Annotated in this window: 52 protein-coding genes and 3 pseudogenes (1 of these 55 running past the window's edge); 34 read left to right on the top strand and 21 right to left on the bottom strand. The window is 62.7% G+C overall.

The annotated features are described in order from the left end of the window. The 3 genes from trbG to EJ070_RS00255 form a co-directional block, all read left to right on the top strand. Window positions 1-179 carry the final stretch of a P-type conjugative transfer protein TrbG gene (gene trbG, locus EJ070_RS00265; RefSeq protein ID WP_164746653.1) on the top strand. The gene continues 835 nt to the left of window position 1, outside the view, so 179 of the gene's 1,014 nt are visible here — the last part of the coding sequence; its start codon lies beyond the left edge, outside the window; it ends in the stop codon at window positions 177-179. Between the two features lie 511 nt (window positions 180-690). Further along, complete coding sequence (locus EJ070_RS00260; protein WP_245464775.1) at window positions 691-1,806, top strand: TrbI/VirB10 family protein; 1,116 nt, start codon at window positions 691-693, stop codon at window positions 1,804-1,806. Between the two features lie 12 nt (window positions 1,807-1,818). After that, a complete protein-coding gene (locus tag EJ070_RS00255) occupies window positions 1,819-2,061 on the top strand; it encodes a DUF2274 domain-containing protein (RefSeq protein WP_029354949.1) in 243 nt (80 codons plus the stop codon). A 237-nt stretch (window positions 2,062-2,298) separates the two neighbouring features. On the opposite strand, the gene hemN is transcribed toward EJ070_RS00255, so the two are convergent. Beyond that, window positions 2,299-3,648 carry an oxygen-independent coproporphyrinogen III oxidase gene (hemN, locus tag EJ070_RS00250; protein ID WP_091595897.1) on the bottom strand — a complete coding sequence of 450 codons (1,350 nt, stop codon included), beginning with the start codon at window positions 3,646-3,648 and terminating at the stop codon, window positions 2,299-2,301. Window positions 3,649-3,799: 151 nt separating this feature from the next. On the opposite strand from hemN, the gene EJ070_RS00245 reads away from it, so the two are divergent. From EJ070_RS00245 to EJ070_RS36030, 14 genes are all read left to right on the top strand, one after another. After that, window positions 3,800-4,543, top strand: a complete 744-nt coding sequence (locus EJ070_RS00245) for a Crp/Fnr family transcriptional regulator (protein WP_091595785.1) — start codon at window positions 3,800-3,802, stop codon at window positions 4,541-4,543. A 499-nt stretch (window positions 4,544-5,042) separates the two neighbouring features. Next, complete coding sequence (gene ccoN / locus EJ070_RS00240; RefSeq protein WP_126089899.1) at window positions 5,043-6,662, top strand: cytochrome-c oxidase, cbb3-type subunit I; 1,620 nt, start codon at window positions 5,043-5,045, stop codon at window positions 6,660-6,662. Further along, window positions 6,662-7,393 (top strand): cytochrome-c oxidase, cbb3-type subunit II, encoded by a 732-nt coding sequence (gene ccoO / locus EJ070_RS00235; RefSeq protein WP_091595781.1) that lies wholly within the window; start codon window positions 6,662-6,664, stop codon window positions 7,391-7,393. The genes ccoN and ccoO overlap by 1 nt, the downstream gene beginning before the upstream one ends. An 11-nt stretch (window positions 7,394-7,404) precedes the next feature. Beyond that, on the top strand, window positions 7,405-7,554 hold the full coding sequence (locus EJ070_RS00230; protein ID WP_024502864.1) for a cbb3-type cytochrome c oxidase subunit 3: 150 nt from the start codon (window positions 7,405-7,407) through the stop codon (window positions 7,552-7,554). A 2-nt stretch (window positions 7,555-7,556) separates the two neighbouring features. After that, window positions 7,557-8,420 carry a cytochrome-c oxidase, cbb3-type subunit III gene (gene ccoP / locus EJ070_RS00225; protein ID WP_029354960.1) on the top strand — a complete coding sequence of 288 codons (864 nt, stop codon included), beginning with the start codon at window positions 7,557-7,559 and terminating at the stop codon, window positions 8,418-8,420. A gap of 166 nt (window positions 8,421-8,586) precedes the next feature. Continuing rightward, complete coding sequence (gene ccoG, locus EJ070_RS00220) at window positions 8,587-10,146, top strand: cytochrome c oxidase accessory protein CcoG (RefSeq protein WP_029354962.1); 1,560 nt, start codon at window positions 8,587-8,589, stop codon at window positions 10,144-10,146. Further along, window positions 10,143-10,640 carry a FixH family protein gene (locus EJ070_RS00215; RefSeq protein ID WP_091595779.1) on the top strand — a complete coding sequence of 166 codons (498 nt, stop codon included), beginning with the start codon at window positions 10,143-10,145 and terminating at the stop codon, window positions 10,638-10,640. The genes ccoG and EJ070_RS00215 overlap by 4 nt, the downstream gene beginning before the upstream one ends. Beyond that, window positions 10,637-12,925 (top strand): cation-translocating P-type ATPase, encoded by a 2,289-nt coding sequence (locus tag EJ070_RS00210; protein WP_091595777.1) that lies wholly within the window; start codon window positions 10,637-10,639, stop codon window positions 12,923-12,925. Before EJ070_RS00215 ends, EJ070_RS00210 begins: the two co-directional genes overlap by 4 nt. Then, window positions 12,922-13,077: a cbb3-type cytochrome oxidase assembly protein CcoS gene (gene ccoS / locus EJ070_RS00205; RefSeq protein WP_084831491.1), complete on the top strand. Its 156-nt coding sequence runs from the start codon at window positions 12,922-12,924 to the stop codon at window positions 13,075-13,077. Before EJ070_RS00210 ends, ccoS begins: the two co-directional genes overlap by 4 nt. Before the next feature lie 238 nt (window positions 13,078-13,315). After that, window positions 13,316-14,044 (top strand): hypothetical protein, encoded by a 729-nt coding sequence (locus tag EJ070_RS36035; protein WP_128344425.1) that lies wholly within the window; start codon window positions 13,316-13,318, stop codon window positions 14,042-14,044. Continuing rightward, window positions 14,041-15,222, top strand: coding sequence for a 5-demethoxyubiquinol-8 5-hydroxylase UbiM (ubiM, locus tag EJ070_RS00200; RefSeq protein ID WP_189350574.1), 1,182 nt, complete (start codon window positions 14,041-14,043; stop codon window positions 15,220-15,222). Before EJ070_RS36035 ends, ubiM begins: the two co-directional genes overlap by 4 nt. 255 nt (window positions 15,223-15,477) lie before the next feature. Further along, entirely contained in the window at window positions 15,478-15,975 is a 498-nt protein-coding gene (locus EJ070_RS36700) for a diguanylate cyclase (protein ID WP_245464774.1), read from the top strand. After that, window positions 15,909-17,057 carry a bifunctional diguanylate cyclase/phosphodiesterase gene (locus EJ070_RS00195; RefSeq protein WP_348639602.1) on the top strand — a complete coding sequence of 383 codons (1,149 nt, stop codon included), beginning with the start codon at window positions 15,909-15,911 and terminating at the stop codon, window positions 17,055-17,057. The genes EJ070_RS36700 and EJ070_RS00195 overlap by 67 nt, the downstream gene beginning before the upstream one ends. After that, window positions 16,963-17,445, top strand: coding sequence for a transposase (locus EJ070_RS36030; protein WP_329609615.1), 483 nt, complete (start codon window positions 16,963-16,965; stop codon window positions 17,443-17,445). The genes EJ070_RS00195 and EJ070_RS36030 overlap by 95 nt, the downstream gene beginning before the upstream one ends. Window positions 17,446-18,261: 816 nt before the next feature. Here EJ070_RS36030 and EJ070_RS00185 read toward each other — a convergent pair. Next, window positions 18,262-20,049, bottom strand: coding sequence for an ABC transporter ATP-binding protein (locus EJ070_RS00185; RefSeq protein ID WP_126089898.1), 1,788 nt, complete (start codon window positions 20,047-20,049; stop codon window positions 18,262-18,264). Between the two features lie 194 nt (window positions 20,050-20,243). On the opposite strand from EJ070_RS00185, the gene EJ070_RS00180 reads away from it, so the two are divergent. Genes EJ070_RS00180 through EJ070_RS00160 form a run of 5 tightly spaced genes read left to right on the top strand, consistent with a single transcriptional unit; the run spans window position 20,244 to window position 25,962 of the window. Further along, window positions 20,244-21,602 (top strand): LLM class flavin-dependent oxidoreductase, encoded by a 1,359-nt coding sequence (locus EJ070_RS00180; RefSeq protein WP_126089897.1) that lies wholly within the window; start codon window positions 20,244-20,246, stop codon window positions 21,600-21,602. Window positions 21,603-21,614: 12 nt separating this feature from the next. Then, window positions 21,615-22,388 carry a DUF427 domain-containing protein gene (locus tag EJ070_RS00175; protein ID WP_126089896.1) on the top strand — a complete coding sequence of 258 codons (774 nt, stop codon included), beginning with the start codon at window positions 21,615-21,617 and terminating at the stop codon, window positions 22,386-22,388. A gap of 55 nt (window positions 22,389-22,443) precedes the next feature. Continuing rightward, on the top strand, window positions 22,444-24,087 hold the full coding sequence (locus EJ070_RS00170) for an ABC transporter substrate-binding protein (protein WP_126089895.1): 1,644 nt from the start codon (window positions 22,444-22,446) through the stop codon (window positions 24,085-24,087). 31 nt (window positions 24,088-24,118) lie between these two features. Then, window positions 24,119-25,078, top strand: a complete 960-nt coding sequence (locus tag EJ070_RS00165) for an ABC transporter permease (RefSeq protein WP_126089894.1) — start codon at window positions 24,119-24,121, stop codon at window positions 25,076-25,078. Beyond that, window positions 25,075-25,962 (top strand): ABC transporter permease, encoded by an 888-nt coding sequence (locus tag EJ070_RS00160; protein ID WP_126089893.1) that lies wholly within the window; start codon window positions 25,075-25,077, stop codon window positions 25,960-25,962. The genes EJ070_RS00165 and EJ070_RS00160 overlap by 4 nt, the downstream gene beginning before the upstream one ends. 83 nt (window positions 25,963-26,045) lie before the next feature. On the opposite strand, the gene EJ070_RS00155 is transcribed toward EJ070_RS00160, so the two are convergent. Then, window positions 26,046-26,378, bottom strand: a complete 333-nt coding sequence (locus EJ070_RS00155) for a hypothetical protein (RefSeq protein ID WP_126089892.1) — start codon at window positions 26,376-26,378, stop codon at window positions 26,046-26,048. A 217-nt stretch (window positions 26,379-26,595) separates the two neighbouring features. Between EJ070_RS00155 and EJ070_RS00150 the strand changes: the two genes are divergently transcribed. The 7 genes from EJ070_RS00150 (at window position 26,596) to EJ070_RS00120 (ending at window position 33,282) form a co-directional block, all read left to right on the top strand. After that, window positions 26,596-27,642, top strand: a complete 1,047-nt coding sequence (locus EJ070_RS00150; protein ID WP_126095604.1) for a 2-oxoglutarate and iron-dependent oxygenase domain-containing protein — start codon at window positions 26,596-26,598, stop codon at window positions 27,640-27,642. 28 nt (window positions 27,643-27,670) lie between these two features. Next, window positions 27,671-28,996, top strand: coding sequence for a PLP-dependent transferase (locus EJ070_RS00145; protein ID WP_126089891.1), 1,326 nt, complete (start codon window positions 27,671-27,673; stop codon window positions 28,994-28,996). A 46-nt stretch (window positions 28,997-29,042) separates the two neighbouring features. Then, window positions 29,043-30,074, top strand: coding sequence for an ABC transporter substrate-binding protein (locus tag EJ070_RS00140; RefSeq protein WP_126089890.1), 1,032 nt, complete (start codon window positions 29,043-29,045; stop codon window positions 30,072-30,074). 9 nt (window positions 30,075-30,083) lie between these two features. Then, window positions 30,084-31,085, top strand: coding sequence for an ABC transporter permease subunit (locus EJ070_RS00135; protein WP_126089889.1), 1,002 nt, complete (start codon window positions 30,084-30,086; stop codon window positions 31,083-31,085). Further along, window positions 31,079-31,870 (top strand): ABC transporter ATP-binding protein, encoded by a 792-nt coding sequence (locus EJ070_RS00130; protein WP_126089888.1) that lies wholly within the window; start codon window positions 31,079-31,081, stop codon window positions 31,868-31,870. Before EJ070_RS00135 ends, EJ070_RS00130 begins: the two co-directional genes overlap by 7 nt. Beyond that, the gene (locus EJ070_RS00125; protein ID WP_126089887.1) at window positions 31,867-32,199 is read left to right on the top strand and encodes a hypothetical protein; all 333 of its coding nucleotides are present in this window, start codon (window positions 31,867-31,869) and stop codon (window positions 32,197-32,199) included. Before EJ070_RS00130 ends, EJ070_RS00125 begins: the two co-directional genes overlap by 4 nt. A gap of 459 nt (window positions 32,200-32,658) precedes the next feature. Next, entirely contained in the window at window positions 32,659-33,282 is a 624-nt protein-coding gene (locus EJ070_RS00120; RefSeq protein ID WP_126089886.1) for a hypothetical protein, read from the top strand. A gap of 211 nt (window positions 33,283-33,493) precedes the next feature. Here the strand turns inward: EJ070_RS00120 and EJ070_RS00115 are convergent, their stop codons facing one another. The 18 genes from EJ070_RS00115 to EJ070_RS00030 all read right to left on the bottom strand — a co-directional run bounded on the left by EJ070_RS00115 (window position 33,494) and on the right by EJ070_RS00030 (window position 49,313). Then, window positions 33,494-34,366, bottom strand: a complete 873-nt coding sequence (locus EJ070_RS00115; RefSeq protein ID WP_126089885.1) for an SIR2 family protein — start codon at window positions 34,364-34,366, stop codon at window positions 33,494-33,496. Between the two features lie 2 nt (window positions 34,367-34,368). Beyond that, a complete protein-coding gene (nifT, locus tag EJ070_RS00110) occupies window positions 34,369-34,581 on the bottom strand; it encodes a putative nitrogen fixation protein NifT (RefSeq protein WP_126089884.1) in 213 nt (70 codons plus the stop codon). Continuing rightward, on the bottom strand, window positions 34,578-34,904 hold the full coding sequence (locus tag EJ070_RS00105; protein WP_126089883.1) for a nitrogen fixation protein NifZ: 327 nt from the start codon (window positions 34,902-34,904) through the stop codon (window positions 34,578-34,580). Before EJ070_RS00105 ends, nifT begins: the two co-directional genes overlap by 4 nt. A 408-nt stretch (window positions 34,905-35,312) precedes the next feature. Beyond that, window positions 35,313-35,507, bottom strand: a complete 195-nt coding sequence (locus tag EJ070_RS00100) for a 4Fe-4S dicluster domain-containing protein (RefSeq protein ID WP_126089882.1) — start codon at window positions 35,505-35,507, stop codon at window positions 35,313-35,315. Between the two features lie 37 nt (window positions 35,508-35,544). Further along, window positions 35,545-37,023: a nitrogenase cofactor biosynthesis protein NifB gene (gene nifB, locus EJ070_RS00095; RefSeq protein ID WP_126089881.1), complete on the bottom strand. Its 1,479-nt coding sequence runs from the start codon at window positions 37,021-37,023 to the stop codon at window positions 35,545-35,547. Between the two features lie 174 nt (window positions 37,024-37,197). Continuing rightward, window positions 37,198-38,955 (bottom strand): nif-specific transcriptional activator NifA, encoded by a 1,758-nt coding sequence (nifA, locus tag EJ070_RS00090; protein WP_126089880.1) that lies wholly within the window; start codon window positions 38,953-38,955, stop codon window positions 37,198-37,200. A gap of 250 nt (window positions 38,956-39,205) precedes the next feature. Further along, window positions 39,206-40,015, bottom strand: a complete 810-nt coding sequence (locus EJ070_RS00085) for an SDR family oxidoreductase (protein ID WP_126089879.1) — start codon at window positions 40,013-40,015, stop codon at window positions 39,206-39,208. A 22-nt stretch (window positions 40,016-40,037) separates the two neighbouring features. Further along, window positions 40,038-40,592: a peroxiredoxin gene (locus tag EJ070_RS00080; protein ID WP_126089878.1), complete on the bottom strand. Its 555-nt coding sequence runs from the start codon at window positions 40,590-40,592 to the stop codon at window positions 40,038-40,040. Between the two features lie 50 nt (window positions 40,593-40,642). Further along, window positions 40,643-40,942, bottom strand: coding sequence for a ferredoxin family protein (locus EJ070_RS00075; protein WP_126089877.1), 300 nt, complete (start codon window positions 40,940-40,942; stop codon window positions 40,643-40,645). Window positions 40,943-40,957: 15 nt separating this feature from the next. Beyond that, window positions 40,958-42,265, bottom strand: a complete 1,308-nt coding sequence (locus tag EJ070_RS00070) for an FAD-dependent oxidoreductase (protein ID WP_126089876.1) — start codon at window positions 42,263-42,265, stop codon at window positions 40,958-40,960. 19 nt (window positions 42,266-42,284) lie between these two features. Then, on the bottom strand, window positions 42,285-43,394 hold the full coding sequence (locus EJ070_RS00065) for an electron transfer flavoprotein subunit alpha/FixB family protein (protein ID WP_126089875.1): 1,110 nt from the start codon (window positions 43,392-43,394) through the stop codon (window positions 42,285-42,287). Window positions 43,395-43,410: 16 nt separating this feature from the next. Further along, the gene (locus EJ070_RS00060) at window positions 43,411-44,262 is read right to left on the bottom strand and encodes an electron transfer flavoprotein subunit beta/FixA family protein (protein ID WP_126089874.1); all 852 of its coding nucleotides are present in this window, start codon (window positions 44,260-44,262) and stop codon (window positions 43,411-43,413) included. Between the two features lie 183 nt (window positions 44,263-44,445). Further along, entirely contained in the window at window positions 44,446-44,829 is a 384-nt protein-coding gene (nifW, locus tag EJ070_RS00055) for a nitrogenase stabilizing/protective protein NifW (protein WP_126089873.1), read from the bottom strand. Then, on the bottom strand, window positions 44,810-45,607 hold the full coding sequence (gene cysE / locus EJ070_RS00050; protein WP_126089872.1) for a serine O-acetyltransferase: 798 nt from the start codon (window positions 45,605-45,607) through the stop codon (window positions 44,810-44,812). The genes nifW and cysE overlap by 20 nt, the downstream gene beginning before the upstream one ends. Before the next feature lie 8 nt (window positions 45,608-45,615). Further along, window positions 45,616-46,767 (bottom strand): homocitrate synthase, encoded by a 1,152-nt coding sequence (gene nifV / locus EJ070_RS00045; RefSeq protein WP_126089871.1) that lies wholly within the window; start codon window positions 46,765-46,767, stop codon window positions 45,616-45,618. Beyond that, window positions 46,767-47,969, bottom strand: coding sequence for a cysteine desulfurase NifS (nifS, locus tag EJ070_RS00040; protein ID WP_126089870.1), 1,203 nt, complete (start codon window positions 47,967-47,969; stop codon window positions 46,767-46,769). Before nifS ends, nifV begins: the two co-directional genes overlap by 1 nt. A gap of 10 nt (window positions 47,970-47,979) precedes the next feature. Then, window positions 47,980-48,975, bottom strand: coding sequence for a Fe-S cluster assembly protein NifU (nifU, locus tag EJ070_RS00035; protein ID WP_126089869.1), 996 nt, complete (start codon window positions 48,973-48,975; stop codon window positions 47,980-47,982). A gap of 17 nt (window positions 48,976-48,992) precedes the next feature. Continuing rightward, a complete protein-coding gene (locus EJ070_RS00030; RefSeq protein ID WP_126089868.1) occupies window positions 48,993-49,313 on the bottom strand; it encodes an iron-sulfur cluster assembly accessory protein in 321 nt (106 codons plus the stop codon). A 474-nt stretch (window positions 49,314-49,787) separates the two neighbouring features. Between EJ070_RS00030 and nifH the strand changes: the two genes are divergently transcribed. The 5 genes and pseudogenes from nifH to nifN form a co-directional block, all read left to right on the top strand. Beyond that, window positions 49,788-50,681 (top strand): nitrogenase iron protein, encoded by an 894-nt coding sequence (nifH, locus tag EJ070_RS00025; protein WP_126089867.1) that lies wholly within the window; start codon window positions 49,788-49,790, stop codon window positions 50,679-50,681. Between the two features lie 102 nt (window positions 50,682-50,783). Continuing rightward, window positions 50,784-52,289: pseudogene (gene nifD, locus EJ070_RS00020) on the top strand (nitrogenase molybdenum-iron protein alpha chain); the annotation flags it as partial. A gap of 133 nt (window positions 52,290-52,422) precedes the next feature. After that, a pseudogene (gene nifK, locus EJ070_RS00015) lies at window positions 52,423-53,963 on the top strand (nitrogenase molybdenum-iron protein subunit beta). 61 nt (window positions 53,964-54,024) lie between these two features. Then, window positions 54,025-55,515 (top strand): nitrogenase iron-molybdenum cofactor biosynthesis protein NifE, encoded by a 1,491-nt coding sequence (gene nifE / locus EJ070_RS00010; RefSeq protein ID WP_126089866.1) that lies wholly within the window; start codon window positions 54,025-54,027, stop codon window positions 55,513-55,515. An 8-nt stretch (window positions 55,516-55,523) separates the two neighbouring features. Further along, window positions 55,524-56,671 (top strand): annotated as a pseudogene (nifN, locus tag EJ070_RS00005) (nitrogenase iron-molybdenum cofactor biosynthesis protein NifN); the annotation flags it as partial. Window position 56,672: the final 1 nt, after the last annotated feature.

Genomic DNA, 56,672 nt, shown 5'->3' with positions numbered 1-56,672 from the left:
ATGGGAGCAGCGAGCTCGTCAACTATCGCGTGCGCGGCAACTATTACATCGTCGATCGGCTCTTCGCCGCGGCCGAACTTCGCCTCGGCACCAAGCAGCAGCAGGTGATCCGCATCAGCAGGATTGACGACAGGCAACCGCTACGGCGGATCTCGCTCTTTTCGCGTTCCAGCCGGTGAGGTGAGGGCTCATGATCGAAAATTCCCGCTCTGGCATCCCGCCGAAACTGGATCCCGAGGAACTGCAGCTTCGGGGCATGAAGCCGAAGCCTCCCGTCCTTGGCCACCTTTGCCGGGCGACCTCGGTCGCCCCATCCTCGAGCGGCAGCGCAGCTCGGCATCGTCCTGACTCGGCGAGAGCAGCGTCTAGCGCAGCAGGCGATCGAAGCGCGTGAATCGCAGGTGTTTCCGCGTCGAAAATCGAGCTCAACAGACAGGTCGGTGAGAGCGTGCAAACTGCTCAGCATCATTTGAGGACTTCCCAATCCGAGCAGCACCGCGTCAGCCTCGGTGGCGCGGGGAAGGCGACAGAACAATCAGCAGCAAAGCTTGATTTCCTCACCAGCGGAGCACTGGCGGGATCTACATCCGCATGCGCTGCAGACGCCGATTCGCCGTTCACTGATGCGCCGTGACCCCACCTGATCACCGAAACTTGCCTCCCCGCCGCGTGGTGCGGTTCAGGCGCGGTGTGATCATCGCGATCGCAGCGCTCGGATCCGGCGCTGTGTTCGGCGTTGCCATGATGGCGCTCCAGGGGCCGGCCCTTCGCATCAGGGATCAGGCGGAAGATCCCTACAGCACTGAGCGCAAACCAACCGTCGAGGGACTCGATACGCTTCCCCATGACTATTCCGGCATGAAGCCGAAGCCTCCCGTCCTTGGGCCACCTTTGCCGGGCGACCTCGGTCGCCCCATCCTCGAGCGGCAGCGCCAGCTCGGCATCGTGCCGGGTCAAGACATCTCGGCCGAGGAGCAGCGTCTAGCGCAGCAGGCGATCGAAGCGCGTGAATCGCAGGTGCTTTTCCGCGTCGAAAATCGAGCTCAACAGACAGATGTCGGTGAGAGCGTGCAAACTGCTCAGCATCCATTTGAGGCACTTCCCCAATCCGAAGCAGCACGCGCGTCAGCCTCGGTGGCGCCGGCGGAAGGCGACCAGAACAATCAGCAGCGAAAGCTTGATTTCCTCAGCCAGCGGAGCACTGGCGGGATCTACAATCCGCATGCGCTGCAGACGCCGATCTCGCCGTATCAACTGATGGCTGGCAGCGTGATTGCCGCCAGCCTGATCACCGGCATCAATTCCGATTTGCCGGGCCTTGTCGTCGCGCAAGTCACCGAGAATGTGCACGACACGGTCACGGGCAACATATTGCTGATTCCGCAGGGCTCACGTCTTATCGGCGTCTACGACAGCGTCGTCGCGTTCGGGCAAAAGCGAGCGCTGCTGGTCTGGCAGCGCATTCTGCTGCCCGACGGCTCGTCGGTCGAAATCGACAATCTGCCCGCGAGCGACACCGCCGGCTACGCAGGGCTGGAAGACAAAGTCGATTTCCACACCTGGCAGCTGATCAAGGGGGTGGCGCTTGCCACATTGCTCGGTGTCGGCACGGAATTCAGCCTCGGCGAAAACGAGAGCGATCTGGTCAAGGCGATCCGGGAATCAGCCCAGCAGAACGCCAGTCGAGCCGGCCAGCGCATCACCGAAAAAAACCTCAATATCCAGCCCACCATCATCGTCCGCCCAGGTTGGCCACTGCGCGTCATCGTGCACAAGGACATCGTGCTGCGGCCATACGCGAGTTGAGCAGGAGTTACCATGGCTGACCTGAAACTTGGAAAGCTTCCAGACCGAACAGCTTCGAAGATCACCATTACCGTCAGCGCGGAGCTGGGCCAAACACTCAAGGAGTATGCTGCACTTTACCGTCAGACCTATCGTCAGTCTGAAACCGTGGCAGAACTCATCCCTTTCATGCTGGCGGCGTTTCTGGAAGGCGACCGAGCCTTTGCCAAGGCCCGAAAAGAAGGTCTGCCGACGGAGCTTGCCGAAAAATCGTGACTCCTCCGCTAGAGGCAGCTGGAACATTGCCTAGCTGTCGCGGCCTACCTGCTCCTCGCGAAGCATAGGATCAAACACCTTGGAATGCAGGTATGCGTAAGAGAGGATGTGGAAGGAAATACCGCGCAACAGCCTAAGTTTGCATTTTCGATTGGATGCGGTAGTCGCCTAATGAGCGGTCAAAATGAAACGCAGCTGGTTCGCGATCGACCAAACGGCGAGCGCACTGTGCTTTGCTCAGACCGCCACCGAGTGCCTCGCCGTTCCCCCTTTGAAATATGTATCGAACTTGGCCGCGATGGTTCGAACGAAGGGGCGACTTTCAGCCCGTACGACGAAACTGTCGCCATCGAATTCAAGCGCTCGGGCAGGATCGTGGAGGGCGATGGACCTCGAGCGATGAAGGAGCTTCTCGCCGGCTTTGCCGAACCGCTCCACCAGATCGACTGCCGAGAAGGCAAAATCACACATCAGCCGCTCGATTATCCAGCCACGGACGCGATCGTCGTCGGAAAGGGCAACGCCCCGGACGGCAGCCAACCCGCCATCCGCAACCATGCGCCCGTACCCGGCAGTCGAAGCCATGTTCTGCACGTAGCCTTGGCGAAAACGACCGATGGACGAAGGGCCAAGTCCGATCAGTGTCGGGCAGCGATCCTCGGTGTAGCCCTGAAAATTGCGATGCAAAACCCCTGCGCGGGCCGCTATGGCCAGCGCATCGTCGGGCTTCGCGAAATGATCGAGTCCTATTGCCTCATATCCCTTGGCGACAATTGCCCGCGCCGCGAGTTGAGATTGGGCGAAACGCTCGGTGGGACTCGGCAGCCATGCCTCGTCGATCATCGTCTGATGCTTCTTGAACCAGGGCACATGTGCGTAGCCGAACAGAGCCATCCGGTCTGGTTCCAAGGTCAGTGCCTGCGCCACCGTGGAACAGATCGTCTCGCGTGTCTGATTCGGGAGCCCGTAGAGCAGGTCCAGATTGACCGATTCAACGCCCCGCGAACGAACCCCGTCGACGACTGCCTTGGTCTGCAAAAAACTTTGCTCACGATTAATTGCTTTTTGCACTTGCGGATCGAAATCCTGCACGCCGAGGCTCGCCCGCGTTACGCCGATTTGAGCAAGCGCATCAAGGCGCGCCTTGTCCATGTCGTTGGTTCCGATTTCGATGCTGACCGTAGCATCCGGGAGAAGGTCGAAGCTGTCCCGCAAGGCCGCTCCAAGAGCAACCATGTCATCGGGCCTCAGCATCGTTGGCGAACCGCCACCGAAGTGGATTGCACGGACATGTGCCTTGCCGCTCACCAGACCGGCAATCGTGACGATTTCGGCATTCAGCGAGCGCAGATAAGCGGCCACCGGCTCATATTGGTGCGTCTGCTTGGTGTGACAGGCGCAGAACCAGCAGAGCTTGTCGCAGTAAGGAATGTGCAAATACAGCGAGATTTCGTCGCCACTTTCCAGCGCCTCCAACCAGCCACGGTAAATGGCAGCATCGACCCCGGAATGGAAATGCGGCGCCGTCGGATAGCTTGTGTAGCGTGGGACGTTCTCGCTGAGTTTGACAGCTATTTCCGATTGCATCTCGCGTTCACCGTGTTGCCCGCCGAACACTGCACGCATCGCTGAAGCAGACCCTGATCTCGATCAGCCGCGCGCATGGACAAACCGCCGCAGGACTTCTCTACCCTGGATGGGTATCCTGCCGGCAGTTAGGATCGGGTAAAGCGAACGCATGACCTTTCGGCAAGACATTCATACTTCCGGCATTCCTGTTCTTTGCCTCCCTTGCGAGGCACGGCGTCGCGGTGTCTGCGGTGCGCTCGATCCAGACAATTTGGTTGGGCTCGCCAAGACTTGCTCGCGTCGCCGGATCGAGTCAGGAATGGAGTTGACCGGCGAGGCACAGAACGTCGACAGCTACTCGAACGTGCTTTCAGGCGTGGTAAAGCTATCAAAGAGCCTGTCGGATGGGCGCCAGCAGATCGTCGGTCTCCAGTTTGCACCGAATTTTCTGGGACGTCCTTTCAAGGTGGAAAGCTCGATCAATGCGGAAGCGGCAACAGCAGTCACGCTGTGCTCGTTTCCGCGAGCGGCCGTCGAACGGATGATGAAGGCGTCACGGGAATTCGAGCATCGCCTGCTCAAACAGACGCTGAATGAACTCGATGAGGCGCGCGAGTGGATGGTGACGCTGGGGCGCAAGACAGCTCCGGAAAAGGTGGCGAGTTTTCTCCTCATGATGGCCCGGAATATCGATTCCAGTCTCGACGCGGCTTCCAGGTCAGCGTCCTTCGATCTGCCGCTGACGCGTGCCGAAATCTCTGATTTCCTTGGAATTACCAACGAAACCGTGAGCCGCCAACTGACGCGATTGCGGGCTGACGGGGTGATTCGGATTGAGAACGCACGCCATGTGACGGTGGACAGCATAAGCCGTCTGGAGAAGCGCTGTGGCGGCGGACGCGAGCGGCCCTAAGCGGCGAGGCCCATGTCGCATGGCTCCGGGGCGGGCCGTGCTTGCCTTCTAATGCGATGTCGCCGCGCCTTCGAAGAAGCGGCGTCACGGTCGAGACAGACAGCTTTCGGGCTTTGATAGGGACGACGACCAATCGCCAGGTGTGTTTCGGCACATACCGGCGAAGCACGGTCCTTAAGCTGCCACGGCTCGGCCGAACGATCGCGTTCGTTTCCAATGGGATCCGAACAACGTTTGGCAGGGCATCGGCAATAGCATCCAACGCGTCGCAGAGCCTCAGCTTTCGCCTCAATCGATCGCGTCTGCGCCCGCCCAACCCAGGGAACGCCTTCCATGAGGGGGTGAGCCCGCGCTGCGTTCCTCGTTCATTCGCCACCTGCTGATTGCGCCGCCGACACAAAATCGTGCGGCCTGACATAGATCAGGGCGAGGGGGCGGCGGCTGCGCAATTAGTGCGCTGCGGATTTGGCATCCACCAGATTCGAGATCGGGATCTGCAATGAAATTCGGCACAGAGATCGTCCTTCTAAGCGTGTTCGCTTTTGCGGCCCTGGTGGCCGCCGGCTTCGGCGTGGATGAACCTTTCCGCCGACATATGTGGGTGTTGTTCTTCGCAGTGGCTGGTTTCACTGCGATCCTGTTGCGCAACACGGAGTTCAAGCCAGCAGCTCCGATTGACCCATCCGCTTACATGGATGGTCCGATCCGCTACGGCGCGATCGCCACCGTGTTCTGGGGTGTCGTCGGGATGCTGGTCGGCGTGGTGATCGCGCTTCAGCTCGCCTATCCCGATCTCAACATCCAGCCCTGGTTCAATTTCGGCCGTTTGCGGCCGCTGCATACATCCGGTGTCGTCTTCGCCTTCGGTGGCAACGCGCTGCTTTGCACGTCTCTGTATGTCGTGCAGCGCACCTGCCGCGCCCGCCTCTTCGGCGGTGATCTCGCCTGGTTCGTCTTCTGGGGCTACCAGCTGTTCATCGTCATGGCCGCGACCGGCTATCTGCTCGGCATCACCGAGGGCCGCGAGTACGCCGAACCCGAATGGTATGTGGATGTCTGGCTGACCATCGTCTGGGTCGCCTACCTCTTTCTGTTCCTTGGCACGATCCTGAAGCGCAAGGAACCGCATATCTACGTCGCCAACTGGTTCTACCTGTCGTTCATCGTGACCATCGCGATGCTGCATGTGGTCAACAACCTGTCGATGCCAGTCTCGTTCCTGGGCTCCAAGAGCTACTCCGCCTTTTCCGGGGTCCAGGACGCGCTGACCCAATGGTGGTACGGCCACAACGCGGTCGGCTTCTTTCTCACCGCCGGCTTCCTTGGCATGATGTATTATTTCGTGCCCAAGCAGGCGAACCGGCCAGTCTATTCGTACCGGCTGTCGATCGTCCATTTCTGGGCGATCATCTTTCTCTACATCTGGGCTGGCCCGCATCACCTGCACTACACCGCCTTGCCAGATTGGGCGCAGACGCTCGGCATGGCGTTCTCGATCATGCTGTGGATGCCGTCCTGGGGCGGCATGATCAACGGCCTGATGACGCTGTCCGGCGCCTGGGACAAGCTGCGCACCGATCCGATCATCCGCATGATGGTGATGGCCGTCGCCTTCTATGGCATGTCGACCTTCGAAGGCCCGATCATGGCGATCAGGGCGGTCAATTCGCTGTCGCATTATACCGACTGGACCATCGGCCACGTCCATTCGGGCGCGCTCGGCTGGGTTGGCATGATCTCGTTCGGCGCAATCTACTACATGGTGCCGAAGCTCTGGAACCGTCACCGGCTCTACTCGCTGCGGCTCGTCACTTGGCACTTCTGGCTGGCGACACTCGGGATCGTCGTCTACGCCTCGGTCATGTGGGTGTCAGGCATCATGCAGGGCCTGATGTGGCGTGAATACGACCAGCAGGGCTTCCTGGTCTATTCCTTCGCCGAAACCGTCGCTGCCATGCACCCATACTACGTCATGCGCGCCATCGGTGGGGCCATGTACCTCTCCGGCGCCCTTATCATGGCCTGGAACATCACCATGACCATCCTCGGCCACCAGCGCGAGGAGGAGCCGATGCCGAGCCCCGTCGCCATCCGACCTGCGCGATCAGGAGCCAGGTAATGGGCTTGATGGACAAACACGCAATCATCGAGAAGAACGCCACGCTTCTTCTCGTTGGCTCGCTGCTCGTGGTGACGGTCGGCGGTATCGTCGAGATAGCGCCTCTCTTCTATCTCGACAATACGATCGAGAAGGTGGAAGGCATGCGCCCCTATTCGCCGCTCGAACTTGTCGGGCGCAACATCTATATGCGCGAGGGCTGCTTTCTCTGCCATAGCCAGATGATCAGGCCGTTCCGCGACGAAGTTGAGCGCTATGGCCACTACAGCCTGGCTGCCGAGTCCATGTACGATCACCCCTTCCAGTGGGGATCGAAGCGCACCGGGCCGGATCTCGCCAGAGTTGGCGACCGCTACTCGAATGCATGGCATGTCGCGCATCTTACCGACCCGCGCTCGGTGGTGCCGGAATCGATCATGCCGAGCTATGGGTTCCTGAAAGACACGCCGATCGACGTGAAGGATTTCTCGACGCATCTGGTCGCCAACAGGCGTGTAGCCGTCCCTTACACCGATGACATGATCGCGCACGCCAATGCGGATCTGGCGGCGCAGGCCGATCCCAATGCCGACACATCAGGCCTTGAGGCGCGTTACCCCAAAGTCAAGATCGGCGACTTCGACGGCAACCCGCAACAGGTCACCGAAATGGATGCCCTGCTCGCCTACCTGCAGATGCTTGGCACACTGGTCGACTTCAAAAATTACGACGAAGCCGCCGGCTACCGCTGAGGAGAACGCTGATGACCTACAATTTGATGCGGGCGTTTGCCGACAGCTGGGGCCTGGTTGCGATGGCGCTGTTCTTCGTCGGGTGCATCGCCTTTGCCCTACGCCCCGGCAGCCGAAGGCTGGCCGACGAAGCTGCCCGCATTCCGCTCGAGGACGAGTGATCATGAGCGACGAGCACATCGATGAGGTCTCCGGCGTCTCAACCACCGGCCATGAATGGGACGGCATCAGGGAGCTCAACAATCCTCTGCCGCGATGGTGGGTGATTACCTTCTACGTCACCATAGCGTGGGCGCTCGTCTATACGACCGCATACCCGGCATGGCCGATGCTGACCTCGGCAACCAAGGGCATGCTCGGCTATTCAAGCCGTAAGGACGTCAAGAACGACCTTGCCGCGGCCGAGGCCGCCAAGGGCAAGTATGTTGCAGCCATCCAGGCAAAGAGCGTCTCGGAGATCTTGACCGACGATGCCTTGCGCGAATTCGCGGTCGCTGCCGGGGCTGCCGCGTTCAAGGTCAACTGTACGCAATGCCACGGCTCCGGCGCTCAGGGGTCGAAGGGCTTTCCCAACCTGAATGACGATGACTGGCTCTGGGGCGGCAGCCCCGACCAGATCAAGCAGACGATCACGCACGGCCTCCGCTTTGCTTCCGATCCGGACACGCGACTGTCAGAAATGCCGGCCTTCGGCGACATCATCACCGCCGACCAGATCGCACAAGTCAGCGCCTACGTGGCCAGCCTTTCCGGCAAGGTCCGCGATGCAAGTCTGATCCAACCCGGCGCCAAGGTCTTTGCCGAGAACTGCGTCGCTTGTCACGGCGACAATGCAAAAGGCAACAGGGAATTCGGCGCCCCCGACCTGACTGACGCGATCTGGCTTTACGGGTCCGGCGAGACGGCCATCGCCGCCCAGGTTCGTGCGCCAAAGCAGGGCGTCATGCCGGCCTGGGTTGGCCGTCTCGGCGAGATCAAGGTCAAGGAACTTGCAGTTTATGTCCATTCGCTTGGCGGCGGAGAATAGGAATGGAAGCCCTATTCTTCGGTCACCCCTGCCAAGCGGACGAGGCCCGGCGCGAGCCGGGCCTCGACACCATTCCTAATGCGATCTGCACAACCCGGCAAGGCTGTCCTACCGCGAGGCTTTTCGACAGGTGCCCCTGACATTGGCTGGGAAAGTGGAGTTGCACGTGCGTGACAAGACGCAGTTGACACGGCTCGAAACAGAAACTGTCAATGCCGCCAAAACCCGCAAGCCCCTTTATGCCGCGCGTCAAAAGATCTTTCCGAAGCGCGCCTCGGGCAACTTTCGCCGCTTCAAATGGCTGGTGATGACGATCACACTTGGCATCTATTACCTGACTGCGTGGCTGCATTGGGATCGTGGCCCATTTGCCCCGGACCAGGCCGTGCTGCTCGATCTCACCAATCGGCGCTTCTACTTTTTCTTCATCGAGATCTGGCCGCAGGAATTCTTCTATGTGGCCGGCCTCCTGGTCATGGCCGGTGTTGGACTTTTCCTGATTACCTCTGCTGTCGGCCGTGCCTGGTGCGGCTATGCATGTCCGCAGACCGTGTGGGTCGATCTGTTCCTTGTCGTCGAGCGTGCGATTGAGGGGGACCGCAACGCCCGCATGAAACTCGATGCCGGCCCCTGGACCGCCCGCAAGCTGATGCTGCGGGTCTCGAAACACGCCATCTGGCTTGTCATAGGGGCGGCGACCGGTGGCGCCTGGATTTTCTATTTCGCTGATGCACCAACACTTGTGGGCGAGCTTTTCACCGGTACCGCCGCACCTGTCGCCTACATCACCATCGCCGTGCTGACGGCGACGACCTACACCTTCGGCGGCCTGATGCGCGAACAGGTCTGCACCTATATGTGCCCATGGCCGCGCATCCAGGCAGCCATGCTCGATGAGAATTCGCTCACCGTCACCTACAATGACTGGCGCGGCGAGCCGCGATCGCGCCACGCCAAGAAGGTGCAAGCCTCGGGGCAGTCCGTCGGCGACTGCGTCGACTGCAATGCCTGCGTCGCGGTCTGCCCAATGGGAATCGACATTCGCGACGGCCAGCAGCTCGAATGCATTACCTGCGCGCTGTGTATCGACGCCTGCGACGGCGTCATGGACAAGCTCGGCAAGGAGCGCGGGCTGATCTCCTACGCGACGCTCTCCGACTACAACGCCAACATGATGCTGGCGACCGCAGGCGGCTCCAGTTCAATCAATCCGTCGCTGGTCAGGACTGCTGTCGGCACCTTCTCCGATCAGGTGGCGCATTTTCACATTCGCAAGATCTTCCGGCCGCGCACCTACGTCTACATGGGCTTGTGGTCGCTGATCGGGCTGGGCCTGCTCTATTCGCTGCTGACGCGCGATCGGCTCGAACTGAACGTGCTGCATGACCGCAATCCGCAATTCGTCACACTATCCGATGGCTCCATCCGCAATGGCTATAGCGTCAAGCTGCTCAACATGATCCCTGAGCCAAGGACAATCGTCGTCACCATGCAGGGTCTGGAGGGTGCCGACATGGTCGTCGTCGGCGACGACATCCCGGCCGGCCGGTCTTTCGCCATCCCGGTCGAACCCGACCGCCTGAAAACGTTGAAGGTCTTCGTTCGCCAACCGGCGGACCAGATCCACGCCCCGGCACAGACCTTCAAGTTCCGTGTCGAGGATAAGGCGAGCTTCGAGTCGAACGAGTACGCCGCCACATTCAACGCGCCAGAGGCCGCCAAATGACCGCCAATGCCCAAAAGCCTCGCGAATTCACCGGCAGGCACATGCTGGCCATCATTCTCACCTTCTTCGGGGTGGTCATCGCGGTCAACCTGACCATGGCCACGCTCGCCAATACGAGTTGGACCGGCCTCGTCGTCGAGAACACCTATGTGGCCAGCCAGCAATTCAACAAGGAGGCCGAGGCCGGCCGCGCTCAAGCAGCGCTCGGTTGGACCGGCAAGCTGACCATCGCATGGGGCGAAGTCCGCTACAGCCTCTCCGACGCTGCAGGCAAGCCGGTTCCTCTGCACGGCGTCAAGGTGCTGTTTCGTCATCCCGCCTACGAGAAAGAGGACAAGTCCGTCACGCTCGCCCTCGCCTCCGGCCAGGAGTTCGCCGCCCAGCATATGCCGAAGGACGGCGTCTGGATCGTCGAAGTCGACACCGATGCCGGCCTGACACGACCCTATCGCGACGTCCGCAGGATTATGATTTCTCATGGAGCGCTGCAATGAGCTGTTGTGCACCGGGCGCTGAAATGGCGCTGGATCTGAACGGCGCCACGTCGGTCCTGCCATCCAGCCAGGAGATCAGGTTGGCGAGCCGATCGCTTGGCGATGATCTTCGGCAGACCGATCTTTCAGTGCCGACGGTTCATTGCGCCGCCTGTATCCAGACGATCGAGGCGGCACTTGGAAAGCTCGATCACGTCGAAAGCGCGCGCGTCAACCTGTCGACGAAGCGGGTCGCGGTCCGGTGGCGAGGAGACGAGGTGCCACCCTTCGTCGCCGCGCTTGGCAGGCTGGGCTACGAGGCGCATCTGTTCACACCCGAGGTCGATGACAAGGACAAGACGCTTGCCGAACTGATCCGCGCTGTCGCTGTTGCCGGCTTTGCGGCGGGGAACATCATGCTGCTTTCGGTCTCTGTCTGGTCCGGCGCCGAAGGTGCTACCCGCGACCTGTTTCACTGGGTCTCGGCGCTGATCGCCATTCCTGCCCTCGCCTTCGCCGGCGGAATCTTCTTCCGTTCGGCCTGGAATGCTTTGCGCCATGGTCGCATGAATATGGACGTGCCCATCGCGGTCGGTGTTTCGCTCGCCTATGCCATGAGCCTCTATGAGACGATCAATCATGGCGACCACGCCTATTTCGACGCGTCGGTATCGCTGCTGTTCTTCCTTTTGATCGGGCGCACGCTGGATCATGTGATGCGGGAGCGTGCCCGGACTGCCGTGAAGGGCCTGTCTCAGATGGCCGCGCGTGGCGCAATGGTGATGCGCGGCGACGGCGCGCGCGACTATCTGCCGGTCGGCGAGATCGAACCAGGCATGCGGTTGTTGATCGCGGCCGGTGAGAGGATCCCCGTCGACGGCAAGATCATCCAGGGAACGTCGGATCTCGACTGCTCGCTGGCCTCAGGCGAAAGCACGCCGAAAAACGTGGCGCCGGGCGAAGCAGTACAGGCCGGCGTGCTCAATCTTACCGGCCCGCTGACGATCCAGGCGACAGCCGCCGCAAAGGATTCGTTCCTGGCGGAGATGGTTCGGCTGATGGAATCCGCCGAGGGCGGTCGCGCGCACTATCGCCGCATCGCTGATCGCGTGTCGGCACTCTACGCGCCCCTGGTTCATCTCACCGCCTTCGTGACATTCCTGGGCTGGATGGCGGCGACCGGCGACTGGCACCGGGCGATGACGATCGCCATCGCTGTTCTCATCATCACATGCCCCTGCGCGCTCGGCCTCGCCGTGCCGATCGTCCAAGTGGTCGCGGCGCGGCGGCTTTTCGAGAGCGGTATCATGGTCAAGGACGGTTCGGCCATGGAGCGCCTCGCGGCGATCGATACTGCCGTGTTCGACAAGACCGGCACGCTCACGCTCGGCCAGCCCCGGCTGGTCAATGCGGACTCGATTGATCCGGGCATGCTGGCAATCGCCGCCGACATGGCCGCGCATTCGCGTCACCCGTTTTCAAAGGCCATGACCGGCTTTGCCGCTCCTGGCGGGCAACACAAATTCGATGCCGTCACAGAGCATCCGGGGTTCGGGATCGAAGCCACTGTCGCCGGAAGCACCTGGCGGCTGGGTCGACGCGGATGGGCTGGATGGAAGGCCCGGACCGGAGGTGAAGGCAAACATGGCTATGGTGGAACGGCCCTGACAAAAGACGGGTTCATTGTCGCGACCTTCGATTTCGAGAATGCGCTGCGCGCCGACGCGGCGGCGGCGATCAAGCGATTGAACGATGCCGGGGTGTCGATGCAAATGCTGTCGGGCGATACCGCCGCAGCCTGCGCCGAAGTGGCAAAGCTGCTGGATATCGACGACTTCGTTCCGTGCCTGCTGCCATCGGGCAAGCTCGAACGCATCGAAACCCTCGCGAAAGTTGGGCACAAGGTTCTGATGGTTGGCGACGGCCTCAACGATACGCCGGCCCTGAGCGCGGCGCATGTCTCGATCGCACCGGCCACCGCCGTCGACATTGGCCGCAACGCGGCAGACTTCGTCTTCCTGCGCGAAAGCCTCCTGGCGGTGCCGCTCGCCCTGGGCGTCTCGCGCAAGGCAGGAAACCTGATCCGGCAGAACATCGCAATCGCAATCGTCTACAATGCGGTGGCAGTACCAATCGCCATCCTCGGGCACGTCACGCCTTTGATAGCGGCGATTGCCATGTCTGCCTCATCGCTGCTTGTTATTGGAAACGCATTGCGCTTGCACGGCTTCATGGCGAATGCGACGGTGCAAGTTATTCAAAAAGTCAGACGCTCCGCAGTCGGCTATTCGGCACAATCCTCGTGACGACCTTGCTCTATCTCATACCAGTGGCCCTTTTTCTGGGTGCACTGGGCCTGTCCGGCTTCGTCTGGGCATTGCGAAGCGGTCAATACGAAGATCTCGACGGAGCCGCCGAGCGGATACTAATTGATCGGGACGACAAACCGGGACGCTGATTTCAATCCGCTGTGCATAAGATGCGCGGATCCCGCTCGTCAGTCGAGCCGGCTCGGTCGGGAACAAGCTGTCCATCCTCCATGACCAGCTTGACCTAAGCTGGGCACTACATTGATTTGTGAAAATCCACTGTCGTGCGAAGGACTGCCTTCCCATGCACCCAGTATGAGGCGGCTGATGCCGCGAGAGTACCTCGCGCGGCCGGACGAGCTTCGCACTGTGCGCACGGGTAACAAGTTGAGCGTCGCGATCGATCACCCGAGCGTGAACTACCAGTGCCGGTTGATCGTGCCCTGGCTGATCCAGATCAGGGTCATATTCGCATCAGTGGTGCTTTATAGGCCAGTCTTCGAAGGAGAATGCATGACTTATGTATCGCGGCCAGACGCGTCCACCTCTGATGGGGTTGCATGCTTCATTGCCGATCCATGCCAATTTCCGGCCCTGCGCCTTGCAGCAATGCGGTCACCGAAACTCAGCGCAGATCACGGTGTTCCGCACGTGGTATCCACTCGTCACGACGATAATAATAGGCAGAATCCCATGAGCGCCGTTCACATCATCGACTGCCACAACGCGAATGACTACTTCGCCGACAGGGCGGACGGACCGATCACACAGAAGATGCTAAAGACTGTCAACATCCGCGCGGAGCTCCACATTGCTTTGGACCGAAAGCATTTTCGTGAGGCTGTAGTCCAAGCGAACAAGGCGAAGTGCGACGTGCTTCACATCGCTGGGCACGGCAATGGAGACGGGATCGCTTCGTCCAGTGGGCGAGGTAGCCTTCTTTGGGCTGACTTCGTAGAAATGTTCCAAGGCTCGGATCCAGCGCCGAAGATCCTCGTGATGTCAATGTGCTGCGGAGCATCATACGCGTTGGCGGCGGGCACGGAGCTCAGCGGATGTCAGTCGGCTCAGTTCCACCGTTACACGAGGATAGCCGACGGGATGGCGGCACGCTGATGGGCTCTGACGACAATTTTGACATCGTTGTCGTTGGAGCCGGGCCGGTCGGCCTTTCGTTCGCTGCGTCGCTTGCCCAAAGCGAACTCAAGGTGGCAGTTGTTGAACAGAACACATTCGATAGTCTGGCGAATCCGGCTTTCGATGGTCGCGAAATCGCGCTGACCAACGCTTCGATCAGAACCCTTCGCGAGCTCGGCGCCTGGGATGTCATCCCGGCTTCGGACAAATCAGCAATTCAAGGCGCGCGCGTGCTCAACGGCTCGAGCGCATTCGCTCTTCGTTTCGATCCTCCCAGCAACTCTGGAGAACCGCTGGGGGTTTTGGTTCCAAATTGCCGGATCCGCGAGGCGCTGTTCAAAATCGTCCGCTTGCAGGATCGCGCCCGGCTGTTGTGCGGCCACTCGGTCGTCGATGCAACAAACAGCCAAGAAGGAGCAGTCGTAACGCTCTCTAATGGCGCGCGTTTAACTGCTCGGCTTGTTGTTGCCGCGGATTCGCGTTTGTCCGCCACGCGTGATCTGCTGGGCATCGGCGCCGATATCAACCGGCTTGGCCACTCGATGCTGATTTGCCGAGTGAGGCACGAGCGCGCCCACCACCAGATCGCCATCGAATGGTTCGATCACCATCAGACGATAGCGATATTGCCCCTCGCGGAGGGCGTGTCGTCGCTGCTGCTCACATTGCGCTCAAACGAGGCCTATAGACTGCTTGCCTTCGATGACGATTTGTTCCTGTCGGAGTTGACGAAACTGTGTCGAGGGCGCCTTGGAAAAATGACCTTGGCAAGCAAGCGCCATACCTATCCGCTGGTCACGACCTGGGCGCACAAATTCCGGGCCCCGAGCGCCGCACTCATCGGCGACGCTGCCATCGGCATGCACCCGGTGACCGCTCACGGATTCAACATCGGTCTCAGCAGCCAGAAGCAACTCGCCCGTGGAATCATGACTGCGTGCCGCGACGGCCGCAATGTTGGCGACCCCGACATGCTGCACATATACGAAAGGCGGCTGCGCCTGTCGGCGGCGCCGCTCTACCATGCAACGAACATACTGGTTGGACTCTACTCCAGAGACCACCTGGCGGCACGGCTTGCAAGGCATCTGGGGCTTCGCTTTGCCCAACATGTTCCCCTTGTCCGGCATGGGATTTCGGCGGAGCTCCAGCGGTGATACTGCACCAGCAGTTGCATTTTGCGCGATGTGCTGGGCGAGCGATGGGAGAGAGTGCATCATGCGCCGGAGTAATCCTGCTCCCGACGCTGATCTCCGATTGAAGAATTAACCCGTCCTTCAGGGGGCTGCATAGGCTGCGGACAAGCAGGAGTAAGCAAGCTGACCCGTCCAGCCCTGGAAAAAGAAGATCCGCTGGAGGCGAGAATCCTTCAGGACCAGCTCGCTGATCTGAGGGCAGGCCTTTTCGTCTCAATGCCGATAAGCATTGTGCTGTCCGGGCTGATTTTGACCGTGCAGGCCCTTCTGGCGGGCATTTCAGCTGGCGCGGTCACGTACGGCAGCTCATATGCTGCGGCAGCGATATACTTCATCACACCGCCACTCCTCATTGCCGCCGCATGCTTGCTGACGAAGGGAACCCTGGAAAACTACATTCTGGCTTTTGCCGTCCTGCTTTTCGAGGGCGGCCTGGCTCGAGCCTCGTTCGTTGGACAAGCGCGCTTCCGTGACGCGAGCCGCCTGAGACATCAAGCCGAGCGGCTTGCCGCGGAAATGGAGCGCAATTCCAGGGAGGACCATCTTACCGCGCTCCTCAACAGGCGCGGCCTCGAACATGCAATCGATCAGTTTGAGAACACTGATGGGCCCTTTGTGGCCATGCTGATTGATCTGGATGGGTTCAAATCTGTCAACGATACCTACGGTCACGTACGGGTGACGAGCTGCTTGCCAGGATCGCCCGCCGAATAGAGGAAGAAGCACCGGAGGGCTCAACGCTCGCCCGCATCGGTGGCGATGAATTCGTGCTGGTTTTTTCCTCGCTTAGAAATTCGCCTTCTCCCAGCAATCTCGCATCCAATCTCATATCCAAGCTTGCTCGCCCCTATCCTGGCGTCGCCTCCGTCCGGATCGGGGCATCCATAGGAATATACTCGGCTAAAAACCCGGGGCTGACGGAAATGTTGTTGCGGGCGGACATCGCCCTTTACACAGCTAAGCGCCGTGGCAGGAACGAATTTTGCCTGTTCGATGCCGAGCTCGACCGGGAACTGCAACGCCGCCAGTCAATCGAACGCGATCTTCATTCGGCGATAAAGACGAGAAGCTTGGGCCCTTGGTTCCAGCCAATCGTAAGACTCGACACCGAAGCTGTGATCGGTTTTGAAGGGTTGCTAAGGTGGTCCCATCCGATTCACGGTTCCATCTCTCCGCCCGAAATCATGACAGCGGCACGCGAAACCGGAATGCTCCAGCTGCTAACTCAAGCTGTATTTTCCGAATGTTGCGCTTTTATCGACGCCTTGGTGAAAGCTGACTGTCGTGATGTTCGTGTGACGATGAACGTTTCACCGCGCGAATTGGAGGCCGGCGATATCGACGAAATGGTTCTGAATGGTCTGGCGGCAAAGGACCTCCCTGCAACGATGTTCGAAATTGAGATAACAGAAGAATCGCCCGTGGACCCGGACAGGGTCGATGAAAAGCTCGGACGGCTTTCACATGCCGGCATTTCCATCGCGCTCGATGTCTTCGGCACCGGCTTTTCCACGTTGGCATCGCTCAAGGACAGTCGGATAAGGAAGGTGAAAATAGACCAGGGCTTCATTCGCGGTTTAGCCAAATCGCGGGAGGATCGGCTGCTTGTCAAAACCGTGATCGATCTTGGTCGGACGCTCGGGATCGAGGTCATGGCCGAGGGCGTCGAGACAGAGGCGGATCGGCAAACTCTGCACAAGCTTGGCTGCAAAACCGCTCAGGGCTTCCTGTTCTCCAAGGCGGTGCCACTCAGCCAAGCGCTTGGTTTGGCAGTTAAAGAGCGCCAGGAGTTGTGACCGGCATCCGCCATTCGCTCACGCGCGCCACCTCGCCGGGTTCAGCGGTATCCTGCAAGTGGATGGCTACTCGGCCTATACCAACCTGGTCAAGGCACGGGACAAAGCCGGCAGCAATGAAACAATCCGGCTCGCCGGGTGCTGGGCTCACCTGCGGCGCAAATTCTACGACCTGCACATCAGCGGGATCTCGCAGGGCCGCGACGGGTTCGATCACCGCCATGACCGAATTGTGGAAGGTCGAGACAAGGTTCGTGGCAAGGATGCTGGAAGCCGCGCCGCGCTGCGTCAGGAAAAGTCCGTGGCCATTGTCGCGAGCCCCTTCGATCTATGGGAAGCGGAACTGGGCAAGGTCTCGGGGAAATCCAAAACCGCCTTGCGGGGCTGACCTTCCATCTGGTCCGTGGTTAGCTGATAGGCGGTTTATTTGTCGTGCAACGTGCTCTTTCAGCCTAAGCTGCTCCACGCGTGGGGTACCAAATGTCAGACTTTCACCACTAGGAAATCGCGAACGGGCGCGGCGCTTACTGGCCGCATTGCCGCAAAATAGCGTCGGAAGGTGGGATCGGCGTGACGTTGTTACTCAGAGTGAGTGGTCCCGAGAGTTGAGGGCAGAATCGAAATTCGCGTGTTCCTATAGCGCATCTCCGATCGGGGGCCATCGCCACGAGCAGCAGATGAGGCAATGCGAAGCTTGGTCGATCGACAGAGTGATGCGGCACGACATCCATTTCCTACCAGCCCATTCCCCCCGATACAGCCGCGCGGCTACTCGAACCTAGAGCTGTCGAGCATGAGCAAACACCGTCCTTGTTGTGTTCTGAGAACTCCAGCTTTACCTCGCCGAATGGCAGCTCGCAAATGATGCAATCAAAAGTGTGCATACCGCGGCAGCGACCACATTGTTTCAGTCTTTTCAACAGCGTAAGAATCTGACGGTATTTTTGACGGTACTCACTGGTTGTGTGACTTAAATTAAGTAATTGAAACAATCAGGTACGGCCTTAATTGATGATTGAGTGGGAATGATTTGGGGTCCTTCGCGGACTATCGCTAATTATCGCTAACCCGCTCTAAGCAACTGATTTTCAAAGCAGAAATCTTCAGCATCTATCGCGGACTATCGCGTGCAAAAGGACCGGCCAGGGCGCGGATGGTCGAAGTCTCAGAAGGCCAGCACTACTCCGTTGCGGAACAACCAGCCCTACAGCTTATGGCAGGCAATGGTGTGACCCGGTCCAAGCTCCTTAATTGGCGGTTCCGCTGTTCGGCACGCTTCCTCCACCAAGGGACAGCGGTCGGCAAAGCAGCACCCTTTGGGCCTTGATGCGGCTTCGACCAGGATGGACACGACCGACGCTTGGTCTTCCGAAGACGCGGCCAGAAGCAGGCTTGTGTAGGGATGATTAGGCCCGCGAAAGACTTGCTCGGATGAGCCGGTCTCGACCAGCCGGCCGCGATAGAGCACGCCGATCCGGTCGGCCATGTAGCGCACCACCTTGAGGTCGTGGCTGATGAACAGATAGGTCGTGTCCTTGTCGCGCTGCAGGTCGTTGAGCAGGTTGAGCACCGTCGCCTGTACCGAGACGTCGAGCGCCGAGGTCGGCTCGTCCAGCACCATCACTTTCGGCGCGCCGGCGAAGGCGCGCGCGATCGCCGCCCTTTGCCGCTGGCCGCCGGAGAGCGAGCGTGGCTTCTGTTCGGCGGTCGTTTCCGCCAGCCGGACGGAACGCAGCAGGTCGGCGACGCGTTCGCGCGCCCGGCTCCGGCCAAGTCCGGCTAGCCGCCGCAGCGGTCGGCTGATAATCCGCCCGATCCGGTGGCGCGGATTGAGCGTGCGGTCCGGCGACTGGAAGACCATCTGCACGTCGCGCCGCTCGCTCCGCGCTCGCTTCTCGACGCGCGGCGCGACCTTTCTGCCGAACAGCTCGACCGATCCTTCGCTGGGTACCTGCAGGCCGGTGACGATCCGTGCCAGCGTCGATTTGCCGGAGCCGGATTCGCCGATCAGGCCAAAAGTTTCGCCCTGGCCGATACTGAGATCGACATTGTGCAGCACGGCCTGCGAACCGAAGGAATGGCTGACGCCCTTGCAGGCGATGGCGACCTGTCTGTCCCTTTGATCTGTCCGTGCGGCTGCCGCCTCAGGGCGATCGCGAACGGTTGTGCTGGTCTCGGCCAGCCGACCGTCACGCTTGGTGAGATTGAGCGCCGGGATCGAGGCGATCAGCGCCTTGGTATAAGCATGGGCAGGGTTGTCGAAGACATTGCCGGCAGCACCGGTCTCGACCACCGTTCCCGATTGCATGACCGCCACCCGGTCGCAGGAGCGGCGTATCAGGTTGATGTCGTGGCTGATCAGAAGAATGCTGGTTTTGTGCTCCCGGCGCAGATCGTCGAGGATGGCGATGACCTCCGACTGCACGCTGGCATCGAGCGCCGTCGTCGGCTCGTCCAGCACCAGCAGCGAGGGGTTGAGCGCGATCGCGATGGCGATGTTGGCGCGCTGCTGCATGCCGCCGGAAAGCTCATGCGGATAGAGATCGAGCACCCGCTCGGGATTGCCGACGCGCACACGCTTGAGCAATTCGGTCGAACGCCAGCGCGCTTCTTCGTATCGGACCGGCCGATGGCGCATGATCGTCTCGCCGATCTGTCGCCCGATCGTCATCGCCGGATTGAGCGCGGCGCCCGGATGCTGGTAGACGGCCGCTATGCGATCGCCCCTCAGTCCGCGCAAATCCTCGCCGGAGAGGCCGCGCATTTCGCGACCCAGGAACTCCAGCGCCGAGGCCGCCAGCCGGGCATTCCCCGGCAGGTAGCGCAAAATGGCAAGCGCCACCGAGCTCTTGCCTGAGCCCGACTCGCCGACCAACCCGAGCGCCTCGCCTTGATCGATCGAGAGCGATACCCTGTCGACGGCGGATTGCCATCCTCTCCTTCCGCCGTAGGCGATGGAAAGTTTTTCCACGTTGAGCACTGAAGGGGACATCAAGAACCTCGAAAACACTTTCTTTCGGTGCCCTCATCAAGGGCAATCGCTTCCGCTTCCGTAGTATATAATATCTATAAAATTACTCGAATTAATGCGCAGCGCAATCTAGCCTTTCACTTGATCGAGAGATTCTGATTGCGCTGGTCGATGCGTCGCCAGGGTCTCTCGCGCGGATTTGCAAGGAGGCCGGCATGGCGCGAAATCACATGATCCTCAGCGCATTCTTCTTCAACCCGCAGGGCGATCACCGCATGTCGTGGCGGCATCCGCGCGCGCCCGGCCGGGAAGTGCTCGGCTTCGATTACTACCGCGAGCTGGTCCAGGCCGCCGAGCGCGCCAGGATCGACACCATCTTCGTCGCCGACCACGTGTCGATCTGGGATTCGGTGAAGAGCGGCGTCGCGCATTACGCCAATGCCCGCCTCGAGCCGTTGACGCTGCTCTCGGCCCTTGCCGGCGTGACCAGGCACATCGGCCTCATCACCACCGCGTCGAGCTCCTACAGCGAGCCTTACAACGTGGCGCGCCTGTTCGCCTCGCTCGACCATATCAGCCAGGGCAGGGCGTCCTGGAACGTCGTCACTTCCGCCATGGACGAGGAAGCCCGAAACTTCGGCCGCGACGGCAACATCGAGCACGCCTTCCGCTACCAGCGCGCCGCCGAGTTCCTCGATATCGTCAAGGGGCTGTGGGACAGCTGGGAAGACGAGGCCCTGCTGTTCGACAAGGCCTCCGGCTACTTCGCCGATCCGGACAAGGTCCATGTGCTCGACCACCGCGGCACGCATTTCAAGGTGCGCGGACCCCTCAATGTCCCGCGGCCGCCGCAGGGCCATCCGCTGATCGTGCAGGCCGGCTCATCCGAGGACGGCAAGAACTTCGCCACCGCGCACGCCGACGCCCACTTCGCCATCTTCAGCACCAGGGAAGACGGCATCAGATACCGGCAGGACATCAACGACCGTCTCGCCCGTCACGGCAGGCGGCCGGAGAGTTTCAAGATCCTGCCGGGTATCCTGCCGATCGTCGCCGCTTCCGAGGCCGAGGCGCGCGACAGGCAGGATTACCTGCAGACGCTGCTCCCCGATCGCGTCGGCATCGATCTCCTGTCGAGCTGGAGCGGCATCGACTTGTCGGCCTATCCGGCGGACGGCCCGCTGCCGCAGCTTCCCGACGAAAGCACCTTCAACGGCGGCCGCACCTCGCTCAACCGCGTCAAGCACTGGGCCTCGCAGAACCTGACCCTGCGTGAGATCGCGCGAAAACTCGCCAACAGCGGCTCGGTGCCGACTGTCGCCGGCACGCCGAAGCAGATCGCCGACCAGCTGCAGGACTGGTTCGAGGCCGGCGCCGCCGACGGCTTCAACCTGATGTTCCCGTTGCTGCCCGAGGACTGGGTGAACTTTGCCGAGCAGGTCGTGCCCGAGCTGCAGCGCCGCGGCGTCTTCCCGACCGAATATGCGCCGGGCACTTTGCGCGACCGCTTCGGCCTCGCCCGTCCCGCCAACCGCTTTGCCGAGCAGCGCGCCAACGTGCGCGCCGTATCCTGAGGGAGAATCGTCATGACCGCCGCTCCAAGACTGCAGCCGCGGGAGGCGACCGCGCCGCAGCTGATCAATGTCCTGCACAGCCCCAAGCGTATCCGCGTCAAGTTCGGCGGCCGCGTCATCGCCGACAGCCGCAACGTGCTGGTGCTGCGCTCCAACCATTTCCTGCCGATCTATTTCTTCCCGCTGTCGGCGGTCGACCAGTCGGTGCTAAAGCCGTCGAAGCACGGCCAGCAGCATGCGGTCGGCGGCGAAACGAAATACTGGGATATCGACACGGGCGACAGGCGCGCCGCAGATGCCGCCTGGTCGTTCACCGCACCGCCCGACGAGAACCTTGCGCCGCTCGCCGGCCGCATCGCCTTCACCTGGAACCTCGTCGACCAGTGGTTCGAGGAGGAGGAAGAGGTCTTCGTCCATGCCCGCGATCCCTATGCCCGCATCGACGTGCTGCAGAGCGCGAGCCATGTGCGCATCTGGTTCGACGGCGAGCTGATCGCCGACAGCCGTCGTCCCGTGCTGCTGTTCGAAACGCACCTGCCGACGCGTTTCTATCTACCGCTGGAGGATGTTCGCCTCGATCGGCTGAGGGCCTCGTTGACGCGGACCCGATGTCCCTACAAGGGCGTCGCCTCCTATTGGTCCGGTGTGCTCAAGGATGGCTCGCTCAGCGAAGACATCGCCTGGAGCTATCGCGATCCGATCGCTGAGATGCCGAAGATCAAGGGGCTGATCGCCTTCTATCCGCAAGCAGTCGACCGCATCCATCTCGACGGCCAGCCGGTCTGATCCGGCCCCGTCGTCTCTACTTCATTTCAAAACCACGATTTTCACAGAGGCAAAAATGACCAAGCGCAACGAAATCGACTCCCTTCGCAATATGTCTGGCGATATCTGGAACGTCGCCGTCGACGAATACGCCAAAGGCTATCTCAAGCGCCGCGATCTCCTGAAATACGCGGCGCTGATCGGCCTGACCGGCTTCGCCGCCTCGCAGGGCCTCGGCTTTTCCGGCGCGGCGCGCGCTGCCACCGCCGGCGGTACGGTTCGCGTCGGGCTCGGCCAGCCGACCAAGGCCATCGATCCGGTCACCGTTACCGATCCGGCCAGCATCGGTGTTCTCAGCCAGGTCGGCGAATATCTGATCCTCGACGATCCCAAGGACGGGCTGCAGCCGAAACTGGCCCTGTCCTGGGAAGCCGATGAGACGGCAAAGCGCTGGACGTTCAAGCTGCGGCCGGGCGTGAAATTCCATGATGGCCGCACCGTTACCGCCAAGGACGTCGTTGCGAGCTTCGAACGCTTGGTCGATCCGAACAGCGGCTCCTCGGCGCTGTCGGCCTACAAGGGCATCCTGTCCAAAGGCGGCGCCAAGATCGTCGACGACGAGACGGTCGCGTTTGATCTCGACCAGTCGAACAGCAATTTTCCGTTCTATGTCTCCTCCGACGTCTACAATGCCGTGATCCTGCCGGCCGACTATGCCGGCGATTTCGAGAAGACCTTCAACGGCACTGGCCCGTTCAAGCTCGAATCTTTCCGTCCCAAGCAAGGCGCGACTTTCGTGCGCAATGCCGACTACTGGGGCGACAAGGCGCTGCCCGACCGGGTCGAGATCAAATTCTTCGACGACGAGCAGGCGCAGGTTGTGGCGCTGCAGGCCGGCCAGCTCGATGTCATCCCGAGCACCACGCGCCTCGAACTGGCGATCGAAGGCAATCCCAACTTCAAGCTGCTCAGCGTGCAGGCGAGCTCGCATGACGCCGTGCATCTGAGGACCGACCAGGCGCCGTTCACTGACAAACGCGTCCGCCGCGCGCTGGCGCTCACCCTCGACCGCGAGGCTATCGTGAAGGGCCTGCTGAAGGGGCGCGCCATCGCCGGCAACGACACCCCGTTCGCGCCGATCTTTCCCTCGGCCGATCCCTCGGTGCCGCAGCGCAAGCAGGACATCGCCGAGGCCAAACGACTGCTGGCCGAGGCGGGCGTACCCAATGGCTTCGAGGTGACGCTGACCACCGAACGCGCCTACGACATTCCCGACTACGCCGTGATCATCCAGAACTTCGCCAAAAAGGCCGGCATCGACATCAAGCTCAATGTCCTGCCGCAGGACGCCTATTACGGATCGGCGACGTTCGGCAGCTCGCCCTGGCTCGATTCGAACCTCGGCATCACCGATTTCGGTCATCGCGGCACACCCGATATCTTCCTTAACGCGACGCTGAAGAGCACCGGAGCGTGGAACGCCGCGCATTTCAAGAATCCGGACTATGACGCATTGCTGGTCGACTACGGCAAGGCCCGCGACCTTCAGGCGCAACGCGTCGCGGCCGGCAAGATCCAGACCTTGCTGCTCGACGAGACGCCGGAGATCATCAGCTACTTCTCGCAATACAGCCGCATAACCAGCACCAAGGTCGAGGGCGTTCGCTTCACGGCGATCTCGCATCTGCTGCTCGACCGCGTTTCCTTCGTCCAGGCATGATGCGGAGACGTCAAACCAGCCGGAGCGCCGGATGCTGACCGGCCGCACCTTGTCGGCGCGCGCAGCTTCGCTGTTGCTCACCCTTTGGCTGGTCAGCGCGCTGATCTTCCTCGCCGGGCAGGTTCTGCCCGGCGATGTCGGTCGCGTCATGCTGGGGCCGTTCGCCGACGCTAAAGCCGTCGCCGCGCTCAACAAGCAGCTCGGCGCCGACCAGCCGATGCTCGTCCAATACTGGCGCTGGTTCAGCCATGCGCTCGGCGGCGACTTCGGCACATCGCTGTCGATGCGCGCGCCGGTCGCGCCATTCGTGCTGCAGAGCCTCGGGCGCTCGGCAGCGCTTGCCGGGATTATCCTGCTGTTTCTTGTGCCGCTGGGCGTCGGCGCGGGCATCGTCGCCGGCCTCAACCAGGGCCGCTGGATCGACCGGTTGATCGTTCTGGCGGGCGTGTCCTTCGGCATCGTCCCGGATTTCGTCTCCGGGCTGCTCCTGCTCCTGGTCCTCGGCCTGTGGCTGAACTGGTTCCCGATCACCGGAGCCGCTCCGGACGGCGCGGGCTTCTGGACAAGCGGCTACTACCTCATCCTGCCGGCGCTGCCGCTGGTGCTGAACCTCGCGGGCTATCTGGCGCGCATGACGCGGGCAGGCGTGATCGAGGCCCTGGCCGCGGACTATACGCGCACCGCCACCCTGAAAGGGCTCGATCGCTGGCAGGTCATTTCCAAGCACGTGCTGCCCAATGCGCTGACGCCGACGATTGCGGTGCTTGCCACGCAGAGCGGCTACATGCTTGGCGGGTTGGTTGTGATCGAAACCCTGTTCGGCATCCAGGGCCTTGGCAATCTGGTGCTGAGTGCCGCCAAGGCGCGCGATTTCCCGATGCTCGAGGCCGGCGTCCTCGTCATGGCGACGATCTTCGTGCTCTCCGCGGCGGCGGGCGATCTGGTGCAGGCGCTGCTCGATCCGCGGCAACGCCGGCGGGCGTCGCCATGATGGATCTGCTGGAGTTCCCGGCGCCTCGCCATGTGCCGCTGGTCTCGCGGATAAAAGGCGAGGTTGGCAGCGCGCTTCGCGGCCTTGCTCCATCCGTGGTCATCGGCTCGCTCATTCTTCTGTTCTGGATCGCCTGTGCTCTGTTCGGCGATCGGGTGGTTCCCTACGATCCCTACGCCGAGGATTTTCTCGCCATGCTGGCGCCGCCCGACGCCGCACACTGGTTCGGGACCGACCAGCTTGGCCGCGACGTGTTCTCCCGCATTGTCGTCGGGTCGCGCGATATCCTGCTGGTCGCACCGCTGGCGACACTTGGCGGAGTCGCCGGCGGCACCGTCATCGGCCTGTTGCTTGGCTATTTCGATGGCCTGGTCGATGCCATTGGCGCGAGGCTGCTCGATACGCTGATGGCATTTCCCTTCATCGTGCTCGTCACAATGACGCTGGTGGCGCTTGGGCCCTCGAACCTCACGGTCATCCTGGTTATCGCCGTCGCCTACACGCCGCTGGTGGCGAGGACCGTGCGCGCCGCCGTGCGCGAGCAGAAGGAACGCGACTATGTCAGCGCCGCGCGTCTCGGTGGCGAAAGCGCTTTCGCCATCATGGTTCTGGAGATCCTGCCCAACATCAGGGAGACGATCCTCATCGAGCTCGTCACCCGTCTGGGCTACGCCTTCTTCTCGATCGCGACGCTGAGTTTTCTGGGCCTTGGCATTCAGCCGCCCTCCGCCGATTGGGGCCTCGCTGTGGCTGAAGGCTATGGTTTCCTCACCGGCGGCAAATGGTGGGTGGTTGTCTTCAATTCGGCGGCAATCGTCTCGCTGGTGATGGCCACCAATCTGATTGCCCAAGGCATCGGCGCCTTCGAGAACAATCGAGATTAGCCTCGGTTTCAAGTCAGTCGATCGGCGCAGAGCCGTGCCCGGCATTCAAAATGCCTGGACACGACCGTGCATACCAATCGCTGCTATTGCATCGCATTGCGCAGCCGCTCTACGCAGAGCGCGCGGAGCAGACGAGCTGCATCAGCATAGGTAGATGGGCCCTCGCCGTTCCCGATTGCCGGGTAGCCCAGAAGTGCCGAGACATCGCCCTCGATGCGCCAGGGAAGGATGTCCGTGCAGGTACGCATTCTGCCGAAGACAGAACTGATCGGCACCATCCGTCCCTCGAAATTCACCTGGGGCTCCTCGGTGCCTGGCGCCCAGCCCTGGTAGGCCTCCAACGCCTCGTCAAACGCTCCATGCAGCATGACGGGTGCGTGCCCTTCGTGCAGCGCGGGCAATTGGCGTGTGGTCATAAGGTCTCCTCCTCGAAGCGGCAGCCCCACACCTCATTGTGATATTGCGTGCGATCAGGGTTAAAGTCTACAAGTTTTATAGAATTAACAAAAATTCGCCTCCGCGGTTGCGTCCGCGATACGCGAATTCTTCCGGTCCTATCTGAAAAGGTCGGCATTTTCTTTGTTTCCCATGTTGGCGGTGCAACGCTTTCCTCCTCAGAGAAAGAGGATGAAAATGAGTAAGTCCGCAGACGCAATTCCAGTGCTGGATTTTTCCGGTTACGAAGCGGAGCCGGACTCCCGCAGGCGATTTCTCGAAGAGCTGCGGCGCGCCGCACGGGATGTCGGGTTCTTCTACCTCTCCGGCCACGGAATTCCGCAGTCGTTGATCGATGACGTGCTAGGCGCCTCGCGCCGCTTCTTTGCTTTGCCGGACGAAGACAAGCTCGAGATCGAAATGGTCAACTCGCCGCATTTCCGCGGTTACAACCGAGTCGGCCAGGAACTGACGAGGGGGCAGAGGGACTGGCGTGAGCAGGTCGACATCGGCTCGGAAGCGCCAGCGTTAACCCGCGATCGGGGACAGCCAGCATGGCGGCGACTTCAGGGGCCGAACCAGTGGCCGAGCGCACTGCCGGAATTGAAGCCGTTGCTGCTTGAATGGCAGGAGCGCCTGACAGAACTTTCGACCCGCTTGCTACAAGCATTCGCCGTTATCCTCGAACAGGATGAGGACGCCTTTGAGACCATCTACGCCGGCACGCCAAACCATCTCGTCAAGATCATTCGTTACCCAGGGCGCGATTCCACGGAGAGCGAACAGGGCGTCGGCGCGCATAAGGATAGCGGTTTCCTGACGCTTCTTCTCCAGGAGCGGCAGAAGGGACTGCAGGTCGAGGACGCGGACGGCAGTTGGATCGACGCGGAGCCGCGCGCGGGAACTTTCGTGGTCAATATCGGCGAGCTCCTCGAGATGGCGACCGATGGCTACCTCAAGGCGACTGTGCACCGGGTGGTGACGCCGCCGGCCGGCACGGACCGGCTGTCCGTCGCCTTCTTCCTGGGCGCGCCGTTCGATGCGGAGATTCCGCTTCTGGAACTCTCCCCGCATTTGAAGGCGCAGGCGAATGGCGTCACCCGCGATCCGCAGAATCCGCTCTATCGCAACTCCGGACAGAACGCGCTGAAAAGCCGGCTGCGCTCGCATCCCGACGTGGCGCGGCGCCACCATGCCGACCTGCTCGCCGCCCAAGCCCGGGCCGAAGTCGCACCCTTTGCCTGACCGCTGGAACCAGACAGGAGGAAGTCACATGACGCTGGAAAATCTATCCCCTGAGACCCTTGCCCTGCACGGCGGCAACTGGCGCGCCGACCCCGCAAGCGGCGCCGTCGCGGTGCCGATCTATCAGACGACGTCCTATCAATTCCAGGACACGTCCCATGCCGACCGTCTCTTCGCGCTGGACGAGATCGGGCACATTTACACCCGCGTATCCAATCCGACGCAGGACGCGCTGGAAACCCGCATCGCGGCGCTCGAAGGAGGCGCTGCGGCGCTTCTGCTCTCCTCCGGCCAGGCGGCTTCGGCCTATTCGGTGCTGAACCTCGCCGGCGCCGGCGACAACATCGTTTCCTCGACCGACCTCTATGGCGGCACATGGGCGCTGTTCGCCGCGACGCTCAAGCATCTCGGCGTCGAAGTCCGCTTCGTCGATCCGGCCGATCCTGAGAATTTCCGGCGCGCCACCGACGCGCGCACCCGCGCCTACTACGCGGAATCGTTGCCCAACCCCAAGCTCCAGGTCTTCCCGATCAAGGAGGTCGCCGATATCGGCCGCTCGCTCGGAGTGCCGCTGATCGTCGACAACACCGCCGCGCCGCTCACCATCCGGCCGTTCGACCATGGCGCCGCGGTCGTGGTCTATTCGGCGACGAAGTATATCGGCGGCCATGGCACCTCGATCGGCGGCATCGTCATCGATGGCGGCAATTTTCCCTGGGAAGAGCATGCCGAGCGTTTCCCGACGCTCAATCAGCCCGATCCGAGTTATCATGGCAAAGTCTGGGTGGAGGCGGCCAAGCCGCTCGGACCGGTGGCTTACGTGCTGCGCATCCGCACGGTTTTGCTGCGAGACGTCGGCGCCGCGATCAGCCCGTTCAACGCCTTCCAATTGCTGCAGGGTCTCGAGACGCTGCCGTTGCGCATCCGCCAGCACAATGAGAACGCGATCAAGGTGGCGGAATATCTCAAAGGTCACCCGAAGATCTCGAATGTCATCTTCCCGCGCTATCAGACCGGCGAGAACAAGCGCCGGGCCGACGCCTATTTCCGGTCGGGCAGCTATGGCGCGCTGGTCGGGTTCGAACTGAAGGACGGCCGCGAGGCGGGCCGTTCCTTCATCAACGGGCTGAAGCTGCTCTATCACGTGGCCAACATCGGCGACGCTCGCTCGCTCGCCATTCATCCGTCGACCACCACCCATTCGCAGCTCTCGTCAGAGGAGCAACTCGCGACCGGGGTCACGCCCGGTTACGTGCGGCTTTCCATCGGCATCGAGCATCCCGACGACATCATCCGCGATCTCGAACAGGCGCTCGACCAGGTCGCCGGCGACCGCGAGCTGAAGGCTGCATGAGGCATCCGCCGGCAACTGTCGGCTTCAAATCCAAAAGGAGAGGGCAATGGGTTCCAGCAACGACATTAAAAGCTCGAAAATCTCGCGGCGCGGGATGCTGAAGACGGCCGGGGCGCTCGGCGTCGGCGCCGCCGCTGCCGGTCTGCTCGCCAGGCCGACCAGTTACGCTATCGCTGGCAACCCGACAAAGGTCAGGCTGTCGTGGACCGAGTTCGCCGCCTGCCATTCGCCGATCGCGTTTGCGCTTTCAAAGGGCATCTACGCCAAGCACGATCTCGACATCGATCTCTACTACCAGGGTGCCAGCGGGCTGACGCTGATCCAATCGATCGCCACCAACAAGACCGACGCCGGCGCCGGCCTGCTTTACGACTGGATCAAGCCGCTCGAGCAGGGGCTGGACGTAAAACTCTTCGCCGGCTCGCATGGCGGTTGCACCAGGCTGCTGGCCTCCAAGGCGTCCGCCGTCAAGAAGCTGGAAGACCTGAAGGGCAAGACGATCGTTTCCTACGACGTGGCGAGCCCGCCAAAGCACTCCTTCCAGGTGGCGCTGGCCAAGGCCGGCCTCGATCCGAACAACGACGTCAACTGGACAAACGTGCCGTTCGATCTCGTCGGCGAGACCGTCGGCAAGGGCCAGGCGGATGCGCTCGCCCATCTCGATCCATGGGCCTATGCGCAGAAGAAGAAATTTGACCTGGTCGAGGTCGCGAACACCCAGACCGGTGCCTTCGAGGGCACGGTCTGCTGCGTGCTCGGCGTCAATTCCGCCTTCCTCGACGCCAACAAGGACGCCATCCGGCGCCTCGCCGAGGCTGATATCGAAATCCACGAATACGCCTCGCAGCATCCGGACGAGGTGGCGAAGTGGTTCGTCGACAATCTCAATCCCGGCTTCCCGGTCGAGGACATCCACGATGAGATCGCGTCTTGGGCTTTGCACACTCACCCGGTCGGCAAGGATCTGGAGGCGCAGGTCAAACGCTCCGCCGAGGATCTGGCACTGATCAAGGTGCTTGACCCGACCACTGTGCCGTCGGAACTCGCCTCGCGCGTCACGGTCGATATCCTGGCTTAGGCGCAGCGCATGAGTGCGGCAGCCGACAAGCATGAGGACGGCACGACGCTGGCTTCCGTGCTTGGCGGCGCCATCTGGAAGCACGGATTGATCGCGGCGGCCGCCTGGATCGGCGCCGCGATCGTCACCATGGCGCTACCCGACGTCGTCCCGTGGGGTAGCCGCAACCTGTTCGGAGGTCTCCTGCTGGCCGGCGCCGCGGTTTTCGCGGTTCTGGTTTTCACGGCCGACCGACTTGGCAGGCTTGGGGGGTGGCTGATCCATTACGGCCCCTGGTTCATCGCGCTCGGTGTCTGGTTCGGGCTTTGGGAACTGACGACTGCGAAGCTCGGCTGGTTGCCGAAGCCGTTCTTTTCGCCGCCGCACGGACTGCTGCATGTCTATATCGTCGACTGGCAGCGCCTGCTGATCTGCATCGCCTACACGGCGCGGCTTTGGTCGATCGGATTCGGCAGCGGCATCGTTGTCGGCTTCGTCGGCGGTGTCGCGCTCGGCTGGTCGAAGACGTTTTCCTACTGGGGCATGCCGGTGCTCAAGCTGATCGGGCCCGTGCCGGCAAGCGCCTGGATACCGGCCACCTTCTTCCTGTTCCCCACCACCTTTCAGGCAAGCATCTTCCTGGTCGCGCTGGCCTCGGGCATCCCGGTCGCGATCCTGACCGCGTCAGGGGTCAACAGCGTAAACCGTGCGTACTACGATGTTGCGCGGACGCTTGGAGCCGACAGCCGCTTTCTGGTGCTGCGCGTCGCGATCCCCGCGGCGCTGCCCAATGTTTTCGTCGGGCTGTTCATGGGGCTCTACTATTCCTTCGCCGTCCTGGTGGTGGCCGAGATGCTCGGCGCCAAATACGGACTCGGCTGGTACCTCCAGTTTCAGACCGCCTATTCGGCCTACGCCAACGTCTATGCCGCGCTCATCATCATGGCGCTGATCTGCTCGGGCCTCGTCAAGCTTCTGTTCGTCGCCCGCGACCGGCTGCTCTCCTGGCAAAGAGGAGTGGTGCAATGGTAGCGGCAGTGGCAGCGGCCACGCAGAATGACCGCGGTCTGCGGGCAGCCATCGATTTCCACGGCGTTTCCCATCGCTACGAGCTCGAGGGCCAGGCGCTTCCGGTGCTCCATGATGTAAACCTTGCGGTTAACCCAGGCGAGTTCGTCGCGTTGGTTGGCCCCTCCGGTTGCGGGAAATCGACTTTGCTGCGCCTGGCCGCAGGACTCGATCAGCCCTCGCGCGGCGCGGTGCTGACGCAAGGCGCGCCGGTTCAGAAGCCGGACCCGTCGCGCGTGCTTGTTTTTCAGGATCCGACGCTGTTTCCCTGGCGCACGGTTCGCGACAATGTCGCGCTCGGTCCTCAAGCCCAGGGCACCCTGGCGGCGAGCAGCGCTCGGATTGACGACGCCCTGAAACGGGTCAAGCTCGAGGGCTTCGCCGGCGCATATCCGCATCAACTTTCAGGCGGCATGGGGCAGCGCGCGGCGCTGGCGCGTGCCTTGGTCAACAATCCGCGAGTGCTCCTGCTCGACGAACCGTTGGGTCGCCTGGATTCCCTGACGCGGCTTTCCATGCAGCAGGAGCTGCTCTCGCTCTGGCGGCAAGCGGGCTACGCGGTCATCCTTGTCACGCATGACGTTGAGGAGGCTTTGCTGCTGTCGCAACGCGTGGTCGTTCTCTCAGAGCGCCCAGCCAGCATCAAGGCTGTTGTCGAGGTCGACCTGCCATATCCCCGGCATCGCGATGACAGCCGTATCGTGAAATTGCGGCAGCAGGTGCTCGAAACCTTGGGATTTGGCGGATGACAGCGCCGCGTCTCAATGGGCGAGCCCGCATCACATGGTGGCTGGAGATCGCCAGCATATTGCTGATCGCCATCGCCGTTCTCTGGTGGGCGATCGTCTATGCCCAGGTGATGCGGAATGCCAATTTCCCGGTTGAGCGAACGCTGCCTTGTCTCCTCTACACTTCGGACCGCTGCTCGCTGGCGATGGCGCTGTGCAGCAATTGGCATTTCCTTGGAATACGACGCTATTCCGAAATGCTGCTATGGGCGGGTGCAATCCTTTCTGCGCTGGCGCTCCTATCCAGTTATCTGCCGCGGGATACCAAACCGACACAGGACCAGGCTTAAATTAAGGTCCGTCGGATTTGGGCCTGTGCCTCGAATCCGGCTCGGGCTATTGCTCTCAAGGTTTCATAAGAAATTTCAGCCAGCGGCAGAGATTTGGAATTGTTTTCGTCGCAGGCTGATGAAAAACAAGCGAGAAAGGAACTGTTCAGCGATTTCCTCCCAAGCCGCTGGACTGTGTTCCCTCTGAAGGTTTGACCCTTCTTTTTGCCGGGCCGTATTCGAGCTCGGCCTTTTCTTGTTGAAAATCAGCACTGTATGATTTTGACGGTCTGCGGGTCGGCCTTTCAGTGCTGAAACCAAGAAAAAACCAGCTAGATCAATTGTCTAGTTGAGTCGAAAATTATCGAGTGGGGGTGAGGGGGAGTAAGAAAAGGTGGGTCTGGGACGGTCAGGGATAGCATCGCGAGGTGGGATCAATCGATCGTCGTTGATAGTCCCCGAAGGGGGCCATAAAGCGCGATGACCCGGATCGGGCTTGGATTTCGCGTCGTTCGTGGCGGGAGCGTGGTCGTCGGCGTCTCTGCTGATGAGCGCGAGCCGCGCGTCGTATTGTCGACATTTCTCGCAACGGCCAGCGAGGGCGACCGCCTCTCGCTTGAGCCGTATCATGTTGCCGCTGAGATGGTGCGTAGCGCCGATGGCGGGGGTTTGGCCGCCGCGGCCACTGCCGTCGCCAAGGGCTGCAAGCGACAGGAGCAGCTTGCGGCGGAGGGGCTGAACGATATTGTCAACAAGCTGCAGAACCGGGGATACGAGCCGGTCGTGGCGGCACTGCTTGCAAATCGCGCCGGTTGGGTCACTGACCTTCTGGCGTATAGCTTGGCCTTTCCGGATCATCCGCCGGTCGCAGAAGGGCTCGCCCTTCGGGAGGTGCTTCGGTCTGCTATCGGGCGAGCCGGTATTGAGCTTGTCGAACTGGACGAGAAATCGCTTCCTGACCTCGCGACAAAGAGGCTCGACGTAGCGCCGGCAGAGGTCGAAGCGCGCATGAGGGCGTTGGGCGCGACCGTCGGGCGGCCATGGCGGAAAGAGCAAAAGCTTGCCTGCCTATCCGCGTGGGTTACGGTTACAGGGAGGAATTGATGCCCAGATTAAGCCAGATTTGGTCGAGACCCGGTCTGCCGGAATTCGAGACGGTGCTGGCGGCAGAGAGTGACAGTGTTTTTGGCTTGAGATGAAATCGCGGCCATCGCCTGCGGCTCACCCTTGAGAGGTGGAAGCGCACGCCAGTCGGTGCTCTGCGCGCGGCGCGCCTCGAATGGTGGTGGCGGAGAACTTACCAAGCGGAACTCCGTCAAATGAGCCGAGCGACAGCCTCCTCTGCGGCTAAGTCAATGACGGTGATGCCGCTTGACGCGAGGAAGCAGCGCTCGTTCTTGGTGAGCGTTGCCGCATCGAGCACGGCAAAATGCGGTCCTTTGGAGCGCTTGATGATCTGCCGGGCATAGGTGCGCAGCATCTGGTCGTCGAAGCGGCAGCCGATGAAGAGGAAGCCGCGGCTTGTCCGCCGCTCCTTCACAACGTCGGGGATCGGCGTCTGTATGTCGATCTCGGTCAGCACCTCGACATAGTCGGAATCGGCGACGAGGAAGTTTGCCGCCGGCCGGACGCCGCCATGCGGCGTGTAAAGGATGGTCCGTGCTGTCGAGCCCGCTTCGAGTTCGCCGCCAGCCGGATCATAGGTCTTCGTCCAGATGTCGCGGGTTTCGCCCGCCCGCGAGACGCCCTGGATTTCAACAGCGTCCGTTCGACCCGTCTCGGCGAGAGCCGCGCGCATGGCACCGTCGTACCAACTGTCGACGATGAGGGAGAGCGGCAACGTGGCGAGCCACTTGTGGAAACCAGTTGGCACGACCGGCGCGGCGAAGATTTCGGCCATCCATGCCTGGAGCGTGCGGCGGTGGCGGCGCTGCTCGATGAACTGGGCGACCGACCACATATTGGTGCGGATCTTCGACGGCGCAGGCGCCTTCGTGTTCAGCGCGGCGGCGACGGCCTCTGGCGTGTCGGGCACCGGCGGTTCCGCTCCGTCCAGCCGAAGCAGGCCGGGACCCAGATAGGGGACGACCTCATCGGCGGAGAGCGCTTCCTTCAACCAGGCAAGTCGCTTTTCGGCATCGCCGCCCCGGACGATGAAAAGATGATCTGACGTCAGGATCGCGTTCATGGTCAGTCCTCGTCGGAAATTTTCTTGGCTTCGACTGTGATCGGGAGGCGCGTGTCGCCCGGCAGGTCGGGCAGGACGAGACGCCAGCCGTTCTTCAGCGTCACGGAGCCGCCCCACAGGCCTTCATTCTCGACCTCGACGATCGGCTCTTCGAGGTCCTTCTTTGGCACGTAGGCCGACAGGCCGGAGCCGGTCCGGCGGATCATGACTTTCATCGGGCGGTTCCTTCATTGAGGCTGGCGGCGGTTTCGGCTGCGCCGGCAGGTGTAGCCTTGTCGAGGCTCAGGAGCTCGCGCGCGCGCATGCCGACGACGGTGCCGCGACCGACCCATTCGACGGCGTAGATGTAGAACTGCTGGAGGAAGGTGCCGATATCGCGGACATAGCCCTCGTCGCCTTTCCGCACCAGGTTTTCGCCGATCTCCTTGCCGGGATAGGTGCCGTCGTTCTTGACGTGCCGTGTGGCGCGCACGCGCTCGCCCGGCATGAATTGCGGGGGCTTGCGGATTTCGACTTCCTGTTCGCGCCCTAGACCCATGGTTCAGCCCTTTTTTCCCGCGCTTCGGCAAAGCGTTCGCGCGCTACGTTGTGGACCGCCTCGTCATCGTCATCGAGCAGAGGTCCAAGTTCTTCGGGTGCGATCCTTTCCGCGACGGTGAAGCGAACCCTGAAGTCCGGATCGCGAAGCTGACGGTGCGGGCGCCCCGGCGATACTATCGCTCGCCGACTCGTCGATCGTGCTCACCGAAACCACGGCTACCTCTCAACCCTCTTGCGAACGGTCCGTCCAGCAGAAGATCGGCCGCGGGCCGCCAGGCATGCAGGGTTCAAGGCCCTGCCGAGGCGGCCCGCGCCGGGCGTCTGAATCCTCATCGAGCATGATCCGAAAACCGGTTCCCGCCTTTCGCTAACGCGGTCCTTCGGTTCGGGATCATGCCTAGAGGCTTCAGGCGGGGACGCAGGTCTTGGGCACCGGGCAGACGGAGGCGCATTGCTGGGTGTCGAACGAGCCCTCGCATTCGGTGCACTTGTTCGGATCGATAATGTAGGTCTCGCCCTTGAACTTGATCGCGGCGGAAGGACATTCGAACTCGCAGGCACCGCACTGGGTGCATTGGGAGGCAATGATCTTGAAGGCCATTTTTCAACTCCTCGTTTGATGGTTGAGATGAGGCGGCTCAGGCCGTTGCCGCCAGCGGTTCGATCCCGAATTCCCCGGCGTAGAGCGCGCCGATCGCGGTTTCGATATAGTCGTAGCCATATGCGTCGGTCGCCCGGATGCCGGCGGCGGTGAGCTGGTCTTTCGGGCATTCCCCGATCTTGGCGCAGAGCACGACGTCGATGCCTTCGAGCGCGGCGATGACGCCGTCGAGAGTGGCGTCCTCACCCCAGCCGCCGAGGCAGTACTGCTCGACCTTGCGGTGGCCGACGAAGCCGATCCCCTTAGGCGACGCCTCGTAGACCTGGAACTCCCTGGCATGGCCGAAATGCTCGTTGACGCGGCCGCCGCCCTTGGTCGCCACGGCGACGAGCAACGATCCGCCGGACGCGGCCCTCACGGTTTCGACCGCCTCGCCCTTGGCCGCCACGTGGTCGCCGCGCTCGCGGGCGACTACCTCGCGATAGGCCTCGCGCTTGCTGGCGTCATAGATAACCTCGTCGGGAATCTGGTCGAGCGTGAATTCTTGGCCGCGGTCCTCGCCGAGCAGGCCGACCGCATCGGCCCGGCACTGGCGGCAGTGGCGCATCAGCTTGGCGCCGCCTTCGAGCCGGTCCTGCAGCGCCTTCAGCTCCATCGCCTTGGGGCCGCGCTGGCCGGTCAGCCCGTAATGGGTGCCGTGCGCCGGATCGGAAATCAGCGGCATGACGTTGTGCAGGAAGGCGCCGCGCTCCTTGACCCACTTGTTCACCTCGATCAGGTGCTCGTCGTTGACGCCGGGGATCATCACCGAGTTGATCTTGGTGAGGATGCCGCGCGCAGTCAGCATCTCCAGGCCGAGCATCTGCCGCTCGTGCAGAATTTCCGCGGCCTCGACGCCGGTGTAGCGGCGGTGGTCGTAGAAGATCCACGGATAGATCTTCGCGCCGATCTCGGGGTCGACCATGTTGATGGTGATCGTCACATGGTCGACGTTCATGTCAGCCAGCTCGTCGACATGCTCTGGCAGCGCGAGCCCGTTGGTCGAGATGCAGAGCTTGATGTCAGGGATCTCCTTCGCGACCTGCCCGAAGGTCGCCTTGGTCTTCTTCCAGTCGTAGCAGGCGTCGCCCGGGCCGGCGATGCCAAGCACGGAAAGCTGCGGCACCTCGTTGGCGACGGCAATAACCTTGCGCATCGCCTGGTCGGGGGTCAGCTTCTCCGAGACGACGCCGGGCCGGCTCTCGTTGGCGCAGTCATATTTGCGGTTGCAGTAATTGCATTGGACGTTGCAGGCGGGCGCCACGGCCACATGCATGCGCGCGAAATAGTGGTGGGCCTCTTCCGAATAGCAGGGATGGTCCTTGATCTTCTCCCAGACCGCCGGGTCCATGTCGTCAGGCCTGGCGGAGGAGCCGCAGGACGAGGACGAGCAGCCGCCGGACTTGGCGGTCGCCAGCAACTGGTCGAAGGAGGTGGTGCTGGCCAGGCTTTCCAGCGAGATCATCGGTGCGGACATCGAGCGGCTCCGTTCCCAGGTGAACGTCACCAGTGGTCTCGCAAGAGCCGTGCCAAGTCGGAAATGTAAAGAATTTCAAAGTACTAGCGTTTCGTGTCGGATTCCCTGTGCGGGCTCCGACACGGTTTTGTCGGGGTTTCGACATTCGCCTGGGCTTGTCCGTGCCCGCCCGCCTCAGAACTTCTGCACCTCGACACCGTGGCGGCGGAGCGCATAACCCACCTGGCGCGGCGTGAGGCCGAGGATACGGGCGGCCTTGGCCTGGACCCAGCCGGCCCGTTCCATCGCGTCGATCAGGCGGTCGCGTTCGGTCAGCCGGGACCCCATGGCCGGACAGGCGGGGTCGTTCGGATCGCACGCCTTGACGGGTGGTGCCGCACCTTCCGCGGGAGCGGGCACGCGCCTGACCGATGCCGACGATCCGGCCGGCATCACGCGGCCCTGGGCGAGGTCGTCGATGGGGCTCCCCCCGTGCGACCGGTCGGCCCCCTTCCACAGGAGCGAGGACAGGCACTGGCTGCTCTTGCATGCGAAATCCGAGGGCGCGATGGTCCTCGATCGGGCCAGGGTCGCCGTGCGGCGCACGCAGTTCTCCAGTTCGCGGACATTGCCCGGGAAGTAGCACCGGGAGATCAGCTCGAGTGCCGCCGGCGCGAAGGCGAGATCGCGGCGGTTCTCCTTGTTGAAGCGGGAGAGGAAGGCATTGGCGAGACGTGGAATGTCGCTGGGCCGTTCCCTGAGCGGGGGCAGGATGACCGGAACGACGTTGATGCGGTAGTAGAGGTCGGCGCGGAACTCGCCCTTGGCAACGGCAGCCTCGAGGTCCTTGTTGGTGGCGCAGATGAGGCGGACGTCGACCTTCAGCGTTCTCGTGCCGCCGATGCGTTCCAGTTCGCCTTCCTGGAGGACGCGCAGGAGCTTGGCCTGGAAGGCAGGCGAGATCTCGCCGATCTCGTCGAGGAGGAGCGTTCCGCGATCGGCCAGCTCGAAACGACCGGCGCGCTGCGAGACGGCGCCGGTGAAGGCGCCCTTCTCATGCCCAAACAGCTCCGATTCCAGGACGCTTTCCGGGAGGGCGGCGCAGTTCAGCTTGACGAAGGGCTTGTTCTTGCGCGGCGACAGTTCGTGGATCGCCTGGGCGAAGAGTTCCTTGCCCGTGCCGCTTTCGCCGCGCAGCAGCACCGTCGAATTCGTCTTCGCTACGATCGAGATGGTCTCGAGCACATGCTTGACCGCTGGGCTTTCCCCGACGATGCCATCGATCCTGACATGCGGATGGCGGGCGGGGCCAGAGCGCTCGTCGTCGAGCGACTTTTCCAGCCGACGCGTCTCCTCGATTAGGCGCTGGCGGTCGGAGCTTAGGATCCGGTGGAGGCGGATCGTCTGGCCGACGAGATTGGCGACCATTGTCAGGAAGCGCACATCCTCGTCGTAGCGGAAACTGGTGGCGCCATCCCTGACCCGGTCGATCGAGAGGGTTCCCAGGACCTTGTAGTCGGCCTTCACAGGAACGCCGATGAAGGCGATCGGAAATTCACCGGTAGCAGAGGGCTGCTGGGCGAAGGCCGCGAATAGTTCGGACTTGGCGACGTCCTGGATCACGAGCGGCGTTGCCGTCGCGACGATCTGGTCGATGGCCGCCTGCGGAACCGAGCGGCCGGGATGCGTCATGCCCGCGGTCGCCGAAATCTCCGGGTCGCCGTCGTCGTCGAGGACGACGATCGCGCCGTGGCGCATCTGCAGGAAGGAGGAGAGGATGTTCACGACATTGGCGAGCGTTATCTCGAGCCGGGCAGGCGCGGTCAGCACCTTCGAGATCTCGTAGATCCCGCTCAGTGAAATGTCCGCCTTGCGCATGGCCTTGATCGCCGGTGTCGGCAAGGTGTCCCGGTCTTCTACCTCATCGATCCGTTCGCGCAGCATGTGAGTCATGGAAACATCTCGGATATTGTTCCAAGGGTGTTCCTCCCACGGAATTCTCGTCTTCCAGAGGCTCGATTCCGCCAGCTAAAGTAAACCACATGTCGCCCCCGTTTGTCGCGCTCAATTAAAGTGCATCAAGCGTAATTATTGGGCAATTGTTGATCTAATTCTGTAAGCCCGAGTATAGACTGATAGTTCTGAACTATATGGTGGTGTCAGAGTCAATGAATTATGCGGCGTTTGGCCGCAAGCCTGGAATTCACAGCGTCTGTCCGCCGTTTATGGCCAGTTCTTGGCCGGTCACGTAGCTCGCTGCATCGGAGCACAGGAAGTAAGCGACCCTGGCAACTTCCTCGGGCTCGCCGATGCGGCCCATCGGGATCAGCGGCTGCAGCCTTTCCTCGGTTCCTGGCGACAGGATATCGGTGCGGATCTCGCCAGGTGCGATCGCGTTGACGCGGACGCCGTGGCGGGCGAAGTCGGCGGCCATCTCGCGGGTAAGCGCGGCGAGCGCGGCTTTCGATGTGGCGTAGGCGGTGCCGGCGAAGGGATGGACGCGGGAGCCGACGATGGAGGTCACGTTAATGACGGAGCCGCGCGCGGCAGCGAGCTCGTCGAACAGTCCGCGGGCAAGCAGGATCGGCGCCAGGAAGTTGACGTGGAAGACTTCCATCCACGTCTCGATCGGGGTGTCGAGCGACGTCAGCCGCTCCCCGGTGTCTGCCTTCGGCGAGATGCCCGCATTGTTGATCAGCGCATGAAGTGGCCTGCCGCCGAGCCGCACCTTGAGCTCGGCGACCGCGGCCGGCAGGTTCGCACGGTCGGCCAGGTTGATCACCACATGGTTTTCAGGGCCGGATTCCCAGGGACAGCGGACGGCGTCGAAGGGCCGGCGGGAGCAAGTGATGATGCGCCAGCCGGCTTCGGCGAAGAGGCGGACGATGGCATGGCCGATGCCGCGGCTCGCGCCGGTCACGATCATCGTCTTGCGCGCATCGCGATCCGCAGCGAGCGCCGCCCGGTCGGCGTGGAACGGGCAGCCGGCGATATCGCGGGGGATTGCGCCCATGGCGAGTGGCTCCCGGCGACGGTCACGCGACCATGAGCATCTCGCCGCCGATCTGCCGGTTGCAGGCGCACAGGCCTTCCGTCTGCAGGGCGTCGAGCACGCGCAGGGTGTCGTCGGGATTGCGGCCGACATTGAGATTGGTCGCGTAGATGTGCTGGATCACGTTGTCGCCGTCCGCGATGAAGGTGTAGCGGAATGCCACGCCTTCCGGCGAGCGCACGCCGAGCCCGTCGACCAGCGATCCGGTGGTGTCGGCAAACATCCAGATCGGCAGCTTGTCGAGGTCGGGATGGTCGCGGCGCCAGGCGAGCTTGACGAACTCATTGTCGGTGGAGCCGCCCAGCACAACAGCATCGCGGCTCTCGAATTGCTTCGCCAGGCGCGCGAAGGCGGCGATCTCGGTCGGGCAGACGAAGGTGAAATCCTTCGGATAGAAGAAGATGACCTTCCATTTGCCCGGGAAGCTCATCTCGGTCAGCATCTCGAAGGCGCTCTCGCCGTTCTCCTCGTGCTGGTTGAAGCCCGGTTTCACGCCGGTGATGCTGAATTGCGGAAGCTTGTCGCCGATACCGAGCATCGTTTTGTCTCCTATGGCTTTTGGGGGATGATGGTTGGTGCGACAGGCGGTCAGCCGAACTTGAAGAGCACGCCGAAACCGCCGCGCGGATAGTTCCACTCGATCTCGCCCGAGGCTTCGCAGAGCACGCGGCAGGTGCCGCATTCCATGCAGCCGTCGGCGGTGATCTCGACCTGGCCCTTGTCGTTCAGCTCGTAGCACTTGGCCGGGCAGACGCGGGTGAGCGCGATAAGGTTGGGGCTCGGCTTCTCGTGCGGCCGCACCTTGATGTGCGGGCGCCCGGCATCGACCAGGTAGCGGTTCTGGAAGAGCTTGTCCTCGACGCGGAGTTCGGCCACTGCGATCGTCATCTTTCCTTCTCCTTCTCAGCGCCAGGCGAAGGCCAGGCGGACGGCGTCGCTGACCAGGCCCCAGCGCGAGCGCGCCTTGATGAAGGCAGACGTGGTCGCCTTCTCCTTCTCGATCTTCGGCCTGCCGTCGACGCGCATGAAGTTCTGCGCGGCCTGCGACATCAGCTGCGGGTAGGTCATGAAGAAATTGCGGGAATTGGTGTGGAGCAGGGCCGGCATGTCCTTGTATTTCATCAGGTCTTTGATGACGAAGGACTTGTCCAGCATGGTCTTGTAGAGGGCGAGGTTGTTCTTGGTCATGGGATCCCTGCGGCTCTTGACCTGGAAGATCGCCTCGCCGGCGATGCGGCCCGACGTCATGGCGAGGTTGGAGCCCTCGCGATGCACGGCATTATTGAGCTGGGCGGCGTCGCCGACGACCACCCAACCGTCGCCGAAGAGCTGCGGGATCGCCTTGTAGCCGCCTTCGGGGATGAGGTGCGCGGCATACTCCTTGACCTCGGAGCCTGCGATGAACGGCCGGACGGAGGGATGGTTCTTGAAGGCGTCGAGGAGCGCGTAGGGACTTTCCATTGTGGAGGCGAAATCGGAGACGAGGCAGCCGATGCCCAGAGAGATCGACTCCTTGTTGGTGTAAAGGAAGGCAAGCCCTGTCATCCCGCGCGAGATCGTGCCGGCGGCTTCGATGACGCAGCCTTCGTTGCCCTTGAGGCCGAAGCGCTCTCCGATCACCTCTTCAGGCAGGAAGTGCATCTCCTTGACCGCGAGCGCGACTGCCTCCGGCCTCGGCATTTCGCGCAGGCCGGCCCGTGTGCCGAGGAGGCCGTTGACGCCTTCGGCCAGCACGACCACATCGGCGAAGATGACGCCGCCGGCGCGGTCGGTGCGCACGCCGATCACCTGGCCCCTGGTGTCGTGCGCGAGCTCGGTCACGGTGGTTTCGCACAGCACGGTCGCGCCGGCTTCGCGCACCTTGCGCGAGAACCATTTGTCGAACTGGGCGCGGATGATCGTATAGCGGTTGGGCTTGGCCTCGTTGAAGTCGTCCGACCTGTAGTGCATGCCGGTGTGTGAGGTATCGTCCAGCATCCAGAAGCGCTGCTCGACGAGGTGGCGCTCGAGGGGCGCGTCCTCGCGGAAGTCCGGGATGATCTTCTCCAGCATGTCGGCATACATGATGGCGCCCTGGACGTTCTTGGAGCCCGGATATTCGCCGCGCTCGAGCTGCAGCACCTTCATGCCGCGGCTCGCCATGGTATAGGCGGCGGCGTTGCCGGACATGCCGGCCCCGATGACGATGGCGTCGAATTTCTCCTCGATCATGGCCGTCTCTCCGCCTCCGTCAGCTGGCGAGCTTGTCGCGGTTGTGCGGCGAGAGCCGCCGCGTGAAGGCCTCCGTCAGCGCCGGCAGGAAGCGGATCGCATCGGTGACGATGCCGACATGGGCGAAGTCGAAGATCGGCGCGTTCGGGTCGGTGTTGATGGCGACGATCAGGTCCGCGCCCTCGACGCCGACGCGATGCTGGATGGCGCCGGAAATGCCGGCTGCGATGTAGAGCTTCGGACGGATCGTCTTGCCGGTCTGGCCGATCTGGCGGTCAGCCGGCATCCAGCCTTTCTGCACCAGCGGGCGCGAGCAGCCGTATTCGGCGCCGATCGCGGCAGCGAGGTTCTTGACGAGCTGCAGGTTCTCCACCGCGCCGAGGCCGAGGCCGCCGGCCACCACGACGTCGGCATAGGCGAGATTGGCCTTGGCCGACTGGCTGTCGGGGAGGAAGCCGAGGATCTTGGTGACGATGTCTTGCTCTGCCATGAAAAGCTTGTGCTGGATGACGCGGCCGACCGGCTTGTCTGTCCGCGCCGGCATCGCCATGACGCGGGGGCGCACTGTCGCCATCTGCGGCCGGTAGTTGAGCGTGTAGATGGTGCACAGCAGCGAGCCGCCGAAGGTCGGCCGGGTCGCGGCAAGGGAGCCGTCGATGTCGACGTCGAGCTCGGTGCAGTCGGCGGTGAGGCCGGTGAGAAGCGTGGTGGCGACGGAGCCGGCGAGGTCGCGGCCGAGGATGGTCGCGCCGAGCAGCAGGATTTCGGGCTTGTAGGTGTTGACCAGGTCGGTCATCGCCCGGGTGAAAGGCTCGTTGCGGTAATGGGCGAGCAGTGGGTCCTCGATGATGTAGGCGAGGTCGGCGCCATAGGCGAAGGCCCCGGCGACCGCGTGCCAGGTCGCTTCGCCGGGCGGGCCGAGCACGACGCCGGCGAGCTCCACGCCGAGCTTGTCGGCGAGCTTGCGGCCCTCGCCGAGTAGCTCGAAGGAAACGGGATGGACCTGGCCGCGCTCCAGCTCGATGAAGACCCAGACGTGCCTGTAGTGCTTGAAACGCTCGGGCAGCTCCTTCTTCATGCCGGCGCGGCCGGCGGCGGGCGGTGGAGTTTCTCGGTTCGCGGTAGACATGGTCTGCTCCTTGCCGTCACGCCTCGCCGTCGAAGGCGAGTTCGTGTTCCAGTGCCGGCTGGCGGGTGAAGATTTGAGCAATCAACTCGTCGGCGAGATCGCGCGGCGTCTTGTCGGTCACGTCGATCTGCGCCGCCTTTTCCGCCCGCGCGGCCGGGGCGAAGACGCGCTTGACGACCGTGGGCGAGCCGCGCAGACCGCATTTGCTCAGGTCCTCGATGCCGGCGCCCGCCGCGCTCCACTTGACGATCTCGCTGCGCGCGGCGCGAAGGGCGTCGTCGAGAGTGCCGCGGCGGATCTCGTTGCTGCCTTCCAGGATGGTGATGAGGCAGGGTAGCTTGCTCTTCAGCATCTGCATGCCGCCTTCGGAACGGCGCTCGACCGTGATCTCGCGGCTTTCCAGGTCGACGGAGGCGATCTTAGCGACATAAGTGAGCTGCAGGAGATCGAGGCGCTTGGCGATGCCCGGGCCGACCTGTGCGGTGTCGCCGTCGATGGTTTGCTTGCCGGCGAAGACGATGTCGGGCTTGCCAAATGTCTCGCCGATCTTCGCGATCGCCTGGGAGAGAGCAAAAGAGGTCGCGAGGGTATCGGAGCCGGCGAAGTAGCGGTCGGTCAAGAGCACCGCGCGATCGGCGCCGTAGGTGAGAGCCTTGCGCAGCGCATCTTCAGCCATAGGCGGACCCATGGTGAGCACGGTGACCTCGCCGCTATGGGCGTCGCGCAGGCGCAACGCTTCTTCGAGGGCAAACAGGTCGTAGGGGTTGATGATTGTGGGGACGCCCTGGCGCATGATCGTGTTCGTTACCGGATGGACGCGGATCTGCGCGGAGTCCGGCACCTGCTTGATACAGATCACGATGTGCATGGCGCTCTCTCAGGGCTCCTGTCGCATACGGGCTTGCCCGCTCATCTCTTTCTCAGCATCATTCGTGCCAACTGTTCAGCGTTTCCGTATCCATTTGAAATGCCGATATTTTCTTCTGGAGATGCCAATGCGATGCCCGGAATTGTCGGCTTCTCGACATTGTCGCGTCGCGCTCCTGTCGCTTCATCCCTTCCCGAACCGCTTCAGGACGGAATCGAACGGCACGAACGTTCGGCCCGGCGTGGCGGGCTTGTCTGGATCGTGGTCCTTGAGCACCTTGAAGACGCGGTGCGCGAGCGGCGAGGAGGTCGCGAAATCCTCGTAGGCGCGTTCGAGCGTGGCCCGCGCCCGGGCGGCGATCACCCGGTCGGGAAGATCGGAGAAGTCCTCTGCCGCAAGGTACTGCCCCATGCGCTTCATGATATGGAGGCGCGAGACGTTCAGCACCTTAGGCTCATAAGAAACGCCGAGGGCGGCAAAGAAATCCTCCGCGGCCGACAGGCCCTTCAGCCGCGCAAGGATGTCGGTGACATCGATCGGCCGGCTGTCAACGGAACAACTGCTCATTGCGTTCTCCCTGGTCGGAAACGGTGGTCTCGAGTCTGCTGCCCGCAAGCTGACGCTGCAGCCGCGAAATCCGCAGTTCGAGAAACGAGATGCGGTCAACGAGCGAGGCGACGGCATCGCCGACCGGGTCGGGCATCAGGTGATGGTCGAGATCGATCCGGCCGTGGACGACGCGGCGCCGCTCGGCGGCAGGACGGACGATGCGGCCTGGAATGCCGACCACGGTCATGCCGGGCGGGACGTCCTTGATGACCACCGCATTGGCGCCAACGCGGCAGCCGGCGCCGACGGTGATGGCGCCGAGGATCTTGGCGCCGGCGCCGACGAGCACGCCGCTTTCGAGCGTCGGATGGCGCTTTCCCGGCGCCCATGAGGTGCCGCCCAGCGTGACGCCGTGATAAAGCGTGACGTCGTCGCCGACTTCCGCAGTCTCGCCGATGACGACTCCGGCGCCGTGGTCGATGAAGAAACGCCAGCCGACAGTCGCGCCCGGATGGATATCGACATTCGTCACCAGGCGAGCCGCCCAGGACAGGAAGCGCGCCGGGAAACGGAAGCCTTGCCGCCACAGACGGTTGGCCAGACGGTGCCAGACGATAGCGTGGACGCCGGGATAGGTAAGCACGATCTCCAGCGTGCCGCGCGCGGCCGGATCGCGCGCCTTCACGCAAGCGATGTCTTCGCGGATCGTGGCGATCAGCGAAGGTGGAGTGGATCGGTCAGCACGATTGGTGCATGAAGCGGTTCTGGAAGCAGAGGTGGTGAGGATGAACGACATGGCTCGCCTCAGTCCATTTCGAAGGGCCGGCCGGCGGCTTCGCTGCACAGACTGTCATAGAGTTCGACAAGCTGAGCCGTGGTGACGGTCGATTTGGTTTCGGCGGCTTTCCGACGGATGCGGGCGATCATGGCGGCCGCCAAATCCGGGTCGAGCGCGCGGCCGTTCTCACCGAGAACGTGAGCGATCGCTGCGGCGCCTGAATGCTTGCCGATGACGATGCGACAGCGACGGCCGACGAGAGCCGGATCAAGCCCCTGATAGGTGCGGGAATCCTTCAGCAGTCCAGCGACATGGATGCCGGACTCGTGGGTGAAGACATCGGCGCCGACGACCGGCTTGATAGCCGAAGTCGGCCGGCGGGCAGCCCGCGCCACATGGGCGGCGAGATCGGGCAGCGCGGTCAGGTCGACGCCGGTATCCGTGGCGTCGAGGACGGCAAGGGCTGCGGCGACCTCTTCCAGCGCAGCGTTGCCGGCACGCTCGCCGAGCCCGCCGACGGTGACGGAGGCATGGCTGGCTCCGGCGCGGATCGCGGCCAGCGTGTTGGCTGTGGCGAGGCCGAGGTCATTGTGCGCATGGAATTCGAGGTCGATCGGAGAATGCGCCGCGAGTGGGGCAATGAGCTCGAAGGTCGAGAAGGGGTCGAGCACGCCGACCGTGTCGGCCAGCCTGACGCGGCTTGCGCCGGCGCGAGCGGCCGTGTCGACTACACGGGCGAGATGGTCGTGATCCGCCCGCGAGGCATCCTCGCAGCCGACGGCGACGAAGAGGCCGAGGGCGGCAGCCCGTTCCACCATCTGTTCGATGACCTGCAGCGCCGCGGCCCGGTCGAAGCCGAGCTTGGCCGCGAGCTGGACGTCGGAGGCCGGAAGCGACAGGTTGACGGCCGTGACGCCGCTTTGGATCGCAGCTTCAAGGTCGTGCTCGGTCATCCGACACCAGGCCATGATCCTTGCAGGAAGGCGCAGGGCGACGACAGCGCGGATGGCGGCGATCTCCTCGGCACCCATGGCTGGTGTGCCGACCTCGATCTCGGGGACGCCCGCGGCGGCCAACGCCTCGGCGATTGCCAGTTTCTCCGCCAGGGTGAAGGCGACGCCGGGCGCCTGCTCGCCGTCGCGCAGCGTCGTGTCGTTGAGGAACACCGTGCTCGTCATCAGGCATAGACCGGGTTGAAGATCTTGGGCGCCTCGCCGACGCCGGCCCAGAACGGCGAGAGGTCGCGCAGCTTTTCCACGATACCCGGCATGACATCGAGCACTCGGTCGACATCCTCCTCGTCATTGTCGCGCGAGAAAGAGAAGCGGATCGCGCCATGCGCGGCGGTGTAGGGGATGTCCATCGCCCTGAGCACATGGCTCGGCTCCAGCGAGCCGGAGGTGCAGGCCGAGCCGGAGGAGCAGGCGATGCCCTCGCGGTTCAAGAGCAGCAGCATGCCTTCGCCCTCGATGTATTCGAAGGCGACATTGGCGGTGTTGGGCAGCCGCTCCAGCGGGTCGCCGGTGACGAAAGCGTTGGGGATGCGCTGGAGGAGGCCTTTTTCCAGACGATCGCGCAGCGCCTTCACACGGGTGTTCTCGTCGTCCATGAATTTCATGGCGAGTTCGGCCGCCTTGCCGAGCCCGACGATGCCCGGCGTGTTCTCGGTTCCGGCGCGGCGGTTGCGCTCCTGGTGCCCGCCCTTGATCTGCGAGCGGAAGCGCACGCCGCGCTTCACATAGAGCGCGCCGATGCCCTTCGGGCCGTGCAGCTTGTGGCCGGAGAGCGAGAGCATGTCGATCGGGGTGGATTTCAGGTCGATCGGTATCTTGCCGACGGCTTGCACGGCGTCGGTGTGGAACAGCGCGCCGACTTCCTTGGCGAGTTCGGCGAGCTCGGCGACGGGGAAGATCGTGCCGGTCTCGTTGTTGGCCCACATGACGGATACGATGGCGACGCGCGGGGACAACGCGGCGCGGTAGGCTTCGAGGTTGAGGCGGCCGTAGCGGTCGACCGGGATGCGGTGGACCGTGATGTCGCGGCGCTTTTCGAGATCGGCGCAAAGTGAGAGCACTGCCGGATGCTCGACGGCGGAGGTGACGATCTCGGTGCGGTCGGGCATGGCTTCGAGGGCGGAAAGGATTGCGGCATTGTCGCTCTCCGTGCCACCCGAGGTGAAGATCACCTCATGGTCGAATTCCGCGCCAATCAGCGCCTGCAATTGCCTGCGCGCGGTCTTCACCGCAGCGCCGACCGATGCGCCGAAGGCGTGGATCGAGGACGGGTTGCCGAAGTGGTCGGTGAAGAAGGGCAGCATCGCCTGCACGACCTCTGGATCGACGCGGGTCGTGGCGTTGTTGTCGAGATAGACCGGCTTCATGGCGGGTTCCTCAGCTGACCGGAATGATGCGGAGCGCAAGCCCCGTCGCCTCGTTGAGTTTCTGGCGCATGCCGTTGATGGTGACCGAAGCGAGCTGACAGCCGGTGCAGGCACCCGACAGCTTGACGTAAACTTGGTCGCCGTCGATATCGACGAGCTCGCAATCGCCGCCGTCGGCGCGCAGGTAGGAGCGCATGCCCTCGATCGCTTCTTCGATGAGCCGAATCTTTTGCAGCGTCGTCATCTGCCGCGTGACTGGCACCTCGGGGGCCCGCGGCAGCGCGATGGGCTCCGCCGCGGGCGCCTTGGTCATGCCGCCGGAAGCCAGGGCCGGCTGGGAAAGCGCCGGCTTCGCCTTCACTTTGTTCTTCAGGGCGCGGATGTCGGTGGAGCCGGCTGCGTAGGCTTCCTCGGTCGCGATCAGGCCTTCATTGGCCATTGCGGCGTTGACCCGGACCAGCACCTCCTCGATCTTCTCGAAGCAGGTGAGGCAGCCGCCGCCGGCCTTGGTATAATGGGTGATCTGCTCGACGCTGGTGAGCCTGTTGATGCGCACGGCGCGCTCGATCATGCCTTCGTCGACGCCGAAGCACTTGCAGACGAGGGCGCCTTCCTCGTGGTCGTCGACCCATTTCTCGCCGCGATAATTGGCGATCGCCGCCTGCAGGGCCTCGTAGCCCATCACCGAGCAATGCATCTTCTCCGGCGGCAGGCCGCCAAGGAAATCCGCGATGTCCTGGTTGGTGAGTCCGAGGGCCTCGTCGACAGTCTTGCCGATGATGAGTTCGGTCAGCGCCGAGGAGGAGGCGATGGCCGAGCCGCAGCCGAAGGTCTGGAATTTCGCGGCGGTTATCGTCTGGGTCTCCGGATCGATGCTCATCATCAGCTTGAGCGCGTCGCCGCAGGAGATGGCGCCGACCTCGCCGATGGCATTCGCCGTCTCCAGCACGCCGGCGTTCTTCGGGTTGAAGAAGTATTCCTTGACCTTGTCGCTGTAGTCCCACATGACGCCGATCCTCGTAGTCAGCCGAAGGACTTGCCGCAGGCGCATTTGTCCTGCGCGTTCGGGTTGTCGAAGACGAAGCCCGAGGATTCGAGCCCGGTGACGAAATCGACGGTCATGCCGGCGACGTGGGGCTGGGAACCGGCGTCGACATAGACCTTGATCCCGTCCGCCTCGATGACCGCGTCGCCGTCGCGCGAGGCGCTTTCCAGGCCCATCAGGTATTTGAGGCCGGCGCAGCCACCCGCCTCGACCATGATGCGCAGGCCCTCCGCCGGTTCGGCGGCGCGAGACAGCGCAGTCTTCACGGCGGTGACGGCATTTTCGGTGAGCGTGATCATGAGACGACATCTCCTTGTTCGCTGGTGCGTTCGGAGAGGCTCATGCATGCGTCGTGCCAGAGGAGAAAATTCAGCTAAAACAATGAGATGTCTTGTCGCTGTCGTGTCGGATGTCAGACATCGTCGGATATCGGACAAAGGCCATCGCCGCTTCTTTCTTCTCCCCGTAAATGGAGAAGGGGTCGCCAGCCGCTGCGGCCGCCCTGCGTGGTCGGCCCCATAGGCGATCTCAAACACTGCCATCCGACACCGTCTGTCGGGTTTGTCGGGTCCGCGACACAGGCTTGTTTAAGCCAATCTTCCGTTTTCTCTCCGCCTAAATAGCTGAAAAGAAATCATAAAATTTTTTCTTCGGTTCGGCCGGCCGAGTTGGCACGAGTTTTGAAGCTTCCTCGTTGCGAGGCGGCAGGAGCTGCCGACCGGCATTCATGTCGAGGGTGACCGCGACGAATGGAACGAAGGAAGGAAAGCAACATGTCAGCTCTGCGTCAGATCGCATTCTACGGGAAGGGGGGCATTGGCAAGTCCACCACGTCCCAAAATACGCTCGCCGCCCTTGTCGACCTCGGCCAGAAGATCCTCATCGTCGGCTGCGACCCCAAGGCCGACTCCACCCGCCTGATCCTGAACTCGAAGGCGCAGGACACCGTGCTGCACCTCGCCGCGCAGGAAGGCTCGGTGGAAGATCTCGAGCTCGAGGACGTGCTGAAGATCGGCTACAAGAACATCAAATGCGTGGAGTCCGGCGGGCCCGAACCGGGCGTCGGCTGCGCCGGGCGCGGCGTCATCACCTCGATCAACTTCCTGGAAGAAAACGGCGCCTATGACGACGTCGACTACGTCTCCTACGACGTTCTCGGCGACGTGGTGTGCGGCGGCTTTGCGATGCCGATCCGCGAGAACAAGGCCCAGGAGATCTACATCGTCATGTCCGGCGAGATGATGGCGCTCTATGCGGCCAACAACATCGCCAAGGGCATCCTGAAATACGCCCATTCAGGCGGCGTACGCCTCGGTGGCCTGATCTGCAACGAGCGCCAGACCGACCGCGAGCTCGACCTCGCCGAGGCGCTGGCCGCAAAGCTCAACTCCAAGCTCATCCACTTCGTGCCGCGCGACAACATCGTCCAGCATGCCGAGCTCAGGAAGATGACGGTGATCCAGTACGCGCCGGACTCCAAGCAGGCGGGCGAATACCGGGCGCTGGCCGAGAAGATCCATGCCAATTCGGGCCAAGGCACGATCCCGACCCCGATCACCATGGAAGAGCTCGAGGACATGCTGCTCGACTTCGGCATCATGAAGACGGACGAGCAGATGCTCGCCGACCTGGCCGCGAAAGAAGCGACGCTGGCGGCCGCCCAGTAACCGCCGCCGCCGACAGGGGCGCCGGCCTTGACCCGGCGCGCCTTCCGCGAAACGGCGCCTCGCAGGCGAGGCGTCACCCGAACCTTGAAAGGGGCAGGTCCCATGAGCCTCGACTATGAAAATGACGGCGCTCTCCACGAGAAGCTGATCGAGGAAGTGCTGTCGCAATATCCAGACAAGGCGGCCAAGCGCCGCAAGAAACACCTCTCCGTCGCCGCGCCGGCGGGCGAGGACGAGGTCGCCGGCGAGGTGCAGCACCTCTCCGAATGCGACGTCAAGTCGAACATCAAGTCGATCCCCGGCGTGATGACCATCCGCGGCTGCGCCTATGCCGGCTCCAAGGGCGTGGTGTGGGGACCGATCAAGGACATGGTCCACATCTCCCACGGCCCGGTCGGCTGCGGACAGTATTCCTGGTCGCAGCGCCGCAACTACTACATCGGCAAGACCGGCATCGACACCTTCGTGACGATGCAGTTCACCTCCGACTTCCAGGAGAAGGACATCGTCTTCGGCGGCGACAAGAAGCTGGAAAAGGTGATCGACGAGATCGAGGCGCTGTTCCCGCTGAACAAGGGCGTCACAGTGCAGTCGGAATGCCCGATCGGCCTGATCGGCGACGACATCGAGGCGGTGTCCCGCAAGAAGGCCAAGGAGCACGAAAAGACAATCGTGCCGGTGCGTTGCGAGGGCTTCCGCGGCGTCTCCCAGTCGCTCGGCCACCACATCGCCAACGACTCGATCCGCGACTGGGTCTTCGACAAGAAGGAAGTCGAGTTCGAGGCGGGACCTTACGACGTCAACGTCATCGGCGACTACAACATCGGCGGCGACGCCTGGGCCTCGCGCATCCTGCTCGAGGAGATGGGCTTGCGCGTCGTCGGCAACTGGTCGGGCGATGCGACGCTCGCCGAGATCGAGCGCGCGCCGAAGGCCAAGCTCAATCTCATCCACTGCTACCGGTCGATGAACTACATCTGCCGGCACATGGAAGAGAAATACGGCGTCGCCTGGATGGAGTACAACTTCTTCGGGCCCTCCCAGATCGAAGCCTCCATGCGCAAGATCGCCAAGCATTTCGGACCGGAGATCGAGGAGAAGACCGAGGAGGTCATCGCCAAATATCGCCCGATGGTGGATGCGGTGATCGCCAAATACCGGCCGCGCCTCGAAGGCAAGACGGTGATGCTCTATGTCGGCGGCCTGCGCCCCCGTCACGTCATCACGGCCTACGAAGACCTCGGAATGGAGATCGTCGGTACCGGCTACGAGTTCGGCCACAACGACGATTACCAGCGCACCGGCCACTACGTGAAGAAGGGGACACTGATCTACGACGACGTGACCGGCTACGAACTGGAGAAGTTCATCGAGGGTATCCGCCCCGATCTCGTCGGCTCCGGCATCAAGGAGAAGTACCCGGTGCAGAAGATGGGCATTCCGTTCCGCCAGATGCACTCCTGGGACTATTCCGGCCCGTATCACGGCTATGACGGCTTCGCCATCTTCGCCCGCGACATGGATCTGGCCATCAACAACCCAGTCTGGGGTCTTTACGACGCCCCCTGGAAGAAGAAGGCCGTGCCGCCGACGGCGATCGCCGCCGAACGAGAACCTGGCCTCTCCGCCCAGGCGGGGAGGTCGATGAGCGCCCGCGGCCTTGACCCGCGGGAGTCCCTTCAACGTCTCGATGTCCCAGTGCCGCCGTATGGCGCGGCCAGTTGGAGAAGAGGTGACCACCATGCCGCAGTCGGCCGAAAAAGTCCTTGACCACGCTCCCCTGTTCCGCGAGCCGGAATACAGGCAGATGCTTGCCGAGAAGAAGATCAACTTCGAATGCCCGCACCCGGACCAGATCGTTACCGATCAGCGCGAATTCACCAAGAGCTGGGAATACCGCGAGAAGAACCTGGCCCGCGAAGCGCTGGTCGTGAATCCGGCCAAGGCCTGTCAGCCGCTCGGCGCGGTGTTCGCGGCGGCCGGCTTCGAACGGACGATGTCCTTCGTTCACGGCAGCCAGGGCTGCGTCGCCTATTACCGCTCGCACCTGTCGCGTCACTTCAAGGAGCCGTCCTCGGCGGTCTCCTCCTCGATGACCGAGGATGCGGCGGTGTTCGGCGGCCTGAAGAACATGATCGACGGGCTCGCCAACACCTACAAGCTCTACGATCCGAAGATGATCGCGGTCTCGACCACCTGCATGGCGGAGGTGATCGGCGACGACCTGCACGGCTTCATCGAGAACGCCAGGAACGAAGGCTCGGTGCCGCAGGACTTCGACGTGCCATTCGCCCACACGCCGGCCTTCGTAGGCAGCCATGTCGACGGCTATGATGTCATGGTCAAGGGCGTGCTGGAGAACTTCTGGAAGGGCAAGGAGCGCACGGAAGCCGCCGGGACCATCAACATCATTCCCGGCTTCGACGGCTTCTGCGTCGGCAACAACCGCGAACTGAAGCGCCTGCTCGACCTGATGGGTGTGTCCTACACCTTCATCCAGGACGCCTCCGACCAGTACGACACGCCGTCGGACGGCGAATACCGGATGTATGACGGCGGCACCAAGATCGAGGACGTGAAGGCGGCGCTGAACGCCGAGGCCACGCTGTCGCTGCAGCACTACAACACCCGCAAGACGCTAGAGTATTGCGGGGAAGTCGGGCAGGCCACTGCCTCCTTCCACTACCCGCTCGGCATCCAGGCGACCGACGCGTTCCTGATGAAGGTCTCGGAGATTTCCGGCAAGGAGATCCCGGAGGCGATCCGCCTGGAGCGTGGCCGCCTGGTCGACGCCATGGCCGACAGCCAGTCCTGGCTGCACGGCAAGAAATACGCGATCTACGGCGACCCGGACTTCGTCTACGCCATGGCCCGCTTCATCATGGAGACCGGCGGCGAGCCGACCCACTGCCTCGCCACCAACGGCACAAAGGCCTGGGAAGGCGAGATGAAGGAACTGTTCGCCTCCTCTCCCTTCGGCAAGGATGCACAGGTCTGGGCAGGCAAGGACCTCTGGGCGCTGCGTTCGCTGCTTTTCACCGAGCCGGTGGATCTCTTGATCGGCAATTCCTACGGCAAGTATCTGGAGCGCGACACCGGCACGCCGCTGATCAGGCTGATGTTCCCGATCTTCGACCGCCATCATCACCACCGCTTCCCGCTGATGGGCTACCAGGGCGGCCTGCGCGTGCTGACGACGATTCTCGACAAGATTTCGACAAGCTCGACCGCGAGACGATCGACCCGGGTGTCACGGACTATTCTTTCGACCTAACCCGCTAAGAGCTGCGGCCGGCTTCCACCGGAGCCGGCCGCTTTTTGACGGACTTTGGAGACCGGCGCAATGTCCTCGCTCAGTGCCAAAATCCAGGATGTCTTCAACGAGCCTGCCTGCGACAAGAACCGGGGCAAGGAGGCCAAGGCGCGTAAGAAGGGCTGCTCCAAGCCGCTGACGCCGGGGGCGGCCGCCGGCGGCTGCGCCTTCGACGGCGCCAAGATCGTGCTGCAGCCGATCACCGACGTGGCGCATCTGATCCACGCGCCGCTCGCCTGCGAGGGCAATTCCTGGGACAATCGCGGCGCCGCCTCGTCAGGGCCGACGCTGTGGCGCACCAGCTTCACCACCGACTTGACCGAACTCGACGTGGTGATGGGGCAGGGCGAGCGGAAGCTCTTCAAGGCGATCCGCGAGATCAAGGAGGCCTATTCGCCGCCTGCGGTCTTCGTCTATTCGACCTGCGTAACAGCGCTGATCGGCGACGATATCGAGGCCGTCTGCAAGCGCGCAGCGGAAAAGTTCGGACTGCCGGTTGTGCCGGTCAACGCACCCGGCTTCGTCGGCTCGAAGAACCTCGGCAATAAGCTCGCAGGCGAAGCGCTGCTTGACCATGTCATCGGCACGGTCGAGCCGGACGATGCCGGCGCTTACGACATCAACATTCTCGGCGAGTTCAATCTGTCGGGCGAATTCTGGCTGGTGAAGCCGCTGCTGGACAGGCTCGGCATTCGGGTGCGCGCCTGCATCCCGGGCGATGCGCGCTATCTCGACGTCGCCTCCGCGCACCGCGCGCGGGCGACGATGATGGTGTGCTCGACCGCACTCATCAATCTCGCCCGCAAGATGGAGGAGCGTTGGGGCATCCCGTTCTTCGAGGGCTCTTTCTACGGCATCACCGACACGTCGGAAGCGTTGCGGCAGATCGCCGGGCTGCTGGTGAGGAGGGGTGCCGATCCGGAGCTGCTTGACCGGACGGAAGCGCTGATCGCGGAGGAGGAGGCGACCGCCTGGCGGAGGCTGGAGGCCTACCGGCCACCGCTCCAAGGCAAGCGCGTGCTGCTCAACACCGGGGGCGTGAAGTCCTGGTCGGTCGTCCACGCGCTGATGGAGATCGGCGTCGAAATCGTTGGCACGTCGGTGAAGAAATCGACGGTCGAGGACAAGGAGCGGATCAAGCAGATCTCAAGGACGAGAAACCACATGTTCGAGTCGATGGCGCCGCGCGACCTCTATGCCATGCTTGCCGAGCACAAGGCCGACATCATGCTATCGGGCGGACGCACGCAATTCATCGCGCTGAAAGCGAAGATGCCCTGGCTCGACATCAACCAGGAGCGACACCACCCCTATGCCGGCTATGACGGGATGGTGGAGTTGGTGCGCCAGATCGATCTCGCCATCCACAATCCGGTTTGGGCGCAGGTGCGCGAGCCGGCGCCGTGGGATGGATATCTTGCCTCGGAGGAGGAGGCGCCGGGCGAAGAAGGCGTGACCGCTACGGTCCACGCCTTCAGGAAATTCGCCGGCACGACGGCCGACGACTTCGGCGAGTGTTGAGAGCGACCATGGTCCGTATCCTTCCCCAGACCAAATCGGCCGCAGTCAACCCGCTGAAGTCGTCGCAGCCGCTGGGCGCGGCCTTCGCCTTCCTCGGCGTCGACGAGGCGATGCCGCTGTTCCATGGCAGCCAGGGCTGCACCAGCTTCGCGCTGGTGCTCTTCGTGCGGCACTTCAAGGAGACGATCCCGCTGCAGACCACCGCGATGGACGAGGTCGCGACGATCCTCGGCGGGGCGGACCATCTCGAAGAGGCGATCCTCAACCTCAAGACCCGCACAAAGCCGAAGCTGATCGGCGGTCTGCACGACCGCGCTGGTCGAGACGCGCGGCGAGGATTTTGCTGGCGACGTCGCCACCATCCGAGCAAAGCGCGCGGAAAGAGCTTGCGGGCACCGAAGTGGGCTTACCAACACGCCGGATTTCGATGGCGCGATCGAGGAGGGCTGGGCCAAGGCCGTCACGGCGATGATCGAAGGGATCACGCGGCCGGGCGCGCAGGCGCGTAACGCGAAGAAGATCGCAATCCTGCCCGGCTGGAACCTGACCGTGGCCGACATCGAGCATCTGCGCGAGACGGGTGGAGAGTTCGGGGCTCGACGCCGGTGATCCTGCCGGACGTCTCCGGCTCTCTGGATGGCACCGTTCCGGACCGCTGGATTCCGACCACCTACGGCGGGACGAACGTCGAGGACATCCGCGAGCTCGGTACGGCGGTGCCAGTGTATCGCCATCGGCGAGCACATGCGCCGGCCGGCGGAGGCGCTGCGGAAGTTGACCGGCCGTGCCTACGTGCTGTTTTCAGTCGCTGACGGAATTGAGAGCGTTGACCGGTTCGTGTCGCTGCTCCACGCGGGGCGGGCGATTTCGGGGGCATGCCGGCGCCGGCGAAAATCCACCGCCGCGCGCGCAGCTTGAGGACGCCCTTTGCTCGACGGAACCCTTCTATTTCGGCGGCAAGAAGGATGCGATCGGCGGCCGAGCCGGGACCAGCTCTACAGCTTGCCACTTTCATCGGCATGGGCGCGAGATTAATGGCGGCGGTACGACGGTCGGAACCTCGAAAATACTGGAAAAGTGCCGGCAGAAACGGTGAGGTCGGGGCGACCTCGGCGACCTGGAACGGCCTTTGCCGGCGGCGGCCGATCTCCTCGTCA

The sequence above is a fragment of the Mesorhizobium sp. M1E.F.Ca.ET.045.02.1.1 genome, assembly GCF_003952485.1.
In the GTDB taxonomy this organism is placed as follows: domain Bacteria; phylum Pseudomonadota; class Alphaproteobacteria; order Rhizobiales; family Rhizobiaceae; genus Mesorhizobium.
Note: the sequence above shows the minus strand (reverse complement) of the source record. Positions and strands in the feature narration are given on the sequence as shown.

What these genes read in the sequence shown, in the direction of transcription:
- EJ070_RS00255 (WP_029354949.1), top strand. Translation starts at nt 1,819, where the DNA reads ATGGCTGACCTGAAACTTGGAAAGCTTCCAGACCGAACAGCTTCGAAG.
- hemN (WP_091595897.1), bottom strand. Translation starts at nt 3,648, where the DNA reads ATGCAATCGGAAATAGCTGTCAAACTCAGCGAGAACGTCCCACGCTAC.
- EJ070_RS00245 (WP_091595785.1), top strand. Translation starts at nt 3,800, where the DNA reads ATGACCTTTCGGCAAGACATTCATACTTCCGGCATTCCTGTTCTTTGC.
- ccoN (WP_126089899.1), top strand. Translation starts at nt 5,043, where the DNA reads ATGAAATTCGGCACAGAGATCGTCCTTCTAAGCGTGTTCGCTTTTGCG.
- ccoO (WP_091595781.1), top strand. Translation starts at nt 6,662, where the DNA reads ATGGGCTTGATGGACAAACACGCAATCATCGAGAAGAACGCCACGCTT.
- EJ070_RS00230 (WP_024502864.1), top strand. Translation starts at nt 7,405, where the DNA reads ATGACCTACAATTTGATGCGGGCGTTTGCCGACAGCTGGGGCCTGGTT.
- ccoP (WP_029354960.1), top strand. Translation starts at nt 7,557, where the DNA reads ATGAGCGACGAGCACATCGATGAGGTCTCCGGCGTCTCAACCACCGGC.
- EJ070_RS00215 (WP_091595779.1), top strand. Translation starts at nt 10,143, where the DNA reads ATGACCGCCAATGCCCAAAAGCCTCGCGAATTCACCGGCAGGCACATG.
- EJ070_RS00210 (WP_091595777.1), top strand. Translation starts at nt 10,637, where the DNA reads ATGAGCTGTTGTGCACCGGGCGCTGAAATGGCGCTGGATCTGAACGGC.
- EJ070_RS36700 (WP_245464774.1), top strand. Translation starts at nt 15,478, where the DNA reads ATGCCGATAAGCATTGTGCTGTCCGGGCTGATTTTGACCGTGCAGGCC.
- EJ070_RS00185 (WP_126089898.1), bottom strand. Translation starts at nt 20,049, where the DNA reads ATGTCCCCTTCAGTGCTCAACGTGGAAAAACTTTCCATCGCCTACGGC.
- EJ070_RS00180 (WP_126089897.1), top strand. Translation starts at nt 20,244, where the DNA reads ATGGCGCGAAATCACATGATCCTCAGCGCATTCTTCTTCAACCCGCAG.
- EJ070_RS00175 (WP_126089896.1), top strand. Translation starts at nt 21,615, where the DNA reads ATGACCGCCGCTCCAAGACTGCAGCCGCGGGAGGCGACCGCGCCGCAG.
- EJ070_RS00170 (WP_126089895.1), top strand. Translation starts at nt 22,444, where the DNA reads ATGACCAAGCGCAACGAAATCGACTCCCTTCGCAATATGTCTGGCGAT.
- EJ070_RS00165 (WP_126089894.1), top strand. Translation starts at nt 24,119, where the DNA reads ATGCTGACCGGCCGCACCTTGTCGGCGCGCGCAGCTTCGCTGTTGCTC.
- EJ070_RS00160 (WP_126089893.1), top strand. Translation starts at nt 25,075, where the DNA reads ATGATGGATCTGCTGGAGTTCCCGGCGCCTCGCCATGTGCCGCTGGTC.
- EJ070_RS00155 (WP_126089892.1), bottom strand. Translation starts at nt 26,378, where the DNA reads ATGACCACACGCCAATTGCCCGCGCTGCACGAAGGGCACGCACCCGTC.
- EJ070_RS00150 (WP_126095604.1), top strand. Translation starts at nt 26,596, where the DNA reads ATGAGTAAGTCCGCAGACGCAATTCCAGTGCTGGATTTTTCCGGTTAC.
- EJ070_RS00145 (WP_126089891.1), top strand. Translation starts at nt 27,671, where the DNA reads ATGACGCTGGAAAATCTATCCCCTGAGACCCTTGCCCTGCACGGCGGC.
- EJ070_RS00140 (WP_126089890.1), top strand. Translation starts at nt 29,043, where the DNA reads ATGGGTTCCAGCAACGACATTAAAAGCTCGAAAATCTCGCGGCGCGGG.
- EJ070_RS00135 (WP_126089889.1), top strand. Translation starts at nt 30,084, where the DNA reads ATGAGTGCGGCAGCCGACAAGCATGAGGACGGCACGACGCTGGCTTCC.
- EJ070_RS00130 (WP_126089888.1), top strand. Translation starts at nt 31,079, where the DNA reads ATGGTAGCGGCAGTGGCAGCGGCCACGCAGAATGACCGCGGTCTGCGG.
- EJ070_RS00125 (WP_126089887.1), top strand. Translation starts at nt 31,867, where the DNA reads ATGACAGCGCCGCGTCTCAATGGGCGAGCCCGCATCACATGGTGGCTG.
- EJ070_RS00120 (WP_126089886.1), top strand. Translation starts at nt 32,659, where the DNA reads ATGACCCGGATCGGGCTTGGATTTCGCGTCGTTCGTGGCGGGAGCGTG.
- EJ070_RS00115 (WP_126089885.1), bottom strand. Translation starts at nt 34,366, where the DNA reads ATGAACGCGATCCTGACGTCAGATCATCTTTTCATCGTCCGGGGCGGC.
- nifT (WP_126089884.1), bottom strand. Translation starts at nt 34,581, where the DNA reads ATGAAAGTCATGATCCGCCGGACCGGCTCCGGCCTGTCGGCCTACGTG.
- EJ070_RS00105 (WP_126089883.1), bottom strand. Translation starts at nt 34,904, where the DNA reads ATGGGTCTAGGGCGCGAACAGGAAGTCGAAATCCGCAAGCCCCCGCAA.
- EJ070_RS00100 (WP_126089882.1), bottom strand. Translation starts at nt 35,507, where the DNA reads ATGGCCTTCAAGATCATTGCCTCCCAATGCACCCAGTGCGGTGCCTGC.
- nifB (WP_126089881.1), bottom strand. Translation starts at nt 37,023, where the DNA reads ATGTCCGCACCGATGATCTCGCTGGAAAGCCTGGCCAGCACCACCTCC.
- nifA (WP_126089880.1), bottom strand. Translation starts at nt 38,955, where the DNA reads ATGACTCACATGCTGCGCGAACGGATCGATGAGGTAGAAGACCGGGAC.
- EJ070_RS00085 (WP_126089879.1), bottom strand. Translation starts at nt 40,015, where the DNA reads ATGGGCGCAATCCCCCGCGATATCGCCGGCTGCCCGTTCCACGCCGAC.
- EJ070_RS00080 (WP_126089878.1), bottom strand. Translation starts at nt 40,592, where the DNA reads ATGCTCGGTATCGGCGACAAGCTTCCGCAATTCAGCATCACCGGCGTG.
- EJ070_RS00075 (WP_126089877.1), bottom strand. Translation starts at nt 40,942, where the DNA reads ATGACGATCGCAGTGGCCGAACTCCGCGTCGAGGACAAGCTCTTCCAG.
- EJ070_RS00070 (WP_126089876.1), bottom strand. Translation starts at nt 42,265, where the DNA reads ATGATCGAGGAGAAATTCGACGCCATCGTCATCGGGGCCGGCATGTCC.
- EJ070_RS00065 (WP_126089875.1), bottom strand. Translation starts at nt 43,394, where the DNA reads ATGTCTACCGCGAACCGAGAAACTCCACCGCCCGCCGCCGGCCGCGCC.
- EJ070_RS00060 (WP_126089874.1), bottom strand. Translation starts at nt 44,262, where the DNA reads ATGCACATCGTGATCTGTATCAAGCAGGTGCCGGACTCCGCGCAGATC.
- nifW (WP_126089873.1), bottom strand. Translation starts at nt 44,829, where the DNA reads ATGAGCAGTTGTTCCGTTGACAGCCGGCCGATCGATGTCACCGACATC.
- cysE (WP_126089872.1), bottom strand. Translation starts at nt 45,607, where the DNA reads ATGTCGTTCATCCTCACCACCTCTGCTTCCAGAACCGCTTCATGCACC.
- nifV (WP_126089871.1), bottom strand. Translation starts at nt 46,767, where the DNA reads ATGACGAGCACGGTGTTCCTCAACGACACGACGCTGCGCGACGGCGAG.
- nifS (WP_126089870.1), bottom strand. Translation starts at nt 47,969, where the DNA reads ATGAAGCCGGTCTATCTCGACAACAACGCCACGACCCGCGTCGATCCA.
- nifU (WP_126089869.1), bottom strand. Translation starts at nt 48,975, where the DNA reads ATGTGGGACTACAGCGACAAGGTCAAGGAATACTTCTTCAACCCGAAG.
- EJ070_RS00030 (WP_126089868.1), bottom strand. Translation starts at nt 49,313, where the DNA reads ATGATCACGCTCACCGAAAATGCCGTCACCGCCGTGAAGACTGCGCTG.
- nifH (WP_126089867.1), top strand. Translation starts at nt 49,788, where the DNA reads ATGTCAGCTCTGCGTCAGATCGCATTCTACGGGAAGGGGGGCATTGGC.
- nifE (WP_126089866.1), top strand. Translation starts at nt 54,025, where the DNA reads ATGTCCTCGCTCAGTGCCAAAATCCAGGATGTCTTCAACGAGCCTGCC.